The organism is Methylococcus sp. S1M (genome assembly GCF_051295855.1).
Lineage (GTDB): Bacteria > Pseudomonadota > Gammaproteobacteria > Methylococcales > Methylococcaceae > Methylococcus > Methylococcus capsulatus.
In genome coordinates this window covers 227650-284035 of sequence record NZ_JBPDXO010000004.1, presented here as the reverse complement: position 1 = coordinate 284035, position 56386 = coordinate 227650, and the positions used below count along the sequence as shown (strand labels likewise).

The 56386-nt window shown below is 63.4% G+C and carries 57 protein-coding genes (2 of these 57 running past the window's edge); 21 read left to right on the top strand and 36 right to left on the bottom strand.

The window, feature by feature from the left end:
• On the bottom strand, positions 1 to 257 hold the 5' portion of the coding sequence (locus tag ACSHWJ_RS09765) for a DUF423 domain-containing protein (protein WP_010961632.1). Its footprint begins 130 nt before the window's first position; the window shows 257 of its 387 coding nt (coding positions 1–257); the start codon lies at positions 255 to 257; its stop codon lies beyond the left edge, outside the window.
• A 114-nt stretch (positions 258 to 371) separates the two neighbouring features.
• On the opposite strand from ACSHWJ_RS09765, the gene ACSHWJ_RS09760 reads away from it, so the two are divergent.
• The 7 genes from ACSHWJ_RS09760 to ACSHWJ_RS09730 all read left to right on the top strand — a co-directional run bounded on the left by ACSHWJ_RS09760 (position 372) and on the right by ACSHWJ_RS09730 (position 6251).
• Positions 372 to 854, top strand: coding sequence for a TlpA family protein disulfide reductase (locus ACSHWJ_RS09760; protein ID WP_432539669.1), 483 nt, complete (start codon positions 372 to 374; stop codon positions 852 to 854).
• Between the two features lie 67 nt (positions 855 to 921).
• Positions 922 to 1137: a DUF4266 domain-containing protein gene (locus ACSHWJ_RS09755; RefSeq protein WP_249385245.1), complete on the top strand. Its 216-nt coding sequence runs from the start codon at positions 922 to 924 to the stop codon at positions 1135 to 1137.
• A complete protein-coding gene (locus ACSHWJ_RS09750; protein WP_218798181.1) occupies positions 1124 to 2575 on the top strand; it encodes a DUF3570 domain-containing protein in 1452 nt (483 codons plus the stop codon). The genes ACSHWJ_RS09755 and ACSHWJ_RS09750 overlap by 14 nt, the downstream gene beginning before the upstream one ends.
• 7 nt (positions 2576 to 2582) lie before the next feature.
• Positions 2583 to 3515, top strand: coding sequence for an FAD:protein FMN transferase (locus ACSHWJ_RS09745; RefSeq protein ID WP_218798182.1), 933 nt, complete (start codon positions 2583 to 2585; stop codon positions 3513 to 3515).
• Between the two features lie 35 nt (positions 3516 to 3550).
• Entirely contained in the window at positions 3551 to 4336 is a 786-nt protein-coding gene (locus ACSHWJ_RS09740) for a class II glutamine amidotransferase (protein WP_017366101.1), read from the top strand.
• Entirely contained in the window at positions 4333 to 5172 is an 840-nt protein-coding gene (locus ACSHWJ_RS09735; RefSeq protein WP_017366102.1) for a sulfotransferase, read from the top strand. The genes ACSHWJ_RS09740 and ACSHWJ_RS09735 overlap by 4 nt, the downstream gene beginning before the upstream one ends.
• A complete protein-coding gene (locus ACSHWJ_RS09730; protein ID WP_010961639.1) occupies positions 5169 to 6251 on the top strand; it encodes a glycosyltransferase in 1083 nt (360 codons plus the stop codon). Before ACSHWJ_RS09735 ends, ACSHWJ_RS09730 begins: the two co-directional genes overlap by 4 nt.
• Positions 6252 to 6258: 7 nt before the next feature.
• Here ACSHWJ_RS09730 and ACSHWJ_RS09725 read toward each other — a convergent pair whose 3' ends face one another.
• From ACSHWJ_RS09725 to ACSHWJ_RS09715, 3 genes are read right to left on the bottom strand one after another with little or no spacing between them, the layout of a single operon-like run.
• Positions 6259 to 7383: a glycosyltransferase gene (locus ACSHWJ_RS09725; RefSeq protein ID WP_218798183.1), complete on the bottom strand. Its 1125-nt coding sequence runs from the start codon at positions 7381 to 7383 to the stop codon at positions 6259 to 6261.
• A 20-nt stretch (positions 7384 to 7403) separates the two neighbouring features.
• Positions 7404 to 8072 (bottom strand): TMEM165/GDT1 family protein, encoded by a 669-nt coding sequence (locus ACSHWJ_RS09720; protein WP_081423431.1) that lies wholly within the window; start codon positions 8070 to 8072, stop codon positions 7404 to 7406.
• A 1-nt stretch (position 8073) separates the two neighbouring features.
• The gene (locus tag ACSHWJ_RS09715; RefSeq protein ID WP_017366106.1) at positions 8074 to 8997 is read right to left on the bottom strand and encodes a ZIP family metal transporter; all 924 of its coding nucleotides are present in this window, start codon (positions 8995 to 8997) and stop codon (positions 8074 to 8076) included.
• Between the two features lie 166 nt (positions 8998 to 9163).
• On the opposite strand from ACSHWJ_RS09715, the gene surE reads away from it, so the two are divergent.
• The 4 genes from surE to ACSHWJ_RS09695 are packed head-to-tail and all read left to right on the top strand — an operon-like array spanning position 9164 to position 13742.
• Positions 9164 to 9919 carry a 5'/3'-nucleotidase SurE gene (gene surE, locus ACSHWJ_RS09710; RefSeq protein ID WP_218798184.1) on the top strand — a complete coding sequence of 252 codons (756 nt, stop codon included), beginning with the start codon at positions 9164 to 9166 and terminating at the stop codon, positions 9917 to 9919.
• Positions 9916 to 10575, top strand: a complete 660-nt coding sequence (locus ACSHWJ_RS09705) for a protein-L-isoaspartate(D-aspartate) O-methyltransferase (RefSeq protein ID WP_010961644.1) — start codon at positions 9916 to 9918, stop codon at positions 10573 to 10575. Before surE ends, ACSHWJ_RS09705 begins: the two co-directional genes overlap by 4 nt.
• 4 nt (positions 10576 to 10579) lie before the next feature.
• Complete coding sequence (locus tag ACSHWJ_RS09700; protein ID WP_218798185.1) at positions 10580 to 13258, top strand: bifunctional acetate--CoA ligase family protein/GNAT family N-acetyltransferase; 2679 nt, start codon at positions 10580 to 10582, stop codon at positions 13256 to 13258.
• A gap of 4 nt (positions 13259 to 13262) precedes the next feature.
• Entirely contained in the window at positions 13263 to 13742 is a 480-nt protein-coding gene (locus tag ACSHWJ_RS09695) for a DUF721 domain-containing protein (RefSeq protein ID WP_218798186.1), read from the top strand.
• A 4-nt stretch (positions 13743 to 13746) separates the two neighbouring features.
• Here the strand turns inward: ACSHWJ_RS09695 and lpxC are convergent, their stop codons facing one another.
• From lpxC to smc, 19 genes are all read right to left on the bottom strand, one after another.
• A complete protein-coding gene (lpxC, locus tag ACSHWJ_RS09690) occupies positions 13747 to 14661 on the bottom strand; it encodes a UDP-3-O-acyl-N-acetylglucosamine deacetylase (protein WP_010961647.1) in 915 nt (304 codons plus the stop codon).
• A 135-nt stretch (positions 14662 to 14796) separates the two neighbouring features.
• Positions 14797 to 15945 (bottom strand): cell division protein FtsZ, encoded by a 1149-nt coding sequence (ftsZ, locus tag ACSHWJ_RS09685; protein ID WP_010961648.1) that lies wholly within the window; start codon positions 15943 to 15945, stop codon positions 14797 to 14799.
• Positions 15946 to 15991: 46 nt separating this feature from the next.
• The gene (gene ftsA, locus ACSHWJ_RS09680; protein ID WP_010961649.1) at positions 15992 to 17227 is read right to left on the bottom strand and encodes a cell division protein FtsA; all 1236 of its coding nucleotides are present in this window, start codon (positions 17225 to 17227) and stop codon (positions 15992 to 15994) included.
• 132 nt (positions 17228 to 17359) lie between these two features.
• A complete protein-coding gene (locus tag ACSHWJ_RS09675; protein ID WP_010961650.1) occupies positions 17360 to 18181 on the bottom strand; it encodes a cell division protein FtsQ/DivIB in 822 nt (273 codons plus the stop codon).
• Positions 18151 to 19080, bottom strand: coding sequence for a D-alanine--D-alanine ligase (locus tag ACSHWJ_RS09670; protein ID WP_017366111.1), 930 nt, complete (start codon positions 19078 to 19080; stop codon positions 18151 to 18153). Before ACSHWJ_RS09670 ends, ACSHWJ_RS09675 begins: the two co-directional genes overlap by 31 nt.
• Before the next feature lie 22 nt (positions 19081 to 19102).
• Positions 19103 to 20017, bottom strand: a complete 915-nt coding sequence (gene murB / locus ACSHWJ_RS09665; RefSeq protein ID WP_432539670.1) for a UDP-N-acetylmuramate dehydrogenase — start codon at positions 20015 to 20017, stop codon at positions 19103 to 19105.
• The gene (gene murC / locus ACSHWJ_RS09660; protein ID WP_010961653.1) at positions 20014 to 21432 is read right to left on the bottom strand and encodes a UDP-N-acetylmuramate--L-alanine ligase; all 1419 of its coding nucleotides are present in this window, start codon (positions 21430 to 21432) and stop codon (positions 20014 to 20016) included. Before murC ends, murB begins: the two co-directional genes overlap by 4 nt.
• The gene (gene murG / locus ACSHWJ_RS09655) at positions 21429 to 22493 is read right to left on the bottom strand and encodes an undecaprenyldiphospho-muramoylpentapeptide beta-N-acetylglucosaminyltransferase (protein WP_432539671.1); all 1065 of its coding nucleotides are present in this window, start codon (positions 22491 to 22493) and stop codon (positions 21429 to 21431) included. The genes murC and murG overlap by 4 nt, the downstream gene beginning before the upstream one ends.
• Positions 22478 to 23674, bottom strand: coding sequence for a putative lipid II flippase FtsW (gene ftsW, locus ACSHWJ_RS09650; RefSeq protein WP_218798190.1), 1197 nt, complete (start codon positions 23672 to 23674; stop codon positions 22478 to 22480). The genes murG and ftsW overlap by 16 nt, the downstream gene beginning before the upstream one ends.
• Complete coding sequence (gene murD / locus ACSHWJ_RS09645; protein ID WP_432539722.1) at positions 23671 to 25050, bottom strand: UDP-N-acetylmuramoyl-L-alanine--D-glutamate ligase; 1380 nt, start codon at positions 25048 to 25050, stop codon at positions 23671 to 23673. Before murD ends, ftsW begins: the two co-directional genes overlap by 4 nt.
• Positions 25051 to 25055: 5 nt before the next feature.
• Positions 25056 to 26138, bottom strand: coding sequence for a phospho-N-acetylmuramoyl-pentapeptide-transferase (gene mraY, locus ACSHWJ_RS09640; protein WP_017366117.1), 1083 nt, complete (start codon positions 26136 to 26138; stop codon positions 25056 to 25058).
• 50 nt (positions 26139 to 26188) lie between these two features.
• Positions 26189 to 27694 (bottom strand): UDP-N-acetylmuramoyl-L-alanyl-D-glutamate--2,6-diaminopimelate ligase, encoded by a 1506-nt coding sequence (locus ACSHWJ_RS09635; RefSeq protein WP_017366118.1) that lies wholly within the window; start codon positions 27692 to 27694, stop codon positions 26189 to 26191.
• Positions 27691 to 29418, bottom strand: coding sequence for a peptidoglycan D,D-transpeptidase FtsI family protein (locus ACSHWJ_RS09630; RefSeq protein ID WP_218800502.1), 1728 nt, complete (start codon positions 29416 to 29418; stop codon positions 27691 to 27693). The genes ACSHWJ_RS09635 and ACSHWJ_RS09630 overlap by 4 nt, the downstream gene beginning before the upstream one ends.
• 29 nt (positions 29419 to 29447) lie before the next feature.
• Positions 29448 to 29705 (bottom strand): cell division protein FtsL, encoded by a 258-nt coding sequence (ftsL, locus tag ACSHWJ_RS09625; protein WP_017366120.1) that lies wholly within the window; start codon positions 29703 to 29705, stop codon positions 29448 to 29450.
• Positions 29702 to 30637 (bottom strand): 16S rRNA (cytosine(1402)-N(4))-methyltransferase RsmH, encoded by a 936-nt coding sequence (rsmH, locus tag ACSHWJ_RS09620; RefSeq protein WP_218798191.1) that lies wholly within the window; start codon positions 30635 to 30637, stop codon positions 29702 to 29704. The genes ftsL and rsmH overlap by 4 nt, the downstream gene beginning before the upstream one ends.
• A complete protein-coding gene (gene mraZ, locus ACSHWJ_RS09615; RefSeq protein WP_010961662.1) occupies positions 30637 to 31095 on the bottom strand; it encodes a division/cell wall cluster transcriptional repressor MraZ in 459 nt (152 codons plus the stop codon). Before mraZ ends, rsmH begins: the two co-directional genes overlap by 1 nt.
• Positions 31096 to 31456: 361 nt before the next feature.
• Complete coding sequence (ligA, locus tag ACSHWJ_RS09610) at positions 31457 to 33478, bottom strand: NAD-dependent DNA ligase LigA (protein WP_010961663.1); 2022 nt, start codon at positions 33476 to 33478, stop codon at positions 31457 to 31459.
• Entirely contained in the window at positions 33475 to 34191 is a 717-nt protein-coding gene (locus ACSHWJ_RS09605; RefSeq protein ID WP_432539672.1) for a cell division protein ZipA C-terminal FtsZ-binding domain-containing protein, read from the bottom strand. Before ACSHWJ_RS09605 ends, ligA begins: the two co-directional genes overlap by 4 nt.
• A gap of 8 nt (positions 34192 to 34199) precedes the next feature.
• Positions 34200 to 37709, bottom strand: coding sequence for a chromosome segregation protein SMC (smc, locus tag ACSHWJ_RS09600; RefSeq protein ID WP_432539673.1), 3510 nt, complete (start codon positions 37707 to 37709; stop codon positions 34200 to 34202).
• A gap of 141 nt (positions 37710 to 37850) precedes the next feature.
• Between smc and queF the strand changes: the two genes are divergently transcribed.
• Positions 37851 to 38240 (top strand): preQ(1) synthase, encoded by a 390-nt coding sequence (queF, locus tag ACSHWJ_RS09595; protein ID WP_010961666.1) that lies wholly within the window; start codon positions 37851 to 37853, stop codon positions 38238 to 38240.
• Between the two features lie 3 nt (positions 38241 to 38243).
• Here queF and ACSHWJ_RS09590 read toward each other — a convergent pair whose 3' ends face one another.
• From ACSHWJ_RS09590 to phoU, 7 genes are all read right to left on the bottom strand, one after another.
• Positions 38244 to 38879 carry an MOSC domain-containing protein gene (locus tag ACSHWJ_RS09590; protein ID WP_432539674.1) on the bottom strand — a complete coding sequence of 212 codons (636 nt, stop codon included), beginning with the start codon at positions 38877 to 38879 and terminating at the stop codon, positions 38244 to 38246.
• Entirely contained in the window at positions 38876 to 39457 is a 582-nt protein-coding gene (locus ACSHWJ_RS09585) for a ribonuclease HII (protein WP_010961668.1), read from the bottom strand. The genes ACSHWJ_RS09590 and ACSHWJ_RS09585 overlap by 4 nt, the downstream gene beginning before the upstream one ends.
• Before the next feature lie 18 nt (positions 39458 to 39475).
• Complete coding sequence (gene lpxA / locus ACSHWJ_RS09580) at positions 39476 to 40246, bottom strand: acyl-ACP--UDP-N-acetylglucosamine O-acyltransferase (RefSeq protein ID WP_026046045.1); 771 nt, start codon at positions 40244 to 40246, stop codon at positions 39476 to 39478.
• Positions 40243 to 40683 carry a 3-hydroxyacyl-ACP dehydratase FabZ gene (gene fabZ / locus ACSHWJ_RS09575; RefSeq protein WP_010961670.1) on the bottom strand — a complete coding sequence of 147 codons (441 nt, stop codon included), beginning with the start codon at positions 40681 to 40683 and terminating at the stop codon, positions 40243 to 40245. The genes lpxA and fabZ overlap by 4 nt, the downstream gene beginning before the upstream one ends.
• A 50-nt stretch (positions 40684 to 40733) precedes the next feature.
• Positions 40734 to 41240: an OmpH family outer membrane protein gene (locus tag ACSHWJ_RS09570; protein WP_010961671.1), complete on the bottom strand. Its 507-nt coding sequence runs from the start codon at positions 41238 to 41240 to the stop codon at positions 40734 to 40736.
• A gap of 158 nt (positions 41241 to 41398) precedes the next feature.
• Positions 41399 to 43681 (bottom strand): outer membrane protein assembly factor BamA, encoded by a 2283-nt coding sequence (gene bamA / locus ACSHWJ_RS09565; protein WP_256996567.1) that lies wholly within the window; start codon positions 43679 to 43681, stop codon positions 41399 to 41401.
• A gap of 104 nt (positions 43682 to 43785) precedes the next feature.
• On the bottom strand, positions 43786 to 44514 hold the full coding sequence (phoU, locus tag ACSHWJ_RS09560; RefSeq protein WP_010961673.1) for a phosphate signaling complex protein PhoU: 729 nt from the start codon (positions 44512 to 44514) through the stop codon (positions 43786 to 43788).
• Between the two features lie 285 nt (positions 44515 to 44799).
• On the opposite strand from phoU, the gene ACSHWJ_RS09555 reads away from it, so the two are divergent.
• Genes ACSHWJ_RS09555 through galE form a run of 3 tightly spaced genes read left to right on the top strand, consistent with a single transcriptional unit; the run spans position 44800 to position 47388 of the window.
• On the top strand, positions 44800 to 45810 hold the full coding sequence (locus ACSHWJ_RS09555; RefSeq protein ID WP_218798198.1) for an NAD-dependent epimerase: 1011 nt from the start codon (positions 44800 to 44802) through the stop codon (positions 45808 to 45810).
• Between the two features lie 4 nt (positions 45811 to 45814).
• The gene (gene mobB, locus ACSHWJ_RS09550) at positions 45815 to 46366 is read left to right on the top strand and encodes a molybdopterin-guanine dinucleotide biosynthesis protein B (protein WP_017366131.1); all 552 of its coding nucleotides are present in this window, start codon (positions 45815 to 45817) and stop codon (positions 46364 to 46366) included.
• Positions 46363 to 47388 carry a UDP-glucose 4-epimerase GalE gene (gene galE, locus ACSHWJ_RS09545; RefSeq protein ID WP_017366132.1) on the top strand — a complete coding sequence of 342 codons (1026 nt, stop codon included), beginning with the start codon at positions 46363 to 46365 and terminating at the stop codon, positions 47386 to 47388. The genes mobB and galE overlap by 4 nt, the downstream gene beginning before the upstream one ends.
• On the opposite strand, the gene ACSHWJ_RS09540 is transcribed toward galE, so the two are convergent.
• Genes ACSHWJ_RS09540 through ACSHWJ_RS09520 form a run of 5 tightly spaced genes read right to left on the bottom strand, consistent with a single transcriptional unit; the run spans position 47364 to position 50202 of the window.
• A complete protein-coding gene (locus ACSHWJ_RS09540; RefSeq protein ID WP_017366133.1) occupies positions 47364 to 47948 on the bottom strand; it encodes a CPBP family intramembrane glutamic endopeptidase in 585 nt (194 codons plus the stop codon). The two genes, galE and ACSHWJ_RS09540, sit on opposite strands and share 25 nt — an antisense overlap.
• Entirely contained in the window at positions 47945 to 48514 is a 570-nt protein-coding gene (locus ACSHWJ_RS09535; protein WP_432539675.1) for an SRPBCC family protein, read from the bottom strand. Before ACSHWJ_RS09535 ends, ACSHWJ_RS09540 begins: the two co-directional genes overlap by 4 nt.
• Positions 48511 to 49011, bottom strand: a complete 501-nt coding sequence (locus ACSHWJ_RS09530; protein WP_010961679.1) for a CYTH domain-containing protein — start codon at positions 49009 to 49011, stop codon at positions 48511 to 48513. The genes ACSHWJ_RS09535 and ACSHWJ_RS09530 overlap by 4 nt, the downstream gene beginning before the upstream one ends.
• A gap of 3 nt (positions 49012 to 49014) precedes the next feature.
• The gene (locus tag ACSHWJ_RS09525; protein WP_017366135.1) at positions 49015 to 49203 is read right to left on the bottom strand and encodes a hypothetical protein; all 189 of its coding nucleotides are present in this window, start codon (positions 49201 to 49203) and stop codon (positions 49015 to 49017) included.
• 57 nt (positions 49204 to 49260) lie between these two features.
• Positions 49261 to 50202, bottom strand: coding sequence for a LysR family transcriptional regulator (locus ACSHWJ_RS09520; RefSeq protein ID WP_017366136.1), 942 nt, complete (start codon positions 50200 to 50202; stop codon positions 49261 to 49263).
• 117 nt (positions 50203 to 50319) lie between these two features.
• Between ACSHWJ_RS09520 and ACSHWJ_RS09515 the strand changes: the two genes are divergently transcribed.
• From ACSHWJ_RS09515 to ACSHWJ_RS09500, 4 genes are all read left to right on the top strand, one after another.
• The gene (locus ACSHWJ_RS09515) at positions 50320 to 50778 is read left to right on the top strand and encodes a YybH family protein (protein ID WP_010961682.1); all 459 of its coding nucleotides are present in this window, start codon (positions 50320 to 50322) and stop codon (positions 50776 to 50778) included.
• A 214-nt stretch (positions 50779 to 50992) separates the two neighbouring features.
• Positions 50993 to 51577, top strand: coding sequence for a superoxide dismutase [Fe] (gene sodB / locus ACSHWJ_RS09510; protein ID WP_017366137.1), 585 nt, complete (start codon positions 50993 to 50995; stop codon positions 51575 to 51577).
• 110 nt (positions 51578 to 51687) lie between these two features.
• Positions 51688 to 52383, top strand: a complete 696-nt coding sequence (locus tag ACSHWJ_RS09505; protein ID WP_017366138.1) for an SDR family oxidoreductase — start codon at positions 51688 to 51690, stop codon at positions 52381 to 52383.
• Positions 52384 to 52410: 27 nt separating this feature from the next.
• Positions 52411 to 52833 carry an exosortase system-associated protein, TIGR04073 family gene (locus ACSHWJ_RS09500; protein ID WP_218798200.1) on the top strand — a complete coding sequence of 141 codons (423 nt, stop codon included), beginning with the start codon at positions 52411 to 52413 and terminating at the stop codon, positions 52831 to 52833.
• Between the two features lie 430 nt (positions 52834 to 53263).
• Here the strand turns inward: ACSHWJ_RS09500 and ACSHWJ_RS09495 are convergent, their stop codons facing one another.
• A complete protein-coding gene (locus ACSHWJ_RS09495; protein ID WP_017366140.1) occupies positions 53264 to 53722 on the bottom strand; it encodes a gamma-glutamylcyclotransferase family protein in 459 nt (152 codons plus the stop codon).
• Positions 53723 to 54034: 312 nt separating this feature from the next.
• Here ACSHWJ_RS09495 and ACSHWJ_RS09490 point away from each other — a divergent pair, with 312 nt between their 5' ends.
• Positions 54035 to 54250, top strand: a complete 216-nt coding sequence (locus ACSHWJ_RS09490) for an integrase core domain-containing protein (RefSeq protein WP_218798201.1) — start codon at positions 54035 to 54037, stop codon at positions 54248 to 54250.
• A 745-nt stretch (positions 54251 to 54995) separates the two neighbouring features.
• Positions 54996 to 56386: the 5' portion of an AMP-binding protein gene (locus tag ACSHWJ_RS09485; protein WP_218798202.1), read on the top strand. Its footprint extends 760 nt past the window's final position; only the first 1391 of its 2151 coding nucleotides appear in the window; its start codon is at positions 54996 to 54998; the stop codon falls past the right edge of the window.

The following is a 56386-nucleotide window of genomic DNA, read 5'->3' as shown; positions in this document are numbered from 1 at the left end:
AGGACGATGCCACCGAGCATCAGCCATGCCGCCCAGACCAACGGCCGGCACTGGGGAGCCTGCCGCATCAGGAGGGTGACCAGACCCAGCCCAAGCGCATGCCAGAAATGGTACTGCACGCCGGTCTGGTAAACCGCCAGCATAGCCGGCGCGATTGCGTTCCTGAGGCCGTGCGCGCCGAAAGCGCCCATGGCCACCCCGGTGAAACCGGCGATACCCGTCATCACGAGCCAGCCGTTGGTTCCGCTCTTTCCCATTCCATCTCCTAATGTGTCCCAAGCCTTGGCGACAATTGCGCCCTGCTGCAAAATGGTTCAGGCTACACTTTTCCCGAGTTTAGCGCCTTAAGACCTTTTCGCGTATCCCATGCCATGATCAGACACCTCGCTTCCGGATTCCTCGCCGTATTTTTCGCCGCCTCGGCCAGCGCCAATCCTGCCCCGGACTGCCGATTGAGCCGGTATCAGGACGGAGCTCCCCTGAATATCGCCGGTTTCAAGGGCAAAGTGACCTACGTCGACTTCTGGGCGTCCTGGTGCGGCCCTTGTCTGCAATCGTTCCCGTTCATGGCCGAAACCTACAAGGACTTCAAACCCAAGGGTTTCGAACTGATCGCGGTCAACCTCGACGAGGAGCGGGAGGGCGCGGACGCGTTCCTGGCGAAACAGCACGCCGACTTCACCATCGCCTCCGACCCGGCGGGCGATTGTCCCCGACAGTACGACGTCCAGGCGATGCCGTCATCGTTCCTCATCGACCGTAAGGGCAACATTCGCCATGTCCACCTGGGGTTCCGGGAAAAGGACAAGGCGGAGATCCGCGCCCAGATCGAAGCGTTGCTCAGCGAGCCGTGAGCGGACCCTCCTCCCCTCACGGGTACGAGTGCAAAGATCTTACCTGGTTCGCTACAGGCACCACGCCGTGACGAAGCGCGTGATCGTCTTGTGCTGCCATCTCGCGCTTCTGCCCGGCTGCGTGCAGACGGTCGCTCCGTGGGAGCGAGGCGCGCTGGCCAAGCCGCAGATGGCGCTGGTGCCGGACGTCCAGCATTCGGCGCTCATGCTGCATACCTATGCTTCCAAGGAGACCTCGTCGGGCGGCTACGGCGTGGGCGGTGGAGGCTGTGGCTGCAACTGACAGGCTGGCGGCCTTCTCGGCGGCAGCCCTGGCACTGCCGGGCATGGTGGCCGCGCAAGGGCTGGATCTCAGTCCGGAAGCCCCGGCCATCGACAGCGGCTATTCGAATTACCAGGAAAGCAACGGGCGCATGTCGGTGCAGGCGTTCCAGAACGATGCCTCGCTCCGGCTGGGCGAGGACGTCAATTTCCGGGTGAACAGCACGCTGGACTTCATCGGCGGTGGCTCGAATCCGATGAACCTGAGCCAGATCGGAGGTGCCTCCCCCACTTTCTATTGGGGCCGGAACAACAACTACGGCAGAAAATACGGCGAACTGGAACTGTCCCAAGCCACCCAGGGTCCACAGCGCGGCCGGCAGGGTGGCATCCACGACCAGCGCCTGGCCATCGACGGCGCCCTGAGCGTAGCGCTGGACGACCTGACCCTGGGCGTCGCCGGCGGCAACTCCACGGAGTGGGACTACATCTCCAACTTCTTCAACCTGGACGCGCGCTGGGACATCAACCGGAAGGCGACGACCCTCGCCGCCGGTTTCGGCTATGCCTCTGACACCGTATGGGCGGACGGCGGCAACCAGGGCCGCATCCACCAGCAATACACCGACGGCACGGTGATCGGCGGCGACAAGAATACCTACCAGGGGCTGCTGGGCCTGACCCAGGTGCTGGACAAGAACTCGCTGCTCCAGGTCAATCTGACCGTCGCCAACAGCTCGGGCTTCCTGTCCGATCCCTACAAATCGGCCTGGGTGAACGACGTACCCGCGGTCCGCTCGCCATCCCGCCGTTCCGCGTCCGCGCGGGCCGCTCCGGACATGTCGACGCATAGCGGTGCCAGCGGTGGGAGCCCCGAGCCGTCGCCGAGCCCCGTTCCCGCGCCCGACCAGCCGGCGGAGGTTCCTGCAACGCCGGTCAACACTTTTTGCCGCCAAAACGTGCCGTTTTCCTTCCAGGTCAATCTTTGCGCCGATACCCGGCCGGGCTCCCGCATCCAGTCCGCGGTGCTGCTGCGCTACGTGCGCAACATCCCGGAGCTCGATGCGGCCGCCCTGCACCTGGACTACCGATTCTATTCGGACGACTGGAACGTCGACTCGCATACCTTCGAAGCCGGCTGGCTGCAGCCGCTGCCCTACGAGACGCTGCTGACGTTCCGCCTGAGGTATTACACCCAGCGCTCCGCCTATTTCTACCAAACCGTCTACGACCACCCCACCGCCGATGGCCTGTATTCCTCCGACTACCGGCTCGCCAGTTTCGGCGCGGTCGGCGGCGGACTCCAGGTGAACAAGACCTTCTTCGGGATGCTGCAGATCGGCGGCGGGGTGGATCTGTATCAGCGCACCCAGGGCATGGGCTTCATGGGCGGTACCGGCAGTCACGTGGACAATTTCAGTTTCGCCCTCTATTCGGTCAACCTGAATCTCAAATTCTGACGAGCCCTTGTCCCTGAATCCGTTCCGTTTTCCATTCCGGGCAATGGGTTCGCCCTGCCACCTGATCCTCTATGCCGAAACCGAAACCGAGGCTCGGGCCGTGGCGGGGGAAGCGATCGGCGAGGTGCAGGTCCTGGAAGCCCGCTACTCCCGCTACCTCCCGGACAGTCTTCTGTCCAGGATCAACGCTCAGGCTGGAAGCAAAACGGGGGTAGTGGTCGACGACGAGATGGCGGCCTTGCTCGACTACGCCCGGACCTGCTACGAACAGAGCGACGGGCTGTTCGACGTGACCTCAGGCATCCTGCGCCGGGCCTGGAATTTCGCGGGCGACCGGCTGCCCGAGCCGAGGGACGTCGAAGCCCTTCTGGAACGGGTCGGCTGGAACAAGCTGCGTTGGGAGCGGCCGGTGCTGAGATTCGAGGTGCCCGGCATGGAGCTCGATTTCGGCGGCATCGGCAAAGAATACGCCGCCGACCGGGCGGCCACGCGTTGCCTCGAACGCGGCATCACCGCCGGCGTGGTGAATCTCGGCGGCGACCTGCGGGTGATCGGGCCGCACCCGGACGGCACGGCCTGGGAGGTTGGCATCAACCATCCGCGTGAACCCGGCAAGCTCCTGGCCACCCTCAGCGTCCGTTCCGGCGCGATCACCACCAGCGGCGACTACGAACGCTGCATCAGCGTGGACGGCAGACGCTACGGCCATATCCTCGATCCCCGGACCGGCTGGCCCGTGCAGGGGCTGGCCTCGGTCAGCGTGGCCGCATCTCATGCGCTCATCGCGGGCAGCGCCTGCACGATCGCCATGCTGAAGGCATCCGACGGCCCGGAATGGCTGCGGAGCCTGGGGCTGCCGGCCCTGTGGATGGACCTGGACGGCCGTATCGGTCGGCACGAAGCCGGACCGGTCGAGCGACCTGAGACAAGGCCGTTGTAAAATGAGCGCCCACCGAGACGGCGGACCCCCATCCCATGTGCGAACTGCTAGGCATGAATTGCAACGTGCCGACGGACATCTGTTTCTCTTTCCGCGGCTTCACCCTCCGCGGCGGGCAGACCGGTCACCATACCGACGGTTTCGGCATCGCCTTCTTCGAGGATCGAGGCTGCCGAGTGTTCCTGGACTACCAGCCCTCCGCCGGATCGCCGATCGCCGAGCTGATCCGGAACTACCCGATCAAGTCGACCCACGTCATTGCTCACATCCGCAAGGCCACGGTCGGCGGGATCACGCTCGCCAACTGCCATCCCTTCCAGCGGGAGATGTGGGGACGAAACTGGATCTTCGCCCACAACGGCAACCTGGAAAACCTGCCCGCATTGCGCCGGCGCCATTACCGCCCGGTCGGCACCACCGACAGCGAGCAGGCTTTCTGCCTGATCCTGGAAACCCTGCGCGAACGTCATCCCGAACCGCCTGAAAGTGGCGATCTGGTCCGCACGATCGTCGAGGTGACGCGCGCAATCGCCGGACACGGGACTTTCAACTACATCCTGTCCGACGGCGAACTGATGTTCGCCCATTGTGCCACCCACTTGCATTACATCGTCAGGCAGGCGCCGTTCAGTCATGCCCACCTGGTCGACGAAGACCTCACCGTCGATTTCGCCGATCTCACCACGCCGGAGGACCGGGTGGCGGTCATCGCGACCCGACCGCTGACCGACAACGAAACCTGGACCGCCATGGCGCCGGGCGAACTGACCGTATTCAAGGACGGTGCGCCGGCGACATTCCCGACCGGAGACTTCGAATGACCCACCGCATCCACATCGTCGGCTGCTCGCCCCGCAGCGGGACGACGCTGCTCAACGAACTCATGGTGACCTGCTTCGAGATCGGCGGCTTCGCCGAGCACGAACAGAGCATCTACAAGCCCTATGACTACAGGGACGAGATCCTGCTGACCAAGTATCCGCTGCAGACCACCGTGGTCGCCCCGTTCCTGGCGGTGGACCCCGACCTGTGGGTGATCTACCTGCTGCGCGACCCGCGCGATGCCATCTCCAGCCGCAGCCACCGCAAGGACACGCAGCGCTACTGGAGCAACCTGGGACTCTGGCGCGAACTGCACGGTGCGGCCACGAAACTCATGCGCCATCCGCGCTTCATCACGATCCGCTATGAAGACCTGGTCACCGCTCCCGACGCCGTGCAGCGCGAGTTGATGGCCCGTCTGCCGTTCCTCGCGCTGCGCCATCCCTTCAGTGAGTTCCACCGCCACGCCCGGCCTTCCCGAGATTCGCTCGATGCCCTGGGGAGTCTGCGGCCGATCGACCCCGGCAGCATCGGCAACTGGCGCCGGCACAAGCCGCACCTGGTGGCGCAGATGGCGAAGTACGGCGATCTGTCCAAGCTTCTGATCGAGCTCGGCTACGAGAAGGACGATAGCTGGCTGGCCGAGCTGGAAGGCGTGTCGCCCGACGACAGCGGAAGCCTGGTGCTGCCGGAGCGGCCCTGGTATTGGCACCTGGGCAAGCGGCTGGACCTCTACTGGCGTGCAGCGGTGTACTGGCTCACCCGCCAGCCGGCGCTGACGCCGACGCTCTACCAGCTGCGCACCCGCCGCCGGCAACGGAAGTCCGCTCGATGAACGGTGCACCTTTGATCTATGTCGCCCGCTGTCGTTTGCACCGCAACGGCGCCAACCTGATCCAGGCACTGCACGTCGCCGAAAGCTTCGACCGGATCGGCGTGCCGACCCGACTGTACCTGCCGCCAGCCAAAGGCGTCACCGTCACGGCACGGTTGCGCGACTTCGGCATCGACGAACTCCTGGACCTGCGGCTCGATCCCTGGCTACATACCCGCTTCGGCCTGTGGCCGTTCTTCGTCCGCCATTTGGGCGAACTGCGCCGAGCCCGTGGCATCTTCACCCACAACCTGATGCTCAGCCGCTGGCTGGCCCGGTTTGGCCTCAAGCACGTGCTGGAGATCCACGACGCCGACCGCGACCTGGTCCAGGGCGGCTGGATGGATCATGTGGTGGGCTGCCACCGCAGCCGGATCATCGACTGGCTGGTGCCGGTCAGCCGCGCCGCCGCCAAGGTACTGACGGAATCCGGCGCCGACCCGGAACGCGTTCTGGTCGCCCCCAACGCGGTCGCCTTGAAGGCCTACGCCGCGCTGCCGAAATTCGACCCCACCCGGCTCGATCACCCGACTTTCGTCTATCTGGGGACGCTGGCCGCGGACCGGGGGCTTCATGTCTTCGACGCCCTGGCAAGACGCGGCATCGGCCACGCCGTGCTGATCGGCGAGTCCGAACCGGGCTCCCATTTCGTCACGCCGGACAGCGTGGAATCCCATCCCTTCGTACCGCACCACGAGGTACCCGGCTGGTATGGCCGCAGCGACATCACCCTGCTGCCCTACCCGCCGCAGCTCGCCACTGCCGATTCAATGAGTCCGATGAAGCTGTTCGAGGCGTTGGCCGCCGGCCGGCCCATCATCGCCAGCGACCTGCCGGTGCTGAGGGAGCTGCTGGAACACGAGAAAACCGCCCTGCTGGTCGATCCGGAGGACATCGAGGCATGGATCGCCGCGATCCGGCGGCTTCAGTCCGACCGCCAACTGGCCGTCCGCCTCGCCCATGCCGCCGCCGAACGCGCGCACGATTTTTCCTGGGAGAAACGGGAAGAGAAGATCGCTCGGACCTGCGGCTGGCTGTAAGGGTCCATCAGGGAAAGAACGTCTCCAAATGCATCCGGATGCTGTTTTCTACGGCATAGCCCTGCACCGCTTCGCGGAGGATGGCGGGGGACAAAGGATGATCCAGTGTCACCGCCATCGCCTCGGCCATCGCCTCCGCGTCACGCATCGGCACCAGCGGCCCGAAGCGACCGCCCTGCAGGATTTCGCGTGGTCCGCTGCGGCAATCGGTGGCGACCACCGGAGTACCGACGGCCATCGCTTCGATGAGCACGTTCGGACATCCTTCCCATAGCGAGGACAGCACGAACAGCCCGGACCGCGCCATGTAGGCGTACGGGTTGGAGACGAAGCCGGCCAGCTCGAAATCCGCCCCGACCCCAAGCTCACGGGCTTGTGCCTCCAGACGTTCCTTCTGGCGCCCCTGGCCGAGGATCATCAGGCGGCATGGGCGGTAGCGCCGCAGCAAGGCGAAAGCCTTGAGCAGCGTCCCGAAGTCCTTGGCCCGCCCCAACCGGCCGGCGCCGAGAATCACCGGCGGCTCGCCGGACGCGAACCAGGGGTGGGCGAGGGGTTCCTCCGCCGCCGCCAGCAGTTCGGGGGTGATGGTGGGATTGGGCAGGACCGCGATGCCGTCACGGGGCAGATCCAGGAAGGTCACCAGATCATCCGCCACCCCTTCGGAATTACAGATCACTCCGTCGCACTGGCTGTAGATCTGCCGGAGTCTGCGGCGGTACAGGGCGCGGTTCAACCGGAACCGGTACTGGTTCGCCAGCCGTACCGACAAGGTGGTGACCATCCGAAGGAAAAAACGGACCCCGGGATCCCTGAGCTCCTTACGCACGACCACGGCGATGCCATCGTCGCGCTCTTCGGTCGTCAGCACGACATCCGGTCGCCAGGCCCTCACGAAGGCCAGCAGCTCGCGCGCCAGGCACCGGTCGCTGCGGCTCGGCAGCACCACCTGACGAACCTGCGGATACAATTGCTCGGTAAACAGTTCGTTGGGGCGGTTCACCAGGACGCTGACTTCCATGCCGGCCCGTACGAAGCCATTGGCGAGATTGACGATGTCGCGTGCAACCCCCCCTTCCCCGAAACTCGGGCCGAACAGGACGATGTGGCGGGATGCGCTAGCGGGCGTCTGCATGAGGAAAATCCACTCCGCCTTCAACGGAAGGCGCGGATGATCTCCAGCGCCGCCGGCAGAGCCTCCATGCCCGCATAAGCCGCCAGCGCCAGAAACAGGACACCGCTGAGCCGGTGCAGCCAGACCAGCGGGATCGTCTGCAGGACGGTCCGCCCCGCCCAGATGCCCAGCACCGAGGTCAGGACCAGGGCGAGCGAAGCCCCGGCCCACACCGCCGAAGGCGACACCGACGTGCCCAGCCCGGCCACTGCCAGCTGGGTCTTGTCCCCGAACTCGGCGAAGAGGATCATCAGGAAGGTCGTGACGAAGACGCCGTGTCCGGGCTTTTCCTCGACCGACTCCTCCCCCGTCTCCTCCCGCGTCAGCACGGATTTCAGACCGAACCCCAGGAACAGCAGGGCGACCACACCCGCCACGACGGGCCGCGGAACCCAGTGGACCAGGGCCGCGCCGAACAGTACCGCTGCCAGATTGAGCAACCCGAAGGCGGCCGTAGCGCCCAGCAGCACTGGCAAACCGCGGTGACGAGCCGCCAGCGTCATGCAGACCAACTGGCTCTTGTCGCCGATCTCGGCGGCGGCGATCAAGGCAAAAGTGGTGGTGGAAGCCGTGGCCCATTCCAGGGCGCCGGAGGGCAACGTCGGTGAGCCGGCCCATTCGGGCAGGCTCCAGGACCAGAAACAGGACATGTCAACTGAACAGATTATCCAGGATCATCATGACGATGAAGCCGACCATGACGGCGAAGGTCGCTGCCCGCATCTTGCCGCGGGACTGGGTCTCGGGAATGATGTCGTCGCTGATCACGAACAGCATCGCTCCGGCGGCGAACGCCATGCCCAAAGGCAGCAGCGGGAAGAAGGCGGAGACCATACCCAACCCCAGGACCCCGCCGAGCGGCTCCACCAGCCCGGTCAGGGTCGCGATCAGTACCGCCTGACGGCGCTCGTAGCCCATCCCCACCAGGGGCATGGCGACTGCCAGCCCTTCGGGAATGTTCTGCAGACCCACGGCGATCGCCAGCGTGGCACCGTTGTGCCAATCACCGCCGCCGAAACTCACGCCGACCGCCATGCCTTCGGGGAAGTTGTGCAGGGTGATGGCGACGATGAAAAGCCAGATTTTCCGGAGCGAGCCGATCAATTCGCCTTTCTGCGCCAGAAATCGCTCATAAGGCAGCATACGGTCCGCCACCTCCAGGAACAGGGAACCGGTCATCATGCCGAGCGCCACTGCGAAGATGCCCTTCCCCGGCCAGATTTCGTTGCCATATTGGATGCCGGGCACGATCAGGGAAAACGCCGTCGCCGCCAGCATGACGCCTGCCGCCCCGCCCAACATGATGCAGAGGGTACGGTGGGAAACGTCGCGGACGAACAGCGCGGGCAAGGCGCCTGCCCCGGTCGCGAGTCCCGCCAGGATACTGGCGAGAATCCCGGCGGCGATCACCGGGCTGAGGTAAATGTAGACCAGCGCCAGCGCCAGGGTGAGCGATACGACCGCGGAAGCGACCACGACCAGCCGCTGCATCAGCGGCGGCAGAGCGCGGTAGCGTCGTGCCAGCGGCGAGGTGCCGATGCGCTCGCTCAGTTGCTTGAAAACAGCCGCCGCCATGTTCCCTCCTGCCCGATGCCGAAGAATGAAGTGGGTGCCGGAACACGGGCGCAACGGCCCCGCTCCCTTGCCAGCGGATTATACCTTTATGCCAGGATGCTCGACCGGTGAGAGCATTTTCTGGTTAGAATGAAAACATTGGTCTGGTCCGATCCTTCCGCCCTTCATGCACATACTCCTTAGCAACGACGACGGCTACGCCGCCCCCGGTCTTCGCGCCCTGGCCGCCGCCCTTTCGCCGTTGGCCAAGATCACCGTCGTCGCCCCCGAACGCAACCGCAGCGGTGCCAGCAACTCCTTGACCCTGGAACGGCCCTTGCGTGCCACCCGCGCCGAGAATGGCTTCATCCGGGTCGATGGGACGCCTACGGACTGCGTCCACCTGGCCATCACCGGCCTGCTCGACAGCGAACCGGACATGGTGTTCGCCGGCATCAACCACGGCGCCAATCTGGGCGACGACGTCATCTATTCCGGTACCGTCGCCGCGGCTACCGAAGGCCGTTTCCTCGGCCTGCCGGCCGTGGCGATCTCGTTGGCCGCCCACAACCCGGAGCACTTTGAAACCGCCGCCCAAGTCGCCGTCGAGCTTCTGGAGCGCATCCGGGAAAACCCGCTGCCGGCGGACACCATATTGAACGTCAACGTTCCCGACATTCCCCCGGATGAGCTCAGAGGCTATCGGGCCACGCGGCTCGGCGCCCGCCACAAAGCGGAAGCGGTCGTCCGCACCCGCGACCCGCGCGGGCGGGAGATTTTCTGGGTGGGCTGCGCCGGCCCCGAGGCCGATGCGGGCCCCGGCACCGATTTCCACGCCATCCGTCAGAACTGTGTTTCGGTCACCCCGCTGCAGATCGATCTCACCCGCTACGAGCGGCTCGATCAACTGGGCGCATGGCTGCCCGCCAGAGTCACCGCATGAACGTCCGCCTGCAGGGCATCGGCATGACGTCGCCGCGCACCCGCGAGCGCATGGTCGGCCGCCTACGGGAACTGGGGATCCGCCACCCCAGGGTGCTGACCGCCATGCGCAGCATCCCCCGCCACATCTTCGTCGAAGAGGCTTTCGCCAGCCGGGCGTACGAAGACATGGCCCTGCCGATCGGCTTCGGCCAGACTATCTCGCGGCCTTACACGGTCGCCCGCATGACCGAACTCCTGCTCGAGGACGGCCCCTTGCGCCGCGTGCTGGAAGTGGGCACCGGCTCCGGCTACCAGACCGCCGTCCTGGCCCAACTGGTCGGCACCGTCTATTCGGTGGAGCGCGTCCATGCCCTACAGGAGCGGGCCATCCGCAGCCTGGCCGACCTGAACCTCCGGAACGTGCGGCTGAAACACGGCGATGGCCATCTGGGCTGGCGCGAATCCGGCCCATTCGACGGGATCATCGTGACCGCCGCCCCGCCGCGCCTGCCGGCTGCGTTGCTGGACCAGCTCAATCCCGGCGGCGTGCTCGTCGCCCCGATCGGCGTGGGCCGGCAACAGACGCTCGAACGCATCATGCGTACCGACGCGGGCTACGAAGCCCGCTCCGTGGAGCCGGTCGTGTTCGTTCCGCTGCTGGCCGGCACGGTGTAACGGCATGGCCGGCCCCTACCTCGACACCCTCTTCCGGCCCCGCAGTGTTGCCGTGTTCGGAGCCAGCGAACGGCCCGATTCGGTGGGATTCCGCCTCTTCAGCAACCTGCTCGAAGGCGGCTTCCGCAACCCGGTCCACCCCATCAATCCCAGGCACGAAAAGATCCTGGGTCAGCGCTGCTACAAGTCGCTGAGCGAAGTCGACGGCGCCGTCGATCTCGCCCTGATCGCCACCCCGGCACCGACCGTTCCCGGAATCCTGAGGGAATGCGGCGAACAAAACGTCCGCGCCGCGATCGTGTTTTCCGCAGGTTTCGGGGACGGCGACGACCAGGGCCGCCGCCTGTCCCAGTCCTTGCTCACGGAGGCCGGAAATCAGGGCATAAGGCTGCTCGGGCCGAACTGCCTGGGACTGATGCGGCCCAGCCTGAATCTCAATGCCACCTTCAGCAACAATGTCGCCCTACCGGGCGGGCTCGCCCTGGTCTCCCAGTCCGGCGCCTTGTGCACGGCGATCGTCGACTGGGCCAGCGCCCACCGCATCGGTTTTTCGGTGGTGGCATCCATCGGCTCGGCTTACGACCTCGATTTCGGCGACATCTTGGATTACCTGGCGCTGGACCAGGAGACCCGCAGCATCCTGTTGTATGTGGAAGGCATCCGCGACGCCCGCCGCTTCATGAGCGGCTTGCGGGCGGCGGCTCGGCTCAAGCCCGTCATCGTCATCAAGGCCGGCCGCTACGCCGAAGGCTCGCGGGCCGCGGTCTCCCATACCGGCGCGCTGGTGGGCGCCGACGACGTGTTCGACGCCGCTTTGAAACGGGCCGGCGTGGTCCGCGCCAAGACGATCGAGCAGTTGTTCGCCGCCGCCCAGTTGTTGGCGAGCGCCCATCCGGTCCAGGGGGATCGTCTGGCCATCGTCACCAATGCCGGGGGCCCCGGCGTGATGGCGACCGATGCCGCGGTCGAACGCGGACTACGCTTGGCGGAGCTGTCCGAGGCCACGCTGCAACGCCTCGACCAGGTGCTGCCGGCGTTCTGGTCACACGGCAATCCCGTCGACATCATCGGTGATGCCACACCGGAGCGTTATGCCGCCGCGGTCGAGGTCTGCCTGGCCGATCCCGGGACAGACGGCCTCTTGGTGATGCTCACGCCGCAGGCCATGACCGATCCGACCGGCGCAGCGAAACGGACGATCGAAGCCATCGGCGATTCGAAAAAGCCGGTCCTGGCCTGCTGGCTCGGGGAAACCCAGGTCAAGGAAGGCCGGGCACTGTTCACCGACCATGGCATCCCCTCCTTTCCCAACCCGGAAAGCGCCACCCAGGCCTTCGGCTTCCTCGCCGAACATCATCGCAACCAGCAGATGCTGCTGCAGGTGCCCGGCCCCCTGGCCGAACTCGAACCGCCCGACATCCCAGGCGCTCACCTGATCATGGAAGGTGCACTGGGAGACAAGCGCAGCCTGCTTTCCCCCCTGGAAACACGGGCCATCCTCGGCGCTTTCCGCATCCCCATGCTGCCGGCCCTCCCCGCCCATTCCCCCAACGAAGCCCTGGCCGCGGCGGAGTGCCTGGGATTTCCGGTGGCCCTGAAAGTGCTGTCGCCCGACATTACCCATAAGTCCGACGTGGACGGCGTGATGCTCAATGTGACCCATGCCGAATCGGTGCGGCAGGCCTACAACGAACTGCTTGCGCGGGTGGGTCGGCGTAAACCGGATGCCCGTATCGAAGGAGTGTCGGTGGAAAAAATGTACACGGGGCGGCACGGGCGTGAACTGTTGGTGGGCGTGATCGATGATCCGGTGTTCGGCCCCGTGATCGGCTTCGGCGCCGGAGGCACGGCGGTGGAGATCAGCCGCGACCGGGCGATCGGACTGCCGCCGGTCAACGCCCATATCGCCCGCACACTGATCGGCCAGACCCGGATCTCCGCCGCCCTCGGCGCTTTCCGCAACCTGCCGCCGATCCACATGGAGGCGCTGGTCCAGACCCTGCAGCGGGTGTCGGAAATGGTGTGCGAACTGCCGCAGATCCGGGAGATGGACATCAATCCCCTGATGGCTGACGAAACCGGGGTCTATGCGCTCGACGCCCGGATCGTAGTGCGCCACCCGCCGGCCGGACGCCGGCGCTACGATCACATGGCGATCCATCCCTATCCCGCCCAATGGGTCAGCCGGTTCCAGCTCAACGACGGCACGACGGTCACCACCCGCCCCATACGGCCCGAGGACGCGGCGATGGTACAGGCCTTCGTCCGCGGACTGTCGGAGGAAGCCAAGTATTTCCGCTTCATGCAGTCGGTTCAGGAATTGAGCCCCGAAATGCTGGTGCGCCTGACCCAGCTCGATTACCACCGGGAACTCGCGCTGATCGCCACCGTCGAGACCGACCAAGGCGAGACGGAGGTGGCAGTCGCGCGCTTTTTCAGCAATCCGGGCGGAGCCACGGCCGAGTTCGCCATCGTCGTCGCCGACGCCTGGCAGCGCCGCGGCATCGGTTCCCGCCTCATGGCCATGTTGTCCGACGCGGCACGAGAAAAAGGGATACAAAAGCTGCAAGGCGAAGTGCTGGCGGACAATGGCAAGATGCTCCACTTCGTGGAGACGCTGGGCTTCTCGGCAACCCCATCAGCCGAGGACGCTTCGATCGTGCAAGTATTCAGGAATCTGTGAACGGATGAATCCCCCATCGTCACCGGCCGAAGAACGGCCGCATCCTCACCGGGTTTCCGATCTCATCCCCCGGAAAACCCCGGAAACCTGCCTGGCACGCATCGAAACCCACCGGAGGCTGCTGGAAACCATCCGGCGTCTGCTACCGCCGCCCCTGGCCCACCATTGCCGAGAGTGCGTGGCGGGAGATGGCACCCTGGTGCTTTACGCCGAGTCGGCCGCCTGGGCTTCACAGTTACGCTTCTACCTGCCCCGGATCATCGAAGAACTGGCGCAGGAAGGCCACGGCCAGTTCCGCCGGGGCAAGGTCAGAACGCTCTCCCTGGCCATGGAAGCACCGCGCCCCGCGCCCCGCCGACCGGCCCCACACCGTCCCCTCCCGGCGACGATCGCCGCGATCGACGCCGCTGCGCGGGCCAGCGAGGGTGACATCGGAACCGCCCTCGCCCGCCTGTGCAGCACCCTGCGCCGGTTGCCGCGTTGAATGCTCAGCGCCCTGCCGGCGCCGTCCGCATATAGGAGATCGGGGCGTACCCCTCGTCCTCGAAGCTCACCATCTCCCAGGCATCGCGCGCCTTCAGGAGTTCGCACAGCAGATGATTGTTGAGGCCGTGGCCGGATTTGTAGCCCGTGAACGAGCCGATCAGGCTGTGCCCCAGGAGATAGAGGTCGCCGATGGCATCGAGGATCTTGTGCTTGACGAACTCGTCGCCGCTGCGCAGGCCGTCCTCGTTGAGCACCCGGAATTTGTCCACGACGATGGCATTGTCCATGGAACCGCCCAGGGCCAGACGGTTCTTGCGCAGCATCTCGATGTCGCGCATGAAGCCGAAGGTACGGGCACGGGCGATCTCCTTGACGAAACTGGTCGAGGAAAATTCGATGCTGGCAGTCTGCGAGTTCTTGTCGAACACCGGATGATCGAAGTCGATGGTGAACGTCACCTTGAAACCGTCATGAGGCTCGAACCTGGCCCATTTGTCGCCATCCTCGACCTGGAGCGGCCGCTTGATGCGTATGAACTGCTTCGGCGCTTCCTGTTCCTGCACGCCGGCGGACTGGATCAGGAACACGAAGGGCCCCGCACTGCCGTCCATGATCGGCACTTCCGGCGCGCTGACGTCGACATAGGCATTGTCGATCCCGAGGCCGGCAAACGCGGAAAGCAGATGTTCCACCGTGGAGATGCGCACGTCGCCCTTCACCAGCGTCGTCGACAAGGTGGTGTCACCGACGTTGTCGGGCCGGGCATCGATCACCACCGGCTCGGCGAGATCGACCCGTCTGAACTTGATGCCTGAATTGGGTGCCGCCGGCCTGAGCGTCAGATAAACCTTTTCACCGGTGTGAAGACCCACGCCGGTGGCGCGGATGACGTTTTTCAAGGTTCTTTGTTTGATCATACAGATGTCCCCCCATACTAAGGGGCCGCCGTGCGGCGGCCGATCCGGTAGGTCGTTCGATGCGTCATCCGGGCCACGGTCCACATGTTTCCCGAAGGAGCTTTTGAAGGCGCGGAGAGAGCAGGAGCCGGAAACTCAATCGGCTTGGCGGCGCAGGAATGCGGGAATGTCGAGATACTCGAGATCCATCTCCTTACTGGGTTCGCCGCGCGGCTCGTGTTTGGGCTGCTTGCGCAGCACCGTGGGACGCTGCATCTGCTCGTAGTCGATTTCGCCGGTCTGCTTGTGCACCAGTTTCAGCGGGGCCTCGGAGACCATCTGGGACTGGCCCGAGAGTCCGGTCGCCACCACGGTGACGCGGACCTCGTCCTGCATCTCCGGATCGATCACCGTACCGATGACGACCATCGCCTCGTCGGAGGCGTAGTCCTTGACCGCATTGCCCACTTCGTCGAATTCGCCGATGGCGAGATCGAGACCGCCGGTGATGTTGACCAGGATGCCCTTCGCGCCGGACAGGCTGATGTCTTCCAGCAGCGGGCTGGCGATGGCCCGTTCGGCAGCGTCGCGCGCGCGGGTCGGACCGCTGCCCACACCCGTACCCATCATGGCGACGCCCATTTCCGACATGACGGTGCGCACGTCGGCGAAATCCACGTTGATGAGACCCGGACGGGTAATCAGCTCGGCGATGCCCTGCACGGCGCCGAGCAACACATCGTTCGCCGCCGCGAACGCGGCCATCAGACTCACGTCCTTGCCCAGCACCGGCAGGAGCTTCTCGTTCGGAATGGTGATGAGGGAATCCACGAACTGGCTCAGTTCCGCGATGCCCTTGTCGGCGACCAATCGGCGCTTGCGGCCTTCGAACGGGAACGGCTTGGTCACCACCGCAACGGTGAGGATGCCGGCTTCCTTGGCGATTTCCGCGATGACGGGCGCGGCGCCGGTGCCGGTGCCTCCGCCCATGCCCGCCGTGATGAACACCATGTCGGCACCATCCAGCACCTCGAGGATGCGCTCGCGGTCGTCGAGCGCAGCCTGCCGGCCGATATCCGGATTGGCGCCGGCGCCCAGCCCCTTCGTCAGATTGTTGCCCAACTGGATGACGGTGCGCGCACCGAGGTTCCGGAGCGCCTGGGCATCGGTATTGGCACAGATGAAATCCACGCCCTCGATCTGACTGCTCACCATGTGATTGACGGCATTGCCGCCGCCGCCGCCGACGCCGATCACCTTGATGACTGCGTTCGGACTGAATGAATCTACGAGTTCAAATTTCATGTTCCCATCCCCTATGAATACGGGCCATCCGGAAAAACCGAAAATCTCAGAAATTTCCCTGAAACCAATTCTTCATGCGCAGCCAGATGCTCCTGAAACCGCCACCTCCCAGCAGGGGGCGCTCCCCGGAAAACAAATGCTGCCGCCCATGCAGCAACAACCCCACTCCCGTGGCGTAGGCCGGATTGCGAATCACGTCGTTGAGACCGGAAACCGTGTAAGGCACGCCCAGCCGCACCGGCATGTGGAAGATTTCTTCCGCCAGCTCCACCAGTCCTTCGACCCGCGAACTGCCGCCGCTCAGCACGATGCCTGCCGCGATCAGATCGTCGAAACCCGCCCGGCGCAGTTCCGCCTGCACCAGCAGCAGCAATTCTTCGTAGCGCGGCTCCACGATCTCCGCGAGATTGAGCCTGGAAATCTGCCGGGACGGCCGGTCGCCGATGCTGGGCACTTCGATCGTGTCTTCGATGTCGGCGAGCTGGGTCAGCGCGCAGGCATGCTTGAGCTTCAACGCCTCGGCATGGGGTGTGGGCGTGCGCAGCGCCACGGCGATGTCGTTGGTCACCTGGTCGCCGGCAATGGGGATCACCGCGGTGTGGCGGATGGCGCCGTCGGTGAACACCGCGATGTCCGTGGTACCGCCGCCGATGTCCACCAGGCACACGCCGAGCTCCTTCTCATCGTCCGTCAGGACGGCTTGGCTCGACGCCAGTTGTTCGAGCACGATGTCGTCGACCTCCAGGCCGCAGCGCTGGATGCATTTCTGGATGTTCTGGGCCGCGCTCACCGCGCCGGTGACGATGTGCACCCGGGCCTCGAGGCGTATACCCGACATGCCGATGGGCTCCTTCACCCCCTCCTGCCGATCGATGACGAATTCCTGTGGCAGGATGTGCAGAATTTTCTGGTCGGCCGGAATGGCGACCGCCCTGGCGGAGTCGATGACACGGTCGACATCCCCCTGGGTGACCTCCTTGTCCCGGATTGCGACGATGCCGTGGGAATTCATGCTGCTGATGTGGCTGCCGGCGATGCCGGCGTAGACCGAGTGGATGCGGAAACCGGCCATCAGCTCCGCTTCCTCGACCGCGCGCTGAATGGAATGAACGGTGGTTTCGAGATTGACGACGACGCCTTTTTTGAGCCCCCGCGAGGGGTGGGTGCCCAGGCCGACCACCTCGATCTGGCCATCCTCATTGACCTCACCCACGAGACAGGCCACTTTGGAAGTGCCGATGTCCAGCCCTACGATTACGTTCTTGTCAGACTTTTTGCCCATGAAGTGATATTCGAAGGATGTGTCAGACGCATGCCCAGCCTATTGTGTTCAATAGCCGACCCTGCCGTTCCCCGCCCGACCGGGCGTGTTGTGCGGAAAAAGATTCCCTCTCGTCGATGCGCGGCCGCCGCTTCATGCAGGAGGCTTCCCCCCAAGCTGTTCGAGGGGAGCCTCCACGTCGGGCGGATATGTTTTCCAAACCACCGCGAAGCCGTAAGGATACCTCAAATCGATACTTTGGAGCAGGGCCATGCGTTCTTTTCCCAACAGCGGCAGGAGGGCCAGGAGGCTGGAAATCACCTCGACCGGCTCCCGGCGCCCGAACTCGACGCGGAGGTCCGATTCCAAGCGCAACGACCATGACCAGCGATCGGTCAACCGAAGTTCGGCGACCCGTGTTCCCCAGCTTTCGAACCGTTCATCGAGAGCGATCAGCACCTTGACCAGCCGGCGTTCCTGACCGTCCGGCCCTGCCAGCAGTGGCAGATGTTCGAACCCTCGGGTACTACCGACATGAAAACGGTTCATGCGGTCGTCGATGAAGTCCGTATCGCCCCAGCGCGCCACGGGGCGGTGCTCCCGCACATCCACCTCGAGCCGGTCCGGCCATCGCCGTTCCACCGAAGCTTCGGCCACCCAGGGAATGGTGGTCACCGCCTGCCGGATTTCGGCCAGGGGAACTCCGAAATAGGTGTTGCCGGTGACCAGCTTCTCTCTGACGGTGTCTTCCACCGACGCCGGATCGATATAGCGGAAAGCGCCCTTCACACGGACGGTCTGCACCCGCCGCTCGGCGATCCACGATACTCCCCAGCCGACGCCCCCCCAAATCAGGCAGAGAGCGAACAGCGCCGTCACGGCCGCGCGCGAGCCGCGGCCGGCCGGAACGGCCACATTCCCGGCGCGAGACCGCCGTTGCCGCTTCAGGCGAAGCTGGTTTCCAGGATGTGCCACACCAGCTCCTGAAAATCGATGCCTGCGGCCTTGGCGGCCATCGGAACGAGACTGTGGTCCGTCATGCCAGGCACGGTATTGACCTCGATCAGCCAGGGCTGGCCGCTGCGGTCCACCAGCAGGTCGACCCGGCCCCAGCCGCTGACGCCGACGATCTGGCAGGCCCGCAGCACCAGCGCCTGCAGTTCGGCCTCGCGCCCGGTGTCCAGTCCGCACGGACAGTGGTAACGGGTGGTGTCGGCCCGGTATTTGGCATCGAAATCATAGAAGGCGTGTGGGGTTTCCAGGCGGATCAGCGGCAACGGCACACCCTTGAGCATGCCGCCGGTGTATTCGACGCCGTCGATCCAGCGTTCGGCGAAAACGGCACAGCCGTAACCGGAGGCACGCTCCCAGGCCTGTGCCAGTTCTTCGGCCGTCGCAGCACGGCTCATGCCTATGCTCGACCCCTCTTCCGCCGGCTTGACGATCACCGGGAAACCCAAGGCCTGCCGGCAACGCTCGAGATCATCGGGCGAATCCAGGCGCAGCCAGGGGGGAGTCGGTAGACCGGCTCCCGTCCAGCACAGTTTGGTACGCAGTTTGTCCATACTCAGCGCGGAAGCCAGCACACCGCTTCCGGTGCAAGGAACCCTCAAACAAGCGAGGGCGCCCTGCAGCACGCCGTCCTCGCCGCCGCGGCCGTGAATGACATTGAACACCCGGTCGAAGCGGCGCTCCAGCAACGGGGCGATCAGGTCGCGCCCGACATCGATACCTTCGGCATCGATCCCGCCGCTCCGCAATGCTTCCAAAACGGCCTTGCCGCTTTTCAGCGAAATCTCCCGTTCGGCCGCCGAACCGCCCATCAGAACCGCGACCTTGCCAAACTCTGATGCCTGCTGAATCCTTTTTTCCACTCGGTTCCTCACAAAAAATGGTTTACGCCTGGGCTTCGCCCACGATTCGGACTTCGGGCTCGAGCCAGACACCGCAGAGCAGGGCCACCCGATCGCGCACTTCCGCAATCAAGGTCTCGATGTCAGCCGCCGTCGCATCCCCTGAATTGACGATGAAATTGGCATGCTTGAGGGATACCTGGGCCCCACCCACGGTATGCCCCTTAAGACCGCAGGCCTCGATCAGGCGGGCGGCGAAATCGCCAGGCGGATTCCGGAACACCGATCCGCAGCTCGGCTGATGGGTCGGCTGAGTCGCCGAGCGCCGCGCCAGCAGGGCCTTGATGCGCTCGCGCCCGGCGCGCCCGTCGCCGGGCGCGAGTTCGAGTTCCGCCGCCACAAACCACTCCCCTTCCGGCCCTTGCACATGACGGTAGCCCACTTCGAATTCCTCGGGGGCCCGCCAGATCGTCCGGCCGCCACGGTTCACCGTGAGCACGCGTCGCACCAGGCTCCAGGTCTCGCCCCCGAACGCGCCGGCATTCATCGCCAGAGCACCGCCCAGGGTGCCGGGAATGCCGGCCAGGAATTCGGCGCCGACCCAGTCCCGCTCGGTACAGAAGCGGGCCACATGAGCACAGGGGATACCGGCTTCGGCATAGACGCAGGCAGGGCCCCGGGCTTCGATGACGCGCAGACGGTTCTTGGTGCAGACCACCGTACCGCGGATACCCCCGTCCCGGACCAGCACGTTGCTGCCTAGGCCCAACCAGAACAACGGCTCCTGGGGCGACAGGGCGCGGAGGGACTGGACCAGGTCGTCGAGATCGGCCGGCTGATAGAACCGCTCTGCCGGCCCACCCACCCGCCAGCTGGTATGCCCGGCCAGCGGCTCGTGTTCGAGCCAGGTTCCACGCGAAGGTGCGGCGGTACGGGCAGCGGACTCGCGGACCGTCACGGAACCGCCTCCGATCCCAGACGCTCGGGCAACTGCTGGGCGAGCACGCCGACACTGCCGGCACCCAATGTCATCACGACGTCGCCCGGCTTCAGTACATTCGGCAGGATGTCGAACACCTCTTCCGGCGTTTCGGCGAAAATCGGATCGATCTGTCCCCGCACGCGGATGGCCCGGCTGAGGGATCGCCCGTCGGCGCCGGCGATGGGCGCCTCGCCGGCGGAGTAGACCTCCAGCAGGATCAGCACGTCGACCCGGGACAGGACCTGCACGAAATCCTCGAACAAATCGCGGGTCCGCGTATAGCGGTGGGGCTGGAACACCACGACCAGACGCCGGTCCGGCCAGGCGTTGCGGGCGGAATCCAGGGTCGCCGCCAATTCGCTCGGGTGATGACCGTAATCGTCGACGAAGGTGATTTCGCCGTCACCGAAGTTCAGGCAGGCATTGATCTGAAAGCGCCGGCCGATGCCGCGGAATCCCGCCAGCGCCCGCTGGATCACCGCGTCGGCGACACCCAGCTCGGTGGCCACGCCGATCGCGGCCAGGGCATTGAGAATATTGTGGTAGCCCGGCAAATTGAGTGTGATTTCCAGCGGTTCGGCGCCCTGCCGCAGCACGCTGAACCGGCTCTGCAGACCGAGACGCTGGATGCCGACCGCGCGGATGTCGACACCTTCCCTTTCTCCATAGGTGCGGTATGGCTTGCTCAGGCGCGGCAGGATGTCACGCACGCCGGGGTCTTCGGCACACAGCACCGCCGCCCCGTAGAACGGCACATGGTGGAGGAACTCGACGAACGCATCCTTGAGCCGGCCGAAATCGTTGCCGTAGGTGCCCATGTGATCCTGGTCGATGTTGGTCACCACCGCGATCATGGGCTGGAGATGCAGGAACGAAGCGTCGCTCTCATCGGCTTCGGCGACCAGATACTCGCCTTGGCCCAGCTGGGCATTGGCACCCACACTGTTCAACCGGCCGCCGATCACGAAAGTCGGGTCCAGCCCCCCTTCGGCCAGGATGCTGGCGGTCAGGCTGGTGGTCGTGGTCTTGCCGTGGGTGCCGGCCACCGCCACGCCGTAACGGAAGCGCATCAGCTCCGCCAGCATTTCGGCCCGCGAGATGACCGGAATCCGGGCGGTCCGGGCGGCATCGATCTCCACGTTGGACTGCTCCACCGCACTGGAAACCACTACGACGTCCACGGTCTCGACGTGGCGGGCCTCATGCCCGATCGAGATCACGGCGCCCCGCTCGGCCAGGCGGCGGGTATTGGCGTTCTGCTGCAGATCGGAACCGGATACCCGGTAGCCGAGATTCAGCAGGACCTCCGCGATACCGCTCATGCCCGCGCCGCCCACACCGACGAAATGGATGCGGCTGATCTTCTTCATGCCTTCGGTTCGGGGTGTCATGCGCCGGCCTCCTCCAGACAGACCTTCGCGACGCTTTCGGCGGCATCGTAACGGGCCAGGTTACGTGCCGCCGCGCTCATCGCCTCGAGCCGGTCGCGTTGGTCCAGGAGTGCGCGGATCTCGACCGCCAGCGATACCTCATCGAGGGACGACTGCGGCATCAACACCGCCGCACCCGCCTCCGCCAAATAGTCTGCGTTGGCAGTCTGGTGATCGTCGATGGCATAGGGGAAAGGCACGAGTATGGCAGGCAACCCCGCCGCGGCCAGTTCGCTCACGGTCATGGCGCCGGCACGGCATATCGCGAGGTCGGCCCAGCCATAAGCCTCCTCCATGTCCTCGATGAATGGGTCCACTTTCGCGGTCAGTGCGAGCTGCTGGTACAAATCCTGGGTTTCCTGGAACATGGCCTGCCCGGTTTGATGACGAATCTCGACCGGCTCCCCGCCTAGGCGCGCGAGGGCCCGCGGTACGATGCGGTTCAAGGCCTGCGCGCCCAGGCTCCCGCCCAGGACGAGGACGCGCCGGCCTTCACGGGCCGTATGATGGTCTCGAAAGGTTTCTATGCCCTGCCGCAAGGGATTGCCGGTGCAGACGGCGCCGGCGGATGCCTGGAAGGCGCCGGGAAAGGCCTCCAGCACCCGGTTGGCTATCCGGGACAACCATCGATTGGTGGTGCCGGGAATCCGGTTCTGTTCGTGGATGATCAGCGGAATGCCGAGCACCCGGGCCATGAGTCCGCCCGGACCGGCAACGAAGCCGCCCATGCCCAGTACGGCATCCGGCTTTCTGCGGCGAAGTATACGCAGGGTCTGCAGACAGGCCAAGCCCAGCATGGCCGCGGCCTTCGCCTTGGAGGCCAAGCCCTTGCCGCGTATGCCGCTGACGCTGAGCCAGTCGATCGGATAGCCGGCGGCCGGCACGACCCGTGCCTCCAGGCCAGTCCGGGTCCCCATCCAGAAAACCTCGGCGCCCGCCCGGCGCAGTTTGCCCGCCACCGCCAGCGCGGGAAAGACGTGGCCGCCGGTCCCCCCGGCGAGAATCACTATACGCCGGGCCATAGACCCTTCCGGCCGTTGCCCAGAAAGCTGGCCACCGCCTCGCTGCGGATACGGAACAGCAAGCCGACCGCGGCGCAGACCACCATCATGCTGCCGCCACCGTAACTCATCAGCGGCAGGGTCAATCCCTTGGTGGGCAGCATGCCCATGTTCACCCCCATGTTGATGAAAGACTGCAGACCCAGCCAGATGCCGATGCCGTAGGCGAGGAAAGCGGCGAACAGATTGCCGCTGCGCTCGGCGAGCCGACCGATCGCCAGCGCCCGCCATACCACGATGGCGAACAGCAGGATGACCGTGGTGGCTCCCCACAGGCCCAGCTCTTCGCCGATCACCGAAAACAGGAAATCGGTATGGGCTTCGGGCAGATAGAACAGTTTCTGGACGCTGGAACCCAGGCCAACCCCCTGCCACTCGCCACGGCCAAAGGCGATCAGGGCCTGAGTCAACTGAAAACCCGAGTTGAGCGGATCGGCCCAAGGGTCGAGAAAGCTGAGCACCCGCCTGAGCCGGTATTCGGCGGTGTAGATCAGCACAGTCCCGGCGACCGCGACCAGTCCCAACAGACCGACGAACACCCAAAGGCGGGCACCCGCGAGAAACAGCATCCCCAAGGCAGTCGCCATGACTACCGCGGTGGCGCCGAAGTCGGGTTCCTTCAGCAGGAGGACCGCGCCGATGGCGAGCAGGCTCAAAGGAAAGATCATCCCCTTGACCGAGGTCCTGACGGTTTCCAAGTGCCGGCTGATATAGCCCGCCACGTAGATCGCCGCCACCAGTTTGAATACCTCGGACACCTGGACACGCAGCCCGAACAGGTTGATCCAGCGCACACTGCCGTTCACCGACTTGCCGACACCCGGGATGAGGACCAGGACCAGCAGAGCGATACCCGCCCAGAACAGCGACCTGGAATGCCGTTCCAGGGTGTCCAGGCGGACCCTCGCGGCCCCCCAACCCGCCGCCAGCCCCAGCAGGATATGCACGAGCTGATGTTTGGGGAAATAAAAGCTGTCACTCGCCATCTTTTCGCCGAGATGCAGCGAGGCCGAAGACACCATGACGAAACCGAAAAGCATCAGCCCCAGGGATACCGAAAGCAGAACGGTGTCCAGATAGAAACGTCCGGCCCCCCATTTCAACACCAGTCCACGGGCGCCACGAATCGCTTGGGTACTCATGCCAGGCTCCTCACCGTTGCAGCGAAATCCCTTCCGCGCTCTTGATAGTCCTCGTACTGGTCGAGGCTGGCGCAGGCCGGCGCCAGCAACACGGTGTCCCCGCTCTGCGCCACGCCCCTCGCCGCCCGCACCGCCTCGAACATCGTCTTCACCCGGATGGTGGGTACGACACCCTTGAGCACCTCATCGATCAGCGGCCCGTCCCTCCCCATGAGGACAGCGGCCCGCAGCTTCTCCGCCGCCACCGGGACCAGGGAGGAAAAATCCGCGCCCTTTCCGTCGCCGCCGGCGATGAGCACCACCTTCCCTTCCAGTCCGGAAAGAGCCGCGATACAGGCGCCGACATTGGTCGCCTTGGAATCGTTGACATAGGCGACACCGCCGATATCCGCCACCCATTGCATGCGGTGATCCAGCCCCGGAAATGTGCGCAGAACCCCTACCACAGCCTGGCGGTCGAACCCGCAGGCATCGGCAATCGCCACGGCGGCGAGGGCATTGGCCAGATTGTGCCGGCCCTTGATCCGCACCTCGTCGGCGGGGAGCAGCGGAACCCCCTTCGCCAGCAGCCAGGCACGGCCTTCACATCGGGCTAGCGAATAGTCCAGCTCGTCGCCGCTGCCCAACCCGAACCGCGCCACCCGCCTGCCGGGCCGGTACATGGCGGCGACGAGCGGATCGTCCTGATTCAGCACCATCAGGCCCTCGCCGCGAAACACCCGCCGCTTCGCCTCGGCATAGGACGCCAGGTCGGGGTAACGGTCCATGTGATCCGGACTGATGTTGAGCACGGTCGCGACGTCCGCCTCGAGCAATTCCGAGCGTTCCAGCTGGAAGCTCGACAGTTCGAGGACGTACAGCTCCGCAGCCGCGTCCAGCAGGTCCAGCATTGGCGTCCCCAGGTTGCCCCCCACCGCGGCATTGACACCGGATGCCTTCGCCATCAGGCCCACCAGGGTCGTGACCGTACTCTTGCCGTTCGCGCCGGTGATGGCCACGACAGGCGCCCGCACGCAGCAGGCGAACAGGTCCAGATCGCCGAACACACGCACCCCGCAGCGGTGGCTTTCGCGGATTTCGGCCAGATCCAGTGAAAGTCCCGGACTGACCACGAGATGCGTCGCCGCAGCCAAGGCGCTCCGGCTGAATTCGCCGAGGAACAGCGGAACATCGGGGAACGCTTCGCGCAGCTCCTGCAAACCCGGAGGGGCGAGACGGCTGTCCATGACCGCACATTCGAAACCGTGACAGCGCAGGAAACGGACGGTCGACAGGCCGGTCGCCCCCAAACCCAGCACGATTACCCGGGAACGGACATCGAGGTCGAGACGGGCAAAACCGCAGGCCGGATTTTCGTCGATGAGGCGGTCGTGCATGTTCATCAGCGCAGTTTCAAGGTCGCAAGACCGATGAGCACCAAGATGACGGAGATGATCCAGAATCTCACGATCACCCGGGGTTCCGGCCATCCTTTCAATTCGAAATGGTGGTGGATCGGCGCCATACGGAAGATGCGCCGGCCGGTCAATTTGAAAGACAGGACCTGCAGCATCACCGAGACCGTCTCCATGACGAAAATCCCACCCATGATCATAAGCACGATTTCCTGCCGGACCAGCACGGCCACCATCCCCAGCGCAGCCCCGAGGGCCAAGGCTCCGATGTCGCCCATGAAGACCTGCGCCGGATAGGTGTTGAACCAAAGGAACCCCAGCCCGGCTCCGACCAGGGCACCGCAAAACACCACCAGCTCACCCGCCTTGGGCAAATAAGGAATCCCCAGGTACTCCGAGAACTCGCTGTGGCCGGAGGCGTAGGCAAAAATCGCCAGTCCTCCCGCGACCAGCACCGTTGGAAGAATCGCCAGTCCGTCGAGACCATCGGTCAGGTTCACGGCATTGCTCGAACCAACGACGACGAAGTAGGCCAGCGGGACATACAGCCATCCCATGTTCAATACCACCTGTTTGAAGAATGGCACGATGAACTGGGTTTCCTGCGGCGAACTGGCGGTGTGGTAAAGAAACAAGGCCGCCCCGAGACCGAACACCGATTGCCACAGATATTTGTAGCGCGCCGCCAACCCCTTGCTGTTTTTCAGAACCAGCTTTTTATAGTCGTCGACGAAGCCGATGAGCCCGTAAGCCAGTGTCACCAACAGCACTGCCCAGACATAACGGTTGCCGAGATCCGACCACAACAGGGTGCTGACGGTGATCGTCACCAGAATCAACGCGCCACCCATGGTGGGCGTGCCGGCCTTCGACAGATGGCTTTGCGGGCCGTCGTCGCGGATCGTCTGGCCAATCTTGTAGCTTCCCAGGTACCGAATCATCGGCGGGCCGACGATGAAAGAAATCACCAGCGCGGTCAGGATCCCCAGAATTCCGCGGAGCGTGAGATAGTGAAAGACTCTGAACACATCGAAATAGTGTTCGAGCCAGTTCGCCAGAATCAATAGCATCGTATTTCCTTAAACTGCTTCAACATGGGGCATATCGCCCCTGCAAAACCTCAGCCGCCACTGCCGTACCGGGCTGACAACGCTTTTCGGACCTCTTCCCGATCGGAGAACTCGTAGAACACGCCGGCCACTTCCTGGAAAGCTTCGTGCCCCTTGCCGGCCACCAGCACGATGTCACCGTCGCCGGCTTGGGCGATCGCCGCGCGGATGGCCGTCCGGCGATCGCGCACGACCGTGACGGCAGTCTCTCCACAACCCGCGAGAATGTCCTGAACGATGGCATCCCCCGGTTCGCTGCGGGGATTGTCGTCGGTAACGATGACATGGTCGGCGATGCGCGCGGCAATGGCTCCCATCTCCGGCCGCTTGCCCCGGTCCCGGTCGCCGCCGCAGCCGAACACCACCCACAACCGCTCCCGGCAATGCCGGCGCAGACTCGTCAGCACGTTTCGCAATGCGTCCGGGGTATGCGCGTAATCGACGATCACTGTCAGGCCATTTTCGCGAAACCGCTCCATGCGCCCGGGAACCGGGCGGACCCGGCCAACCCGCGAAGCAGCCGCTTCGGCCGGATAACCGAGACCGACCAGAACCGCCAATGTCCCCAGAAGATTCTCTGCATTGAAATCGCCGTACACCGGCGCATCGATCTCGATGGTCCGGCCCGCGCAGTCCACCTTCAGATGCAGCCCCTCCCGCGTCTGCTCCAGCGCCTCAACGCGAAGCACCGGGAAATCCACCGATTCCCCGCCTCCCAGGCTGTAGCCGATCACCTTCACCCCGGCGGGCACGCTCCTCAGAATGGCATCGACGGACGGATCGTCGAGGGTAACCGCGACGAACTCCAAGGCAGGGTTGGCCAAAAGCCCCAACTTGGCTGCCAGGTAAGACTCGAAGGTTCCGTGATAATTGAGGTGATCGCGGGTAATGCGGGTATAGAGCGCACCGCGGCAACGTACCCCGTTGATGCGGCCTTGGGCCTGCCCGTGCGAGGATGCCTCCAGAGCCGCCAGTCGGAAACCCTGGGCCTTGAGCGTCGCAAGTATGGCATGGATCTCGATCGCATCGGGGGTGGTGTGGGCGATCCGCCGCAGGTTTCCGGGTAATCCCCAGCCCAGCGTCCCGATGACCGCAGTCGGATGGTCCGGCTGCAGGGCTTCCGCGATGAAATGGGTACAGGAAGTCTTGCCGTTGGTCCCCGTGACCGCAATGACGTCCAAGGTTTCCGAAGGGTGGCCGAAAAAACGGGCAGCTATGCTGCCCAAGTGACGTCCCAGATCGCGAACCGGGACGGCGAAACCCAGGCCGGGTTCCGGCGCCCTGACACCGGCCCCCGAAGAATCATAGACGACGATGAGCGCGCCCCGCCGGACGGCCTCTTCTGCATACCGGGATCCGTGTTCCCGGCTCCCCGACAACGCGAAAAAGGCGTCGCCGGTGCGCACCGAGCGGCTGTCGAGACTCAGGCCATAGACCGGAATGTCCGGCACGTCCTGACTGTCGGTCAAGCCATCCAGCAGCCACCGCAGGGAGGCCCCGCCACCTTCGCGGCTCAAAAGACTTCTTCCTTCTGGGCCGAAAGAATCGAGGGGCCCATGTCCTGATCCGGCAGGACGTTGAGCAGCCTCAGAGCCGGCTCCATGACCGCGGCGAATGCAGGCGCCGCCACCGCGCCGCCGTAATATTCCCCCGCCGAAGGCTCATCGATCATCACCACGGTGACCAGCCGCGGATCGCTTGCCGGCGCCATGCCTGCAAACACCGAGATATAGCGCGAGGACTGATAACCACCCCGCCCGGCGTTTTTCTTGACCGTTCCGGTTTTTCCGGCGACCCGGAATCCTGGAATGCTGGCCTTGATCGCCGTGCCATCGGCCGAGACCACTCCTTCGAGCATGTTGCGTACGGTCATAGCGGTCTTTTTCGACATCACCCGGACCGGTTCCGGCGAGCGGTCCAGCTTCAGCAGGCTCACCGGCGGTATCACACCATCGCTGGCCAGGGCCAGATAAGCCCGCGCCAGATGCAGCGGCGAGGCCGATACGCCGTAGCCGAACGACAGCGTGGCCTGCGCAAACGGCCGCAAGCCCTTGCGGTCCGGCATGCGTCCCTGGGCTTCACCGGGAAAACCGGTGCTCAAGACCTGCCCGAAACCGAGATCACGATAGAAATCCCAGAACTTGTCCGGCGGCAATGCGAGGGCCATCTTGGTCACCCCCACGTTGCTCGATTTGCGCAGCACCCCGGCGACATCGAGCACCCCGTAATTGTGCACGTCCTTGACCACGTTGGAACCGACGTGCATGAGGCCGGGCGAAGTGTTGATCACTGCATTGGGGCGGAATGCCCCCATTTCCAGGGCACACGCGACCGCGAAGGGCTTCATCGTCGATCCCGGTTCGAACAGATCGGTGATCGCACGGTTGCGGGTGGAGCCGGGCACGGTACCGTTGCGGCTGTTGGGATTGAAAGCCGGCTGATTGACCATCGCCAACACTTCACCCGTCTTGGCGTCGAGCATGACCAGGGCACCCGCCTTGGCCCGGTGCTGCTGCACCGTCCTCTTCAACTCCCGATGCGCCAGATACTGTAGCCGCTGGTCGATGCTGATGCTCAGGTCCTTGCCGGGGACGGGCGGACGGACGTTTTCGACATCCTCGATGACCCGACGCTTTCCATCGCGGATGATGCGCCGGGCCCCCTCGATACCCTTCAGATGCCCGTCGAACGCCAACTCCAGCCCTTCTTGGCCATTGTCATCGATGTCGGTAAAACCGAGAACGTGGGCTGTCACCTCGCCGGTGGGGTAATAACGGCGGGACTCTTCTTCGGCATAGACACCAGGCAAACCGAGCGACGTCACCTGATCGGCAAGCTCCGGGCTGACACGACGTCTGACGTAGACGAAGGCCCGATTGGTGCCGGCCTCACCCAGCCGGCGCTTCAGATCCTCCGGTGTCTCTCCGATCAGTGCCGCCAAAGTCTGGTACTGGGCCTCGGTGGCCTCGAACTCTTTGGGATTGACCCAGATCGACTTCACCGGGCAGCTGGTCGCGAGCAAATCTCCGTTCCGGTCCAGTATACGGCCGCGATGCGCCGGCAAAGGCACGACGCCCATGTGCCGCAGGTCGCCCTGATGCTTGAGAAACTGCCGGTCCACCACCTGCAGATCGACGGCCCGACCGACCAGAACCAGCATGGACGCCATCATGCCGATCAGCAATAGCGACCAGCGCGCGCCGTAATCGCTCTCTCTCTGCGGATTCGTTATGTACATCATTGCACACACCCCCTCATCCCCACATGAGCTCAGGGTTTGATGTAAATGATCGACTCGCGCGCCGGCAGAACCATACCCAGCCGGCTGCGGGCCAGATGTTCGATGCGGCCGTGCTCAGCCCAGGTGTTCTGCTCCAGTTGAAGCTGGCCCAGTTCCACCTCGTACTGATCCAAGGCCAGTTCCAGACGCTGAACCTCGGCGAACAGCATCCGCGTGCGGTATTTCGCATAGACCACGGCGAGCGCCGAACAGACGGCAACCACCGCCAGCAGGAATATTCGTGTCATGCCGCCCGCTTTTCGGCTGCGCGCAACAGAGCGCTCCGCGCCCGAGGATTGATCCGGATTTCGTCGTCTCCGGCCTTGAGCGGCTTTCCCAGAACGGCAAGGCGCGGGCACGAGCGGGTTTCAAAGATTCCCCCGGCCATCTCCCGACCGCGCGCCTCATCCCGCATGAACCTCTTGACGATCCGGTCCTCGAGCGAATGAAACGAGATCACCACCAAACGCCCCCCGGCGGCGAGCACCTCGACCGCCTCGTTCAATCCCTGTTGCAACTGTCCCAACTCGTCATTGACGGCGATCCGGATCGCCTGGAAGGTACGCGTCGCCGGATGCTTGAATTTGTCCTTAAACGGAATCGCGGCTTCGATCAGCCGGACCAGGTCGGTCGTCGTGACGATCGGACGCCGCCGCCGTTCTTCAACCACCGCGCGGGCGATGCGCCCGGCAAAACGTTCCTCGCCATAGTCCCGTAGCACACGGGCCAGCTCCCGCTCGGAAACCTCGGCAAGCCACTCCGCGGCGGTGGTCTTCTGAGTCGGGTCCATCCGCATGTCGAGCGGCCCGGCCCGAAGAAAACTGAAGCCGCGCCGGGCATCGTCCAACTGCGGCGACGATACCCCCAGGTCCATCAGGATGCCGTCGACCCGGCCTGTCCATCCTCTTGCGCCGACGAACCGGCCGACATCCGAAAAACGGCCATGTTCGATGCCAAACCTGGCATCGGCGGACAATCCGGTGGCGCCGGCTGCCGCCACCGCTTCCAGGTCCCGGTCGATCGCCAGCAGACGCCCTTCCGGACCCAAGCGCTCCAGGATCGCCCGGCTGTGCCCGCCGCGCCCGAAGGTGCAATCGACGTAAATACCGTCCGGCCTAACCGCCAGCATCTCGAGCACTTCGGACAGCATGACGGGGAGGTGTCCACTTTCCGCCGCCATCAAAAAGCCAGTGCCCCGAGCTCCGGTCCCATGTCCTCCAATCCTTCGAGGCTCGCCTCTTCCAACCATTCCTGACGGCAGCGATCCCAAAGGACTTCATCCCAGATTTCGAACTTGTTGCCCTGACCGATCAGGACGACCTGTTTGTCCAGGCTGGCGAACCGGCGTAACGGTTCGGGTATGAGGAAACGCCCTTGACCGTCCAGTTCACACTCGGCGGCATGACCGATCAGGAGACGCTGAAGCCGCTTCACCTGTTTATTCAAGGCCGGAAGTTTCACCAGCTTCCGTTCCAGCTCCTCGAACTCAGGCAAAGGGAAGAGCAGCAGACAGGTATCCGTTCCAACGGTGACCACTAGTTGTCCCTCGCAGGACTCCCGGAGTTCCGACCTGTAACGGGTGGGCACCGCCATGCGCCCCTTGTCATCCAGGCTGATGGAATTAACGCCTCTGAACAAGCCGCCCCCAAGCTCCACATTCCCCCAGAAAACCCCACTTTCCACCACCCGCAAACCACTATAGGAACGCGCCGAGGGCAAGTCAAGATGAGCTGCAAAAAAAACTCACCGCCTTGTTTGGTAGCGATTTTTTGTCCGTTTTGGGCGTCCCCGGAAGGACTCGCATAAGGCCGTCTGCAAACACCTCCCCAGTTGGCGGCGCGACGGGGCAAACCCCCCTCGGAAAAGCCGGGAAGGAACCCAGGCGAAAGCACGGGGAATTTTCAGACGGACGGCGGAGAGAACCGACGATGCACAGCCATGGGAGACGGGAGGAAAGGCCCCTTTCGGAGGGGAGATGCCCTGCTCAAAGCGACGAAAATTACGGCCGCCCCCGCTCGAGCAGATCCAGGAAGCCCTTCTCGTCCAACACCGGGACGCCGAGTTCGGAGGCTTTGTCCAGTTTCGAACCCGGTTCCGAACCGGCAACGACGAAACTGGTGTTCCTGGAGACGCTGCCGGTGCATTTCGCCCCGAGAGCTTCGAGCCGGGCTCGCGCTTCGTCCCGGCTCATCGAGGCCAACGTGCCGGTGAGCACGAAAACCAGACCCTGCAGCGGCAGCTTCCGCGGTGCCGGCGCCGGCTTCTCCCAGCTTACGCCGCACGCCAGCAGTTGCGAGATCACCTCGCGGTTGTGAGGCTGGGCGAAAAACAGCCGGATGTGGCGGCTCACCACCGGGCCGACATCGGCAACGGCCAGAAGCTCTTCTTCGGTAGCCTCCATCAACGCCTCGAGGGAACCGAAATGCTCCGAAAGTACCTTGGCCGTCACCTCGCCCACATCGCGGATGCCCAGCGCATAAAGGAAGCGCGCCAGCGTGGTGCGCTTGCTGCGCTCCAACGCAGCCAGCAGATTGGCGGCGGATTTCTCCCCCATCCGGTCCAGCCCCGCAAGCCGGTCCAGATCGAGGCGGTAAAGGTCAGCCACCGTTGCGATCAGCTTTCTGCCCACCAGCTGATCCACCAGTTTGTCGCCCAGCCCTTCGATATCCATCGCCCGCCGGGACGCGAAATGCTTGATCGACTCTTTGTGCTGGGCAGGACAGTACAGGCCACCGCTGCAGCGGGCCAACACCTCACCCGGTTCCGCCTCTACGGCGGAGCCGCATTCGGGACAAACTTCCGGCATCCGAAACGGTTCGGCCCCCGGCTTCCGCAGTTCCGGAACGACCCGGACGATTTCTGGAATGACGTCCCCGGCCCGCCTCACGATCACGGTGTCCCCGGGCCGGACGTCCTTCCTGCGGATCTCGTCGGCATTGTGCAGGGTCGCGTTAGTGACGGTGACCCCGCCAACGAACACCGGTTCCAGCCTTGCCACGGGAGTCAGGACGCCGGTACGTCCCACCTGGACGTCGATGCCCACGACCCGCGTTCTCGCCTCCTCGGCGGGAAACTTGTGGGCGATGGCCCAGCGGGGGGCGCGCGAGACGAATCCCAGCCCGGCCTGGGCCTTCAGGTCGTCGACCTTGTATACGACGCCGTCGATATCGTACGGCAAATCGTGACGGCGCTCCCCCAGCGAGCGATAGTACTCAAGACAACCGGCTGCTCCCCGAACGACGCGATACTCCGGCGAAACCGGCAACCCCCAGCGTTGCAGGGATTCGAGGAGTTCATGCTGGGTGGCGGGGAGTCTGGCGTCCGGAAACGCACCGATACCATAGGCGTAAAAGGACAAGGGACGCGACGCCGTGACCCTCGCGTCGAGCTGGCGCAGGCTGCCCGCCGCGGCGTTGCGCGGATTCACGAACGTTTTCTCTCCGCTGCGGCGGGCGCGCTCGTTGAGGGCGAGAAAGCCCCGTTTGGGCATGAACACTTCACCCCGCGCCTCGAAACGGTCCGGAAAGTCTTCGCCCTTTAGCCGCAGAGGGATCGCCCGAACCGCCCGGACGTTGTGCGTCACATCCTCCCCGACTTCCCCGTCACCGCGGGTGGCGGCTCGGACCAGAACGCCGTCCTGGTAGAGCAAATTGACGGCGAGCCCGTCGAGCTTCGGCTCCGCGACGTATTCGAGCGTATCCCGGGACAGCTCCTTGCGTACCCGCCGGTCGAATGCGGTGAGATCCTCCTCACTGAAAGCATTCTCCAGCGACAGCATGGGCACTTCGTGGCGAACCTCAGTGAAAGCTTCGACCGGAGGAGCGCCTACCCGTTGGGTGGGCGAATCGGGTGTGACGAGCTCGGGATAACGGGCCTCGATGGCAAGCAGTTCCGCCATCAGGCGGTCGTATTCGGCGTCGGTGATCAGGGGATCGTCGAGCCGGTAGTAACGAACGTTATGAAACTCGATTTCTTCGCGCAGTTTGCGGGCTTTTTCGACCACTTCGGCAGGAACGCTCACGACTGTTCGCACGCTTCCGCCAGAATTTCGCGCATTTCGATCACCCGGGCTTCGGTGAGCTCCGCCCGGTGTTCGTCGAGCACCCTGCCCTCCAAGGCGCCTGCCAGTCCTCGACAGGTATCGACGAGGTCGTCGAAAACCTCCAAGGGGTCCGGTACCTTGGCCGGCTGGAAAAAGAAGACGACGCCGGGGGTGCGGAAATTCTCCATGTCGTTCACGGGAAAAGTGCCGGGCTCGACCAGACTGGCCACGCTGAACAGGGGTTCGCGATAAGCGCTGTCATAGCGGTGGAAAATCCCCATTTCACCGTAAACGAGATCCAGGTCGATCAGGGCATCCCGCAGGCGCTCGCCGGAGAACCGGCCACCGCCGCCCTTGACGACGCTGAGCTGGATGAGAAACGGCGCCCCCAACGCTCGCGAAGTGCCGGCCGGCGGCTCCTCGACCGCTTCCCGCGGAAGCTCGTCCACCCGCCCGCCCGCGTCTGCTTCACCCGCGGCCGGCTCGTTCGCCGCTCCCGTGAAGCCATGGTCCGTGTCCCTGACCGGCCGGCGCGACTCCCCGATCTCGTCTTCCTTCTCGAAGACGCCGAATTCGCCGAACCGCTCCAGCGCAGCGAGGATCTTTTGTTTGTAGCGGCCCCAGACATAGATGCCGGCAATCACCAGCACGCCTGCGACCAGAATGATGATTCGGACCGTATCTCTATCCATTTCGTCCCTCAAACCGAAGCCAGTTCAACCGCCGCATCGATGTCCACCGTCACGATGCGCGACACCCCGGGCTCCCGCATGGTGACCCCGGCCAGATATTGGGCGATTTCCATCGTGGCCTTGTTATGGGTGATGAAGAGAAATTGTACTTTCTCGGACATTTCTTTCACCAACTGACTGAACCGTCCGACGTTGGCATCGTCCAGCGGCGCGTCCACCTCGTCCAGCAGACAGAAGGGCGCGGGGTTCAACTCGAAGATGGCGAACACCAGGGCAGCCGCCGTCAGTGCCTTTTCCCCCCCGGAAAGGAGATGGATCGAACTGTTGCGCTTGCCGGGCGGCTGGGCCATGACGCTGACGCCCGCGCTCAGCAAGTTGTTTTCCGTGAGCTCGAGGGCCGCTTTCCCTCCGCCGAAAAGCTTGGGAAACATGCGCTGAAAACCGGCATTGATCTTTTCGAAGGTCTCCTTGAACCTGGCCCGACACTCCCGGTCGATCTTTTCGATAGCCTGCTCCAGTGTCGCCAGCGACTCGGTGAGATCCCGGTCTTGTTCCTCTAGATAGCGCCGGCGCGCTTCCTGCTCCTGATACTCCTGCATCGCCGTGAGATTGACCGGTCCGAGCCGTTCGATCTCCTCTCCCAGGCGAATCACGGACGCCTGCCAGGCGCTTTCCTCGGCATCTTCTGGCAACCCCGCCACGACCGCCGCCGGTGCCGCACCAAGCTCTGCGAACTGTTCTTCGATCCCCTGGCGGCGGACTTCAGCAGCCTGCCACGCCAGCTTCATCTGGCCGATGCTTTCCCGCAAGGCCGCCAGTTCATGCTCCGCACGCTGCCGTTCACCCGCAACGCGCCGGACGTCCGCTTCGAGTTCGCTGAGCCTTCGGCGCTGGCGCGCCATTTCGGCCTCCAGCGCGCCCCGCTCCTCCGTCAGCGCATCCAGACGTGACCGCTCGTCCTCCAGCGGTGTCTGTGACTCGTCCAGCCTCTGGACGATGGCGGCAAGCCGGTCCGCGGTCTGGCCATGCTGCTGTTCCAGCCGCTGCAGATGGGCAGCGGTCAACGCTGCGTTCGATTCGAGCATGGCCGCCCGGCTGCGGAGTGCACGAACGTCCTCGTGCAGCGACTTCTCGGCCGCCTCCGCGGCGGCGAATGCCTCCTCCAGCGCCAGCCACTCCCCCTTCCGCTGCGCCGCCACATCCTGCAGTCTTGACGAATCACGCTCGGCCGTCTGCAAGGCTTCCTCGGCCTCGGCACGCTTCTCGGCGAGTTCGAGCTCCTGATCGGCCAATTCGTTCAGCTCATGGCTGAGCTGGTCCAGGCGATGCCTCCATTGCTCGCTCCTGGCCTCGGCCGCCGCCAACTCGGATCTCGCGAGGGAAAGGCCGGCGGAGAGCTCGTCCGCCTTCTTTCTTGCCTCGCGTCCCTCGGACTCCAAACGCTCCAGTTCGACCTCGGCCTCCGACGCCTCCCTTTCCAGAGTCCGGCATTGCGCTTCCAGCTCTTCGACTCGCCGCCTACATTCGCGCAGTTCGCGCTCGCGGGCAAGCGCCCCGGCATGGCCGGCGTCCGGCTTCTGCACCAGCATCCAGCCCTTTCCGATACGGAATCCGCCCGGCGTCACCACCGACTCGTGCGGCTGCAGCGAACGCGCCCGCTCCGCCGCCTCCGCCGGATCAGAAGCGCAGTAAATCCCCGCCAGCAGACCTTCGAGCGCCAGGGGAGCTCGAATGTAATCGAGCAGACGCGGCCCGCCGGTTCCTTCGGCAACCGGTCCTTGCCGATATTCACATAAGGCCAGAAACTCAGCAGGCTCCTGAGCCTGGAGGTTCGCCAGGTAAGGCGTCAGACTGTCGACACACACGGCTTCGAGATGCGCCCCCAGCACCGTCTCCGCGGCATTCTCCCAGCCGGGTGCCACCTCGATCTTCTCGCCCAGGCGGTCGGCCGCCGACAGTTGCCACGCCTCGAGCACCGCCGCCGCGGCACTGCGATCACGCCCCATCGCGTGGCGCTGCAGCGTCTCGAGCGAAGCGACCTTCCCCTGCACGGCATGCAGACCGGCGCGCGCCGGATTCAGGCGCTCACGCGCGAAGCGCAGCCTGTCCCGCTGCCGTTCCGCCTCTCTCGCCAATGCTTCGACCGCGCCGACGGTCTCTTCCCGTTCCGCCTCGATACCTGCCACCTCTAAACGGTGGGCCTGCACGTCGAGAGCGGCAAGCGCTTTTTCCAGTTCCGACTGTTGCTGCAACAGTCGCTGGCGCCGCCCGCCGAGCTGCTGTCCATGCTCCCGCAGCTGCTGCAACCGTGAACGCTGCAAAGCCGCTTGTCCTTCGAGTCTGTGCCGATCGCCGGCCAGCGCCTCCCAGCCTTCACGGCACGTCTTCAGCTTCGCTTCCGCGGCCTGGCGAACCGACACCGCTTCCGCTACTTCCTGCTCCAGCGAGGCCAGCTTCCCCTTCAGCTCGGCCGCCTCGGCCCGGACCGCCTTGAGCCGGAGACGGTCGTCGTCACGGTCGGATTCGACTTTCCGCAATTCGGCCTCGACCCGCTCCCGCTCCTGAACCAGTTCCGCCCGCGACTTCTGGGTATGGCGAATGAACTGGTCCAAGCGGCTGATTTCCGCGCCCAACTCATAGAACCGCCCCTGTTGGACATCGAGTTTTTCCTGTGCAACGCCGCGCAACCTGTTCAGCTCCTCCAGCCGTGTCTCGCAGGCGTGCTCTTCACCCGTGAGCCGACGGAACCGCTCCTCAGAGTCCGTCAGCTCGGCTTTGAGCCGATCGAGCTGCCGTTCCAGAGCGCGCCAGCGCAGCCCCAGAAGTTCGAGCTTGAGCCGGCGTTCCTCGTCGCGCAGGGCTATGAACTTCTCGGCTTTCCTGGCCTGACGTTGCAGATGGCCCAACTGCCTACCGAGTTCCTCGCGCAAATCGGCCAGGCGCTCGAGGTTCTCGCGGGTATGGCGCATCCGTTGCTCGGTTTCGTGCCGACGCTCCTTGTACTTGGAGATGCCGGCCGCCTCTTCGATGATCTCGCGCATTTCTTCGGGCTTGGCTTCGATCAGCCGGGAAATCGTGCCCTGCTCGATGATGGCATAGCTGCGCGCACCCAGGCCGGTCCCCAGGAACAGGTCGGTGATGTCCTTGCGGCGGCAGCGCGTCCCATTCAGGAAGTAGCTCGACTGGCCGTCGCGGGCCACCTGGCGCCGGATGGCGATCTGCTGATATCGGGCGTATTCGCCGCCTGCACGCCCGGAAGAATTGTCGAATACCAGTTCCACCGATGCCTGACTCGCCGGCTTCCGGGTGCTGGAACCGTTGAATATCACATCCGCCATGGTTTCACCGCGCAAATGGCGCGCCGAGCTTTCCCCCATGACCCAGCGCACCGCGTCAATGACATTCGACTTGCCGCAGCCGTTCGGGCCCACCACGCCCACCAGGTTGCCCGGCAAGGGGAGGGTCGTCGGATCCACGAAAGACTTGAAACCGGCGATCTTGAGCTTTTCCAGTCGCATGGGGAATTCAGGACGATGACACCGGCCGGGAGGACGGCGATTGTTCGAGGGTGACTCGGCGGGTTATTATACAAGCCAGCGCTGGCCACGATCCGCAAGTGCGGCGCCGGCCGCACCCCAGCAATACACGAATGACACCCGATGCCCTCCCAGCCCAGCAAGACTCTGGAAACCTTCGACAATCCGCGTCCGGACCACGACTACACGATCCGCATCGAAATCCCCGAATTCACCTGCCTGTGCCCCAAGACCGGCCAGCCCGACTTCGCGACGATCCTGCTGGAATACGTGCCGGACCGGCAGTGCATCGAACTCAAATCGCTGAAAATGTACATCTGGTCTTTCCGGGACGAAGGAGCATTCCACGAAGCCGTGACCAACACCATCCTGGACGATCTGGTCACCGTCTCACGCCCTCGGTTCATGCGCGTGACCGCGAGATTCAACGTGCGCGGCGGCATTTACACGACCGTGGTGGCGGAACGGCGCGCGCCGGACTGGGAACCGACGACGCCGGTCGCCCTGCCCTGAGCGTCATCCCAGTTTTTCGCGCAGGCTCTCGCGCCAGGCCCCGGACAGCGCCTCCAGGCTCAGCAGCTTGGCAATGACCTCCCGTTGCCGCGGCCCTTTTACCAGTGCCAGCATGGCCTCGCGGACGCTGACGCCGCCCGGGTCCACGGCCGTGCGCTCCAGGTGGTCGCCGACCCGAAGCTCTCCTTCTTCCAGCACCCTCAGGTAGAACCCCACCCGGCCGGAGATGAGAAAGCGTTTGGGAAAGGTGTGGTCGCCCAGTTTGACGCCGAGCTTGAAACAGGGAACCCGGGGCTGCGTCACCTGGAACCGTACCGACCCGCCCCGGAAGGTATCCCCGATGTGCACCTCGTCATCGCGCCCGCCGGTAATGGTCAGATTCTCTCCGAAATGACCGTAGGGCAGGGATTCGAGGCCGAGGTCCTCCTGCCAGTAGCCATAGTTGTCGGCACTGTAGGCGTAAACCGCCTTGTCGGGCCCACCGTGGTTTTCCCGGTCGACTTGAACGTCGCCCTCGATGCCGGTCACTCCGACATGGACGGGATGATCGACCGGCGCCTTGTAGATGCCCGTACCGATGCGGCGGCCGGCATGTTCGATCCGGCACTCGCTGCCTATGCTGATCGCTACGATTTTCATGAAGCCGAACTCCGGTCGATGACTGCCCGCACCGGCGCGAAGCTGCGCCGGTGAAAGAAGCTCGCTCCCCGACTGGCCAAACGATCGATGTGCAGTCGGGTGGGGTAACCTTTGTGCACCCCTAGCGCATAGCCCGGACAAAGCCGGTCCAGCACCTCCATTTCGCGATCCCTGAAGACCTTGGCGAGTATCGACGCGGCCGCAATCTCCGCCACCGACGCATCCCCGCCGACGATAGCCTCGCCGGGACAATCCAGGGGAGGATAGCGGTTGCCGTCCACCCTGACCCAGTCCGGCAGGACGGGCAGCGCTGCGACCGCCCGGCACATGGCCAAATGGGTGGCTCGGAGGATATTGAGCTGGTCGATTTCAGACACCTCCGCGCGGCCCACCGCCCAAGCCAGGGATTCGGAGCAGATGCGGCCGGCCAAAACCAGCCTGCGATCCGGGCGCAGCCGCTTCGAATCAGCGAGGCCATGGGTATCCTGACCGGGAGCGAATATCACCGCCGCAGCGATCACCGGCCCTGCGATACAACCGCGCCCCACCTCGTCGATGCCTGCGACCAAAGACGCCATCCCCCCTCCCGATGGAATTCAGCGGATGATGCTGCGGCCCGTGGCCCTCAGAAAATCCACCATGCAGGCGAGCTCCGGCCCATCCTCGCTCATTTCCTCCAACAGACGGATCGCCTCTTCGAGTTTGAAACCGGTCTTGTAGACAATTTTGTAGGCTTTCTTGATCTGCCTGATCGCCACGGAATCGAATCCGTTCCGCTCCAGTCCGACTGCATTGATCCCGTGCGGCTTGGTCGGCCGTCCCCCCACCATCACATAAGGCGGGACGTCACGGGATATCACACTGCCCATGGCGGAGAAGCTGTGCTGGCCTATCCGGCAGAACTGATGAACCAGAGAGAAACCGCCCAGGATGGCATCGTCATCGACCCGCACGTGCCCTGCCAGAGAAGCGGCATTCGCCATGATGACCCGGTTTCCGATCACACAGTCGTGGGCTACGTGGGTATACGCCATGAAGAGGTTGTCATCGCCGATGCGGGTGACCCCCTTATCCTGAACCGTACCGCGATGAAGAGTGGCGAATTCGCGTATGACGTTCCGGTCGCCGATTTCCAGTGCGGTCGTTTCCCCGCGGTACTTTTTATCCTGCGGATCCTCACCGACCGAAGCGAACTGGAAAATGCGGTTGTCATTGCCGATCCGGGTCGTACCGCGGATGACCACGTGCGGCCCGATAACCGTGCCCGACCCGATACTGACACCGCGACCCACGATGGAATAGGCGCCGATTTCGACGCCTTCTCCAATGTCCGCCGCCGGATCAATGATCGCCGTCGGGTGGATCAAGATCCCTGCTCCGCAGCTGCGCACATGATCTCGGCACTGGCCACGAACTCGCCTTCGACGTCGGCACGACAGGCGAATGCCCAGATGTTGCGTTTATGGCGCAAATACGTCGCTTCAAGGCGAAGCTGATCGCCCGGCACGACAGGCCGCTTGAAACGCACCTTGTCGAGCCCGACCAAGTAGTAAGTGGCCCCTTTTCCGAGCACGTCGGGCGCCGTCTCCGAGGCGAGCAGGCCAGTCGTCTGGGCCAGCGCCTCGATGATCAGCACCCCCGGCATGATCGGCACACGCGGGAAATGTCCCTGAAAGAACGGCTCGTTATAGGTGACGTTTTTGATGGCGAGCAGCCGCTTCCCGGGCTCGCACTCCAGCACTCGATCGACCAGAAGAAACGGGTAACGATGAGGCAAAAATTCCTTGATCGCTTGAATATCCAATACTTTTTCCTTCTCGGGTTTCGTCGTCAGGCCATCGACCCGAATCCGGATTATTTCTTGCCCGAGGGGCGGTAGCTGGCAACCAGCTTCTTTTCCACTTTGTCTGTCACATCGATGCTTTCCGCCGCGTAGACCACGCCATCGGTCAGCAACAGATCGAAATTTTCCTCTTTGGCGAGCGACTGGATCGCCTCGAAGATTTCCTTTTGGAGCTGGGCCAGCTCCTCGTTTCTGCGCAAGTTGAAATCCTCCCGGAATTCGTCCTGCGCCCGCTTGGCCTCCCGTTTGCGGTTCATGAGATCGCGCTCCTGCTCCTTGGTGATCTCGCCGCCTTTCGCCAGCCGCTCTTCCAGTGCTTTGATCTCCTTCTGTTCCGCGACCAGTTTCTTGTCCCTGCCGGAGAATTCTCTTTCGAGCTCCTTCTTGGCAGCTTCGGCCTGCGGCGCTTTCTCCAGCAGTCGCCCCACATTGACGAAACCGATCTTGATGTCAGCCGCGCAGGGTTCGGCAAAGACAGCCGCCGACACGAGCAAAGGCAATAGAACTTTCCGTACCATGATTCCTCTCCGATGATGAATGTTGACCGGGACCGAAATGCCGCCGATTCAGGAGCCTGCCCCACCCCGCGCCGCAAGGGGCTTCGGCCGGGCTTGCATTGACGCCGGGAAACCCGCCGCATTATACAAAAATACTCACACCTGCCCGAAGCACGGGATCACATGCCCTGGAATCCGGAACCGAAATTGAATTGAAAATGCTGAATTCGGTCCCCGCTCTGGGAGTTGAGCGGCTGGGCGATCGAGAACATCAGGGCCCCGAAGGGTGACAGCCACTTGGCCGAAATGCCGGTCGAGAAGCGCAGGTCCGAAAGCTGGGGCGAATTGACGAACACATTCCCGCCGTCGACGAAGGTACCCAAGCGGACACTCTTCAGTTTCTCGCCGGCAAACGGGACCGGAAACAGCAACTCCACCGAGCCGGTCAGTTTGCTGTTGCCGCCGAAGGCGTAGCCACGGCTGTCCCTGGGCCCCAGTGAATTGGGCTGGTATCCACGCACGGAATTCGGACCGCCGGCGTAAAAGTGTTCCCAGAACGGAAGGACGCTGTTGCCGCCACTGCCATAGCCGCCGCCGTAACCGAAATCGCCATTCAACCACAGCGTCAGATCCTGGGTCAGCGGAAAATACTGCTCCAGGCGCACGTTGGCCTTGTAATACTGCAGGGTACTGAACGGCAGGGCAAACAGTCCCGTCAATCGCTGCGCGCCACCGCTGGTCGCGAATATCGCCCGATTCAGGGTGTCATGGGTCCAACCCAGCGAGGACGAATAGGTCGAATACTCGCTGCCATGGTCGGCAATGAACGCTCTGATTTGATCGGAAGACTGGGAGGTCGTCTTGAGCTTGGTGTTACTGTAGTCCAGGTTGGTCCGAATACTGTCGAACTCTCCGATGGGCAACCCCCAGTTGCCGCCCACCTGGAACACATTGGTAATGTAGTTGGCAACATAGTTCGAATAGCCGGTGTTGGTGTCGCGATAGCTGATGTCGAAACCACTGCTGATGCCATCCAGGGTGGCGTAGGGATTGAAATACCCCAAGGCATAGATGGTGTTGATCTGGCTGTTGTTGAAATTGAAACTGACACGCTTGCCGCTGCCGAAAATGTTGTCCTGGGTGACCGCCGCATTGAATATGATGCCCTGGAACTGGGAATACCCTACACCCGCCGTCAGGTTGCCGGAAGACTTCTCGGTCACGCTGTAGTTGACGTCGATCTGATCCGTCGTTCCCGGCACCGCGGGCGTCTCCACGTTGACATCCTGGAAATAGCCGAGACGCTCGAGCCTGGTCTTGGAACGCTCGATCTTCGCGGTCGACGCCCAGGCCGCCTCCATCTGCCGCATTTCCCTGCGCAGCACTTCGTCACGCGTCTTGGTATTGCCCTGGAAATTGATTCGCCTCACGTAGACCTGTTTGCCCGGATCGACGAAAAAGGTGATGTTTACGGTCTTCTTCTCCTGATTGATGTCCGGCACCATATTGACGTTGGCGAAGATGTAGCCCTCCTCGCCCAAGCGATCGGAAATGCCCTTCTGGGTTTCTGTCGCCAGTTTCCTGGAAAAAATATCCTCCGGCCCGATACGCACGAGCGGGACGAGTTGTTCGGGCGGCACGATGGTCTTGCCGGTCAGCCTGACCTGCTCCACCTTGAAGACCTCGCCCTCCTTAACGTTGATGGTGATATATATTTCTTTCTTGTTGGGCGTGATCGATACCTGGGTGGACTCGATTTCGAAATTGACGTAACCGCGATCGAGATAGTAGGAGCGCAGCCGCTCCAGATCGGCCGACAATTTCTGCTTGGAATACTGATCATCCTTGGTATAGAAAGACAGGAGATTGGATGTACTCAGCTCAAAATCCTGGGTCAGCTCCTCATCACTAAAGGCGTTATTGCCGATGATATTGATCTGTTTTATGCGGGCGACGCGACCTTCTGCGATATTGATATTCACCGCCACACGGTTCCGGGGCAGTTCCGTCACCTGGGAATCGATTTTGAGGCTGTATTTGCCCCGGCTGTAATACTGGCGCCGCAGTTCCTGTTCGACCTTGTCGAGAATCTGCCGGTCGAATACCTTCCCCTCCGCCAGCCCGATTCCCTTGAGCGCCTTCAGCAGATCCTCGCTACCGATGTCATGGTTGCCGTCGATCTTTACGCTGGAAATCGAAGGACGCTCTTCGACGTAGATGATCAACTTACCGTCGTCCTCGTCCAGACGGACGTCCTTGAAAAACCCCGTCTTGAACAGCGCCCGGATCACCTCGGCCGACCGTTTTTCATCGAGGGTGTCGCCCTCCCGGACAGGCAGGTAGTTGAACACCGTACCCTCCGAAATCCGCTGCAGCCCTTCGATCCGGATGTCCCGGATGACGAAGGGCTCGAACGCGAACAGCACGGACGACCATGCCAGGATCAGCAGCCATGCACACAGGCGGCGCACGGATTCCAACCCCCCTGAAAATTCGGCGGAACTATCGTTCAAGGGCCTGGCCGGAAACTATGGGATGGGGCATGCGTAAGTTCGGAACCCGTCGGTCATTCGCTTCGCAGATCTTCCTCGAGCTGCTCGAGGCTGATGTGCCGGATGATCTTCCCTTTGGCGTAGTAGATGACGTATTCGCCGATGTTACAGGCGCGATCACCGACGCGCTCCAGCGCCCGCGCGGACCACATGATGTTGAGAGACACGGGAATGGTACGGGGGTCTTCCATCATGTAGGTGATCTGCTGGCGCAGGATGGTCTCGTACTCGCGATCCGCCAGACGGTCGTCCTGGACCACGCGGAGCGCGGCATCCACGTCGATGCGCGCAAAGGAATCCAGGGCGCTGCGCAGTAGGTTACGCACGTACCTGGCCAATTCCTCAATCTCGGAAAGCTGGTTCCTGCGGGGAAAATGTCCGACCATGTCCAGGGTGTGGCGCGCGATCCGTTTCGCCTCGTCGCCGATCCGCTCCAGATCGGTGATGGTCTTGATGACAACCACGACCAACCGCAAATCCCGAGCGGTCGGCTGGCGCCGAGCCAGGATCTGAGTACATTCATCGTCGATGGAGACTTCCATCGTGTTGACCTTGTAATCGTCGGCGATGACGCGTTCAGCGAGCTCGACATTGCCTTCCAGCAACGACCTGACCGCAGAAGCCACCTGCTCCTCCACCAGTCCTCCCAGGGTCAAAACCCGGCTGCGAATGTCCAGCAATTCGTGGTCGAACTGTTTGGACGTGTGCTGATGTTGGTGCTCGGGATCGATGAAGGACGGCATGGGCTGGCTGACGGCTGTCTCGGATGGCGGGGCTGCGGACTAACTGCGCAACGATTCTATCAACTCGGCTGGCGAGGTAAAAGACAAGGAGTCGCCGAGCATTTCCCGATCTTCCGGAAATTCCCGGCTATCCTATAGAATCCAGCCCATCCAAATAAAACCGGCGCCCCATTCCCGCCTTCGACCCGGCATCACCCGTCCACAAGACCTGAAGAACCTGGATACCTCAAGAAATATGACGTTTTCATTAAAGCGGCTCGGGCTGGGCCGCTCCCGGCGGACTATATGAGAATACTGATCACCGGCACCGCCGGCTTCATCGGATCGCACCTGGCCCACAAACTGCTGGACCGGGGTGATGAAATCATCGGCATAGACAACGTCAACGATTACTACGACGTCAGCCTCAAAGAAGCACGCCTCGCCCGGCTCCATGCCCGCCCCGGCTTCAGCGAGGCACGTATCGCCCTGGAGGAACGCGACAAGCTGTTCACGACGTTCGCCCGCCACCGTCCCGAACGTGTGGTGAACCTGGCCGCCCAGGCCGGCGTGCGCTATTCACTGGAAAACCCGCATGCCTACGTCGACGCCAATCTGGTCGGCTTCTGCAACATCCTGGAAGCCTGCCGCCACTACGAGGTGGAGCACCTGGTCTATGCTTCCTCCAGTTCGGTCTACGGCGCCAATACCGCCATGCCGTTTTCGGTGCATCACAACGTCGACCATCCGGTCAGCCTCTATGCCGCGACCAAGAAGGCCAATGAATTGATGGCCCATACCTACAGCCATCTGTTCGGGCTGCCCACCACGGGCCTTCGCTTCTTCACGGTCTACGGCCCGTGGGGGCGGCCGGACATGGCCCTGTTCAAGTTCACCCGCAACATCCTGGCGGGACGGCCGATCGACGTCTACAACTACGGGCACCACCGGCGGGATTTCACCTACATCGACGACATCGTGGAAGGGGTAGTACAGACCCTGGACAAAGTGGCTGCGCCCGATCCGGCATGGAGCGGCGACCGGCCCGACCCCGGCACCAGCCGGGCCCCCTACCGGCTGTACAACATCGGCAACAACGAGCCGGTCGAGCTTTTGCGCTTCATCGAGGTGCTCGAGCACTGTCTGGGATGCAAAGCCGAGATGAACCTGCTGCCCATGCAGGACGGCGACGTGCCCGACACCTATGCCGACGTGGACGATCTGATGCGCGATACCGGTTACCGGCCGGCAACCCCGATCGAAACCGGCATCGCGCGCTTCGTCGAGTGGTACCGGGATTATTACGGCGTCCGCTGAACCGATGGCTACCCCGGTTCTGGGCTTTGCCGCCTTTAGCGGCACCGGAAAAACGACTTTGCTGAAACGTCTCATCCCGCTCTTGAAACGAGCGGGCCTGAGGGTCGGCGCCATCAAGCACAGCCACCACAGCTTCGACGTAGACCACCCCGGCAAGGACAGTTTCGAACTGCGCGCCGCTGGCGCCAGCCCGGTGATGATCACCTCATCGAAACGCCGGGCCGTCATCACGGAACGCGAGACTCCACGGGAACCCAGCCTTGCCGAGGAGCTCACACTTCTGGAAGATTCCGGCCTCGACCTCATCCTGGTGGAGGGGTTCAAGCACGAACGCTACCCCAAGATCGAGCTGCACCGTCCGGCCCTGGGCAAACCCCTGCTGTTTCCGGAAGACGACTCCATCATCGCCCTGGCGACGGACGATCCGCAGCCCTCCGATTCCCTTGCCATTCCGCGGCTCGATCTCAACGATCCGCGCCAGATCGCCGATTTCATCCTGGACTGGCTGCACGCATGCAGCGGTTCGAATCAACCCCTGAGACCCTATATCCCATGAAACGCAAAGGCATACTCGTCACCGGCGGCGCCGGCTATATCGGCAGCCATGTCGTCAAAACCCTGGGCGAAGCGGGCGAACGCCTGGTCGTGCTGGACAACCTGTCGACCGGCTTCCGCGATGCCGTCCTGTATGGCGACTTCATCGAAGGCGACACCGGCGACGACGTCCTGCTGGACAAGATCATGCGGGACTACGAGGTCGAGGCCGTCATGCATTTCGCCGCCCACACCATTGTGCCGGAATCGGTCGAAGACCCGCTGAAGTATTACGGCAACAACACCTGCAAGACCCGCACCCTGCTGGAATCCTGCCGGAAGGCCGGGGTCAGCCATTTCATCTTCTCCTCGACCGCGGCCGTTTACGGCATCCCAGAAGGCGAATTTGCGCTGGAAACCTCGCCACTCGCGCCGATCAACCCTTACGGCAGCTCCAAGCTAATGAGCGAGATCATGCTGCGCGACCTGTCCGCCGCCAGCCCCTTGCGCCATGTGGTGCTGCGCTATTTCAACGTCGCCGGCTCGGACCCCGAAGGCCGCATCGGCCAGAGCACGGTCAAGGCCACCCTTCTGATCAAGGTCGCGGCCGAGGTCGCCACCGGCAAGCGCGATCGCCTGTGCATATTCGGCACCGACTATCCGACACCGGACGGCACCGGCATCCGCGACTACATCCACGTGTCGGACCTGGCCGATGCCCATGTCGCCGCCCTCGCCTATTTGCGCGCTGGCGGCGAATCCAGGACGCTCAACTGCGGCTATGGCCACGGCTACAGCGTGAGGGAGATCATCGATACCATGAATCGCGTCAACGGCACCCCCATCGCGGTCGAAGAGCGACCGCGCCGGCCCGGAGACCCTCCCCGCCTGGTTGCCGGCGTGGAGCGCATCCGCGAAATCCTGGAATGGACGCCCCGTTACGACGACATCGAACTGATCGTGCGGACCTCCCTCGAATGGGAGCGCAAGCTCGCCGCCCGGAAGGCGCCTGAGGTCCGTCAACGGGAAAGTCCGGCCCGGTAACTGGCTGCCACGGCCAGGAATGCGACGATGTCGTAAAGCGAGTGGATCAGAATGGGAACGAGCAGATTGCGCTCGCCACCGACGTCCAGCGCGAAGCCGAGGTAAATGCCGGTCAGGCCCGCCAGCAGGGCGTATAAAGGGGAAATCCAATGCACCAGGGCGAACACCAGGTTGCTGAAAACCAGGCCGCCCAGCCAACCCCAGTCGGCCTCGAACCAGGGCTGAAGGAATCCCCGGAACAGGATTTCTTCGGTGAAACCGGCGAGGAAGCCGAGGAACAGCAAGTCCGCCATGCCACAGCCCGCGAGCAAAGGCCCCAGACGATCCACCAGCACCCGTTTGATTTCCCTCAGGCTGGCGACGTGGGTGTTGTAGGACCACTGGAACACCAGATACAGCGGCAAGGTTCCGGCCAGCCCGTAGACCAGTCCGTCCAGGTCGAAACGCAGCGCAGCGACCGGATCGATCCCCGCCAGACCGCCGAAGCCGAACGCCAGCAGCAGCAAGCCACCTTCGAACACGGCCGCGAACCTGAGAAAACCGCCGCGAGGCGTGCTCACGCCTCCACCCCGCCGGCATCCGGGTCTTCCACCCGAAGGCTCAGGTGTTCCGGAGTCGCCGGACTGTCCAGATGCCGCGCCAGGGCGAGCAGGAATACGTCCATGACACCGTGATAGGACAATACATAACGCACGAAGAACCGGAAGGCCGGATGGAAAATGCTGTCCCGTTCGGTGATCGTCAAAACCGTCCCTGCATCGCCGTCCGCCTGCAGGTCGTACACCCACACCCCCCGCAACGGCAGATGTTCGCCCGCCAGACAGGTGACCAAGCGCCGGGGCGGCACGGCTTCCAATACCCGGAACCGCACCTTCGCTCCCATCGCACACACCTCGTCCCAACTGGGGAAGCCGTCGACGTCCGGAGCACGATCCACGGCGGCGAGGCCTGGCCTCCAGCGCGGAAAACCCTCGAAATCGGTGATGATTTCCCAGACCCGCTCCGGGGTCGCCGGCAGCCTGATCCGGCTCGCCGCCCGGTGGGTCTTCGGCAGACGCATGCCCACCACCACGAGGACACCCAGCGCCAGCAGCACGAACCCTGCGAGGAACAGAAGCGTGGTCATTCTCGTGAAGCCGGGTACCGCTCCTCTTGAGACCAGCGGTTGAAGGGCCGCATGGACAGGCAGGTGTTGTAGTAGCGCGCGTCATGGGTGACCTCCTCGCCCGCCCATTCCGGCAGCTCGAAAGGTTCCTCGGGATGATCGAGTTCGAGTTCGGCCACCACGAGTCCTGCGTTCTCTCCTTCGAACACGTCGACCTCCCACACCCTGTCAGCCACTGGGACGAAATAGCGCACCTTCTCGATCAGCGGCTTGCAGCTGAGCTCCGCGAGCATGGATTCGCCGTCGGCGACCGGTATCTCGTATTCGTATTCGTGACGCCGGGCTCCGATCGTGGCGCTCTTGATATTGAGCCAGGCCCGCTCACCGCTGATCCGGATCCGTACCGAACAGCGCTGTTCGTCATTCAGATAGCCCTGGCAGATGCGCATGGAATCGCTCACCGCCTTACGCCAGCCGTCGCCACGCACCAGGAACTTCCTTTCGATTTCAAACCCCATGGTTCACTGCCGTCCGTGCCTACCACGCCACCAACGGCGCAGCTGCTTCTCGTTGAAGAACAGCAGCGCCAGCCCCGCATATCCGCCCCCTGCAAGCCAATTTCCGTGGTAGACGGAGCCTACCGCCGCCATGAGGGAAAACAGGACGATGATGTCTTTCAGTGCCGCCACCAGACGATCATGCTCGTCCATCACCCCTCCTCGCCCACCGCCGGGCAGAAAACTCTCACTCTTGGCCATCCTCGGGATTCATTGGCCGCCCATTTCCCCGCTTTCGGGATGCATCCACTCTTCCCAATAGGGCGTGGGATGAAACCGCTCATGGAGGAAGTCCACGAAGGTACGCACCTTGGCCGACAAATGCTTGCGGTGCGGGTAAACGGCATGGATGTCCGCCGCCGCCGGCACGTAATCGGTCAGTACCGCCTGAAGCCGCCCTTTGCGGATGTCCTGGCCGACCATGTAGGTCGGCAGCAGAACCAGGCCCAGGCCGCTGATCGCCGCCATGCGCAGGGCATCCGCCGAGTTCGCCTCCAAGGTTCCGGAGACCTTGATGACCGTCGATTTGCCGTCCTGCGACACGAACTGCCACTGGTCGCGCGGCGGCAGGCTGGAATTGCTCAGGCAGTTGTGCTTCTTGAGGTCTTCCGGCGTCTTGGGCACGCCGCGTTTCTCGAAATAGCTTGGCGCGCCGCAGACGATGCGCTGGGACGTTCCCAGTTTGCGGGCGATCAGACTGGAGTCGCGCAGCTCGTCCAGGTGAATGGCGAGATCGAACCCTTCTTCCACCAGATCGACATAACCCGCCTGCAGCACCAGCTCGACGTTGACGTCGGGATAGATTTCGAGGTAGGCCGCAATCGCCGGCGCCAGATGGTAGGCGCCGAAAAAGGGTGCAGCATTGAGCTTGAGCGTCCCGCGGGGCTCCGTCTGCAGACGCGTCACGGCCAGCTCGGTCTCTTCCAGGTCGTCCAGGATCTGCAGGCAACGTTCCAGATAGACCATACCGACCTCGGTCAGACTCAAGTGACGCGTGGTCCGGTTCAAGAGCCGCACCCCCAAGCTGTTTTCGAGCTGCATCACGTGCTTGGTCGCCATGGCCCGCGACAGCCCCAGTTCCTTGGCCGCAGCCGCGAAGCTTCCCGCTTTCGCGACCTTGGTGAATACGACCATGCTTGTGAGTTTGTCCATGTCCTGTCCCGACTAAAGTTCTATTTATTGAAACAATTCGTAAATTTTATTGGATATTGTAAACCATGGCATGGTTTCCTATAGTCAGTCCAAACCCTACTGACCATGGAGAACCCCGTGCGTACTCAAATCTTCTCGCTGACGGCCCTCTTGGGCCTGTTGACCACCCCCGGATGGGCACAGGAAGACATCCGGACCATCGCCGCCAACAACGCCGCCGAGTGGAACCAGGCGTTCGCGGATGGCAAGGTCGATGAAATCGTTTCCCTGTACACGAGTGATGCCATTTTGGTGCAGCCGAACGGAAAAGTCTCCCGCGATCTGGGCGAAATCCGCAACTTCTGGCGAACCTTGATCGACCAGGGCGCCTTTAAGATCGATATCGTAGATGTTAAAGGCGAAAAAGACGACACCATCGTCACGACCACCACCCTCTCCGACCTGAAGACGTTGCAGGATTCACGCCAGACGCTCCGCTATCACTACGACGGCGTGTTGTACAGCGTGCTCAAACGCCAGAGCGACGGCACCTGGAAAGCCCAGGTTCAGCAGTGGTCGGAACGATCCCGCGGCTGACACCGGAAAAGCCGACTCCTTCTTGCGCAAAACGAGCTTCCCCTGAAGCTCGTTTTTTGCTTTCCCCAGGCCAGACGCTCCCGGCCCCGAATTTCAACCCTTGATGGCGGCTGCCAAGGTTCGCTTTCCTTAGTAAAATACCCGGGATTTTTCCGCCCGAAGGCTCCCCGCCATTCAGGTGATGATTTTCCACACCCCTACAAGGAGACTCGCCATGACCCATGAACTGCCTGCTCTACCCTATGCCAAAACCGCCCTGGAGCCGCATATTTCGGCGGAAACGCTGGAATACCACTACGGCAAGCACCATCAGACCTATGTCACCAATCTGAACAACCTGATCCCGGGCACCGAGTATGAAAACCTGTCCCTGGAAGAGATCATCCGCAAAGCACCCGCGGGTGGCGTCTTCAACAATGCGGCCCAGGTCTGGAACCACACGTTCTATTGGAACAGCCTTTCGCCGAACGGCGGCGGCGAACCCACCGGCGCGCTGGCCGAGGCCATCGTCAAGAGCTTTGGCTCGTTCGAGAAGTTCAAGGAAGCGTTCACCCAGTGCGCGGTGACCACCTTCGGCTCCGGTTGGGCCTGGCTGGTGAAGAATGCCGACGGCAGCCTGGCACTGGTCAGCACCAGCAACGCCGGCTGCCCGCTCACCTCGGACCAGGCGCCTCTGCTGACCTGCGACGTGTGGGAGCACGCCTACTACATCGATTACCGGAACGCCCGTCCGAAATACCTGGAAGCCTTCTGGAACCTGGTGAACTGGGAGTTCGCCGCAGCCAATTTCGCCGGTTGAAGCCCCGCGGGAGCATAAGCAGGCCCTCGTCCAGGAGGACGAGGGCTTTTTCGTGCCCGCCGGTGTAATAGAATCCGCATCCATGACATCCACCACCTGAGAGACCAACCGTGCTTTCCGTTCTGGTGACCGGTGCCAACCGCGGGCTCGGCCTCGAATTCACCCGCCAGTACCTCGACGCCGGTTGGCGAGTGATCGCCACCTGCCGTGCCCCCCATGAGGCCCCCGAGCTGCGCGAACTGGCCAAGCGCTACGAGCATCTGGCGATCCATGCCATCGACGTGCGGAATTTCGTTGCGATCGATCAGCTGGCCTCGGCCCTTGCCGACCAACCGCTCGACGTCCTCATCAACAACGCCGGCGTCTACGGCGACAAACCCGGCAACGGTTTTGGAAGCATCGATTACGGGCTATGGCAGGACGTCCTCAAGACCAACACCCTGGCGCCCGTGAAACTTTCGGAGAGCTTCCTGGCGCACCTAAGACGCGGGAGCCGCAAGCTGATCGTGGGCATCACCAGCCTGATGGGCAGCATGGGCGACAACACCAGCGGCAACGCGATCTGTTACCGCTCCAGCAAGGCGGCGCTGAACGCCGCATTCAAGAGCCTGTCTCTGGACCTCAAACCGCTCGGTATAGGCGTACTGATCCTCAACCCCGGCTGGGTATTGACCGACATGGGCGGACCAGGGGCGACGACGACCGTCGAGCAAAGCATCACCGGCATGCGGCGGATCATCGACCAATACACCCCCGCCCTGTCCGGACGCTTCATGAACTTCGACGGCAGGGAACTGCCGTGGTAACCGGTCTTCAACCTCGAGGAAGCCATCATGCCAAATAAACCGCTTCCCGCCTTGCTCGCGCTGCTTTGCCTCGGTGCCGCCGTCCCGTCGGCGCAGGCCGACGACTATGGCACCACCACGACGCTCAAACTGGGCAGCGGCCTGTCGAACCTGACCCTGGGCTGGCTGGAAATCCCCAAGAACATGATCAACACCAGTAACCAGATCAACGTCCTGTTCGGCATCTCCGGGGGCCTGCTCAAGGGGTTGCTGCACACGGCCGGCCGTACGCTTACCGGCGCCGTGGACTTCCTCACATTCCCGGTGCCAACCCAGCCGATCGCCCACCCTGAATTCGTCTGGCAGAAATTTTCCGACGAAACCAGCTATGGCCCGGCATTCGCCTCTGGAACCTTAAAGAACCCGAAGCCGGCTCCAGCCCCGGCTACCTCGCCCTATTCGAAGATGTGAGCGGGGCGTCGACCATGAAACCACACGAAGCGGTTCTTCGCCGAAATGTGGACTACAGTGACCCAAACGAACGTTCGGCCTGTCAGTGAGACACGGTGCGACGCTCGGCGCTCTCCCGCGGGCCTGGCGTCCCCAGGGCTGGACGGGCTGTCGCATCCAACCGCCAAGGGTTGTGGACAATGCACTTGCGGCGGACGACGCATCGCCCCGCCCACCGCGCGCTTCTTTGCCCACAACCCCACAGCCTGCCATCTATTCTCATCCTTTTGAAAAGCAAGACATGCAAGGCCCGGGGTGTGAGGATCGGCCATGGCGAACCGTTGCGATCATTCGACGCCTCCTCGTAGCGCCCCCGCCGGGTGCAGATCGAGGTGCAAATCAGCCTCCTTGCCGATACGGCATCATCCAGGATCGCGGAGCGCCATGTTCGTCAGCGGAACTGCCGGCGGCAGCGCCGGACATAGGCAGAGGCATGGGTCCTGATGAAATCGTCCAGGCTCCAGCCGCGATAAACCAGCAGATGCTCGCTGCAGGGGGGGATCAGATAAACCTGGGCCGGCTGACAACCCAGCTCGACCGTTGAAACCATGACCCCGGTCCTTGTATAGAAACCGTCTTCGAAACGGTCCAGACGGGCCAGAGCCTGCGGATCGAGACCGAGAAACAGGGTGCCGGCGGTGACTGCCCCGGTTTCGCGCCGCAAACCCGGATAGATGCGGTGGCGCAGGCGGTAGCGGGCATGGTCAAACAGCCATGCCGGTACGGCAGCGAAAGTCCGCCCCGTCACGGCGGCCATCACCTCCGGCAATTGCAGAGTGCCATAAGCGAACAACGAAATTTGAAGCTGCGTGCGACGAATGAACACGTAATTGTGAGATAAACCGTCCATGCGCGATTTTGCGCGCGGGGAAACATGATAACCTCATGAGCCATGCACGTGCCGCACAGATCACGCCCAGCTCCGAACGATGGGTTCGCCGCTCGAACTGCTGGATCGCTTGTATCCACCGCCTGAGCAAGGGATGTCGACGTGTGTCGTCGGAAGCCCTTCGTGCACGTCACGCCTCGCTGGGATACCGTTCACCCAGATGACCATCCTTCCATCGATCGCCCGAGCCAGCTCCTCCCTATGGGCGTATTTCTCCCCCCGAACCTCCACCCCTGTCGCGCGCGAGCTGGCGGTGCCGATCGTCCGGTTGGAGTGGCGGAACGTTTCAACCGGACGCTGAAGGAACAGGCCATTCATGGCAGCCTCTTCCGCGACCTCGAAGAGGTGCGGCAGGCCGTCTCCGAGTTCAGGGATCGCTACGATCACCATCGGCGCCTGGAGAAACCGGGCTTCCTGTCATCCCGGGAAGCCCGACAGTCTCATGCCATACGGAAGGCCGCTTCCAATCAGCTGCGGACGGTACACTGATATATTGATCCCTATTTCGGGAAGGAATACGATGACCGGGGCGCTCTCGAAGTCTTGACGATGTCATTCGGGTCGGTGTTGACGCCGCGTAACCCGGTTTACGGGAATCCTCGAGCGTGATCGAGAGCTGTTCAATTTGGTGAGAGGGGTCCTATTTCGTTATGTTCCATGGCTTTCACCTGGAACCGTCGAATCCACGAACTTTGAAGCCCCTCGACTTTTCTCGGGATCAAAAGACTGGCGAGGTCCGTGGGCCAGACGCGGTGACCGTTCAGGCGCCGACGGACGATGCAATTGGACGGGGTACCATCAGCTGCCACCCGATTCCAGGCTGCATCGACGCCACCGATCCGCTTCGGAACCCGCACTCCACGGCATCGGCGCTCATCTGGAACGGTCCCACGACGAGCGCTTCGCCGCGGGAGAAGCCTCGGACGGCTCGAAGCGGGCGCCGCTGTCAGAGCCCTACCGCCGGAACCTCCCGCCGTGACGCGCCGATCCCCTGGAGCGACATCCCCGCCCGGCCCTTCCTCGGTCTGTCCGATGCCGACCGGCAGGAAGATCGCCGCGATTGGCGAGGAGCACATTCAGGCCGCGATCGGCTGATTTGCGTCGTGGCGTCATGAGAAACGTTTTTTCGTTTTGACGTTCCGGGACTTCCCGTTTATCCCACTCTCCCCCAGAAATTCCCGGCGTTTTCCGAACCCGAGCAAACCCAATCCCTGCCGGCAAAATCCAGCCCCTCATGATCAAGCCGATAATCCGACTGTTACTCAAAACCCTTTACCGGGTCCAGGTCAAGGGCATCGAACATTTTCACAGCGCAGGACCGCGGGTGCTCATCGTCTCGAACCACACCTCGTTCCTCGACCCCATTCTGCTCTGGGCCTTTCTGCCGGACGAAATCACCTTCGCGATCAATACCCGCATCGCCGAGTCCTGGTGGGTCAAACCGGCTCTGCGCTGGGTCCGGACGTTCCCGATGGACCCCACCAATCCCATGTCGGTCAAGACTCTGACCCATCACCTGCGCCGCGACCGGAAAGCGGTGGTGTTCCCGGAGGGCCGCATCACCGTTACCGGCTCCCTGATGAAGATCTATGACGGCTCGGGTCTGGTGGCGGACAAGGCCGGCGCGGCGATACTGCCGGTACGTATCGACGGTGCCCAGTACACGCCGTTCTCCCGCCTCAAAGGTGTGGTCCGGCTGCGCTGGCTACCCCCGATCAGCATCAACATCCTGCCGCCGCGGACGATCAGCCCCCCAACGGACGCTCAGGCCGAGGAGCGCCGACGCCATGCCGGCCTGGCCCTCTCGGACATCATGAGCGAGATGATGTTTGCCACCGGCAATCACCGCGGCACCCTGTTCTCGGCCCTCCTCGATGCCCGCAAGGTGCACGGCGGCAAAACCCTCGTGCTCGAAGACGTCGAGCGCAAGCCCGTGAGCTACGACCGCCTGATCGCCCACGCACTGTTCGCCAGTGAAAAACTCGAATGCCTGACCGAAACGGGCGAAACGGTAGGTATCCTGCTGCCCACCGCCATCGCCACAGTGGTTACGCTTCTGGGACTGCAGCATGCCGGCCGCATCCCCGCCATGCTCAACTTCAGCACCGGAGTCTCGGTCCTACGGGGGGCCTGCGAGACGGCCGCCATCCGGACGGTCCTGACCTCGCGGCGTTTCATCGATGCCGCCAAATTGGGGGACACCCTCGCCCAGCTCGAAAGCGGAGTCAGGGTGATCTACCTGGAGGAGGTCTTCGGCGACATTCCGGCACTGGACAAGCTGCGGGCGTTCGTGAAAGGACGCCTGGCCGATTACGGCCGGCGCGACCGGGCATCGGCGGATTCTCCGGCGGTGATCCTCTTCACCTCGGGCTCGGAAGGACCGCCCAAGGGCGTTGCGCTCTCCCACGCCAACCTGCTCTCCAACCGTGAACAGTTCGCCGCCCGCGTGGATTTTGGTCCGCAGGACGTGATCCTCAACGCCCTGCCCCTTTTCCACTCTTTCGGCCTCACCACCGGTACCCTACTGCCCCTGCTGTCGGGCACGCGGGTGTTCCTCTATCCTTCCCCGCTGCACTATCGGATCATTCCCGAGGTGGCTTACGACATCAACGCCACCATCCTGTT

Excerpts from the sequence above, each read along its gene's own strand:
- ACSHWJ_RS09760 (WP_432539669.1), top strand. The coding sequence starts at position 372 with ATGATCAGACACCTCGCTTCCGGATTCCTCGCCGTATTTTTCGCCGCC.
- ACSHWJ_RS09740 (WP_017366101.1), top strand. The coding sequence starts at position 3,551 with ATGTGCGAACTGCTAGGCATGAATTGCAACGTGCCGACGGACATCTGT.
- ACSHWJ_RS09735 (WP_017366102.1), top strand. The coding sequence starts at position 4,333 with ATGACCCACCGCATCCACATCGTCGGCTGCTCGCCCCGCAGCGGGACG.
- ACSHWJ_RS09730 (WP_010961639.1), top strand. The coding sequence starts at position 5,169 with ATGAACGGTGCACCTTTGATCTATGTCGCCCGCTGTCGTTTGCACCGC.
- ACSHWJ_RS09725 (WP_218798183.1), bottom strand. The coding sequence starts at position 7,383 with ATGCAGACGCCCGCTAGCGCATCCCGCCACATCGTCCTGTTCGGCCCG.
- ACSHWJ_RS09720 (WP_081423431.1), bottom strand. The coding sequence starts at position 8,072 with ATGTCCTGTTTCTGGTCCTGGAGCCTGCCCGAATGGGCCGGCTCACCG.
- ACSHWJ_RS09715 (WP_017366106.1), bottom strand. The coding sequence starts at position 8,997 with ATGGCGGCGGCTGTTTTCAAGCAACTGAGCGAGCGCATCGGCACCTCG.
- surE (WP_218798184.1), top strand. The coding sequence starts at position 9,164 with ATGCACATACTCCTTAGCAACGACGACGGCTACGCCGCCCCCGGTCTT.
- ACSHWJ_RS09705 (WP_010961644.1), top strand. The coding sequence starts at position 9,916 with ATGAACGTCCGCCTGCAGGGCATCGGCATGACGTCGCCGCGCACCCGC.
- ACSHWJ_RS09700 (WP_218798185.1), top strand. The coding sequence starts at position 10,580 with ATGGCCGGCCCCTACCTCGACACCCTCTTCCGGCCCCGCAGTGTTGCC.
- ACSHWJ_RS09695 (WP_218798186.1), top strand. The coding sequence starts at position 13,263 with ATGAATCCCCCATCGTCACCGGCCGAAGAACGGCCGCATCCTCACCGG.
- lpxC (WP_010961647.1), bottom strand. The coding sequence starts at position 14,661 with ATGATCAAACAAAGAACCTTGAAAAACGTCATCCGCGCCACCGGCGTG.
- ftsZ (WP_010961648.1), bottom strand. The coding sequence starts at position 15,945 with ATGAAATTTGAACTCGTAGATTCATTCAGTCCGAACGCAGTCATCAAG.
- ftsA (WP_010961649.1), bottom strand. The coding sequence starts at position 17,227 with ATGGGCAAAAAGTCTGACAAGAACGTAATCGTAGGGCTGGACATCGGC.
- murC (WP_010961653.1), bottom strand. The coding sequence starts at position 21,432 with ATGACACCCCGAACCGAAGGCATGAAGAAGATCAGCCGCATCCATTTC.
- murG (WP_432539671.1), bottom strand. The coding sequence starts at position 22,493 with ATGGCCCGGCGTATAGTGATTCTCGCCGGGGGGACCGGCGGCCACGTC.
- ftsW (WP_218798190.1), bottom strand. The coding sequence starts at position 23,674 with ATGAGTACCCAAGCGATTCGTGGCGCCCGTGGACTGGTGTTGAAATGG.
- murD (WP_432539722.1), bottom strand. The coding sequence starts at position 25,050 with ATGCACGACCGCCTCATCGACGAAAATCCGGCCTGCGGTTTTGCCCGT.
- mraY (WP_017366117.1), bottom strand. The coding sequence starts at position 26,138 with ATGCTATTGATTCTGGCGAACTGGCTCGAACACTATTTCGATGTGTTC.
- ACSHWJ_RS09630 (WP_218800502.1), bottom strand. The coding sequence starts at position 29,418 with ATGATGTACATAACGAATCCGCAGAGAGAGAGCGATTACGGCGCGCGC.
- ftsL (WP_017366120.1), bottom strand. The coding sequence starts at position 29,705 with ATGACACGAATATTCCTGCTGGCGGTGGTTGCCGTCTGTTCGGCGCTC.
- rsmH (WP_218798191.1), bottom strand. The coding sequence starts at position 30,637 with ATGGCGGCGGAAAGTGGACACCTCCCCGTCATGCTGTCCGAAGTGCTC.
- ACSHWJ_RS09605 (WP_432539672.1), bottom strand. The coding sequence starts at position 34,191 with ATGGATAGAGATACGGTCCGAATCATCATTCTGGTCGCAGGCGTGCTG.
- smc (WP_432539673.1), bottom strand. The coding sequence starts at position 37,709 with ATGCGACTGGAAAAGCTCAAGATCGCCGGTTTCAAGTCTTTCGTGGAT.
- queF (WP_010961666.1), top strand. The coding sequence starts at position 37,851 with ATGCCCTCCCAGCCCAGCAAGACTCTGGAAACCTTCGACAATCCGCGT.
- ACSHWJ_RS09590 (WP_432539674.1), bottom strand. The coding sequence starts at position 38,879 with ATGAAAATCGTAGCGATCAGCATAGGCAGCGAGTGCCGGATCGAACAT.
- ACSHWJ_RS09585 (WP_010961668.1), bottom strand. The coding sequence starts at position 39,457 with ATGGCGTCTTTGGTCGCAGGCATCGACGAGGTGGGGCGCGGTTGTATC.
- ACSHWJ_RS09570 (WP_010961671.1), bottom strand. The coding sequence starts at position 41,240 with ATGGTACGGAAAGTTCTATTGCCTTTGCTCGTGTCGGCGGCTGTCTTT.
- phoU (WP_010961673.1), bottom strand. The coding sequence starts at position 44,514 with ATGCCGTCCTTCATCGATCCCGAGCACCAACATCAGCACACGTCCAAA.
- ACSHWJ_RS09555 (WP_218798198.1), top strand. The coding sequence starts at position 44,800 with ATGAGAATACTGATCACCGGCACCGCCGGCTTCATCGGATCGCACCTG.
- mobB (WP_017366131.1), top strand. The coding sequence starts at position 45,815 with ATGGCTACCCCGGTTCTGGGCTTTGCCGCCTTTAGCGGCACCGGAAAA.
- galE (WP_017366132.1), top strand. The coding sequence starts at position 46,363 with ATGAAACGCAAAGGCATACTCGTCACCGGCGGCGCCGGCTATATCGGC.
- ACSHWJ_RS09535 (WP_432539675.1), bottom strand. The coding sequence starts at position 48,514 with ATGACCACGCTTCTGTTCCTCGCAGGGTTCGTGCTGCTGGCGCTGGGT.
- ACSHWJ_RS09530 (WP_010961679.1), bottom strand. The coding sequence starts at position 49,011 with ATGGGGTTTGAAATCGAAAGGAAGTTCCTGGTGCGTGGCGACGGCTGG.
- ACSHWJ_RS09525 (WP_017366135.1), bottom strand. The coding sequence starts at position 49,203 with ATGGACGAGCATGATCGTCTGGTGGCGGCACTGAAAGACATCATCGTC.
- ACSHWJ_RS09520 (WP_017366136.1), bottom strand. The coding sequence starts at position 50,202 with ATGGACAAACTCACAAGCATGGTCGTATTCACCAAGGTCGCGAAAGCG.
- sodB (WP_017366137.1), top strand. The coding sequence starts at position 50,993 with ATGACCCATGAACTGCCTGCTCTACCCTATGCCAAAACCGCCCTGGAG.
- ACSHWJ_RS09500 (WP_218798200.1), top strand. The coding sequence starts at position 52,411 with ATGCCAAATAAACCGCTTCCCGCCTTGCTCGCGCTGCTTTGCCTCGGT.
- ACSHWJ_RS09495 (WP_017366140.1), bottom strand. The coding sequence starts at position 53,722 with ATGGACGGTTTATCTCACAATTACGTGTTCATTCGTCGCACGCAGCTT.